The 57,671-nt window shown below is 69.4% G+C and carries 47 protein-coding genes (2 of these 47 only partly in view); 19 read left to right on the top strand and 28 right to left on the bottom strand.

Annotated elements, in window-relative coordinates:
• Both ABZ909_RS30315 and ABZ909_RS30310 read right to left on the bottom strand, forming a co-directional pair.
• Window positions 1–159 carry the 5' end (the start) of a MarR family transcriptional regulator gene (locus ABZ909_RS30315; RefSeq protein ID WP_357006335.1) on the bottom strand. 327 nt of this gene lie to the left of the window's left edge, so only the first 159 of its 486 coding nucleotides appear in the window; the start codon lies at window positions 157–159; the stop codon falls past the left edge of the window.
• Window positions 160–258: 99 nt separating this feature from the next.
• The gene (locus ABZ909_RS30310) at window positions 259–684 is read right to left on the bottom strand and encodes a nuclear transport factor 2 family protein (protein ID WP_357006206.1); all 426 of its coding nucleotides are present in this window, start codon (window positions 682–684) and stop codon (window positions 259–261) included.
• Between the two features lie 84 nt (window positions 685–768).
• Between ABZ909_RS30310 and ABZ909_RS30305 the strand changes: the two genes are divergently transcribed.
• From ABZ909_RS30305 to ABZ909_RS30295, 3 genes are all read left to right on the top strand, one after another.
• On the top strand, window positions 769–1,326 hold the full coding sequence (locus ABZ909_RS30305) for a TetR/AcrR family transcriptional regulator (RefSeq protein ID WP_357006204.1): 558 nt from the start codon (window positions 769–771) through the stop codon (window positions 1,324–1,326).
• Window positions 1,327–1,749: 423 nt separating this feature from the next.
• Window positions 1,750–2,964 carry a glutamate ABC transporter substrate-binding protein gene (locus ABZ909_RS30300; RefSeq protein WP_357006202.1) on the top strand — a complete coding sequence of 405 codons (1,215 nt, stop codon included), beginning with the start codon at window positions 1,750–1,752 and terminating at the stop codon, window positions 2,962–2,964.
• A 74-nt stretch (window positions 2,965–3,038) separates the two neighbouring features.
• Window positions 3,039–4,262 carry an RtcB family protein gene (locus ABZ909_RS30295; protein ID WP_357006200.1) on the top strand — a complete coding sequence of 408 codons (1,224 nt, stop codon included), beginning with the start codon at window positions 3,039–3,041 and terminating at the stop codon, window positions 4,260–4,262.
• A 6-nt stretch (window positions 4,263–4,268) separates the two neighbouring features.
• On the opposite strand, the gene ABZ909_RS30290 is transcribed toward ABZ909_RS30295, so the two are convergent.
• A complete protein-coding gene (locus tag ABZ909_RS30290) occupies window positions 4,269–4,667 on the bottom strand; it encodes a hypothetical protein (protein WP_354834858.1) in 399 nt (132 codons plus the stop codon).
• A gap of 198 nt (window positions 4,668–4,865) precedes the next feature.
• Window positions 4,866–5,612, bottom strand: a complete 747-nt coding sequence (locus ABZ909_RS30285; protein ID WP_357006197.1) for an MBL fold metallo-hydrolase — start codon at window positions 5,610–5,612, stop codon at window positions 4,866–4,868.
• A 68-nt stretch (window positions 5,613–5,680) separates the two neighbouring features.
• On the opposite strand from ABZ909_RS30285, the gene ABZ909_RS30280 reads away from it, so the two are divergent.
• Entirely contained in the window at window positions 5,681–6,289 is a 609-nt protein-coding gene (locus ABZ909_RS30280) for a TetR/AcrR family transcriptional regulator (RefSeq protein WP_357006194.1), read from the top strand.
• 254 nt (window positions 6,290–6,543) lie between these two features.
• A complete protein-coding gene (locus ABZ909_RS30275) occupies window positions 6,544–8,607 on the top strand; it encodes a RecQ family ATP-dependent DNA helicase (RefSeq protein ID WP_357006333.1) in 2,064 nt (687 codons plus the stop codon).
• 12 nt (window positions 8,608–8,619) lie between these two features.
• On the opposite strand, the gene ABZ909_RS30270 is transcribed toward ABZ909_RS30275, so the two are convergent.
• Window positions 8,620–9,126, bottom strand: coding sequence for a MarR family winged helix-turn-helix transcriptional regulator (locus tag ABZ909_RS30270; RefSeq protein WP_357006191.1), 507 nt, complete (start codon window positions 9,124–9,126; stop codon window positions 8,620–8,622).
• 112 nt (window positions 9,127–9,238) lie between these two features.
• Between ABZ909_RS30270 and ABZ909_RS30265 the strand changes: the two genes are divergently transcribed.
• Window positions 9,239–10,081 (top strand): NAD(P)H-binding protein, encoded by an 843-nt coding sequence (locus tag ABZ909_RS30265; protein ID WP_357006189.1) that lies wholly within the window; start codon window positions 9,239–9,241, stop codon window positions 10,079–10,081.
• A 115-nt stretch (window positions 10,082–10,196) separates the two neighbouring features.
• On the top strand, window positions 10,197–11,297 hold the full coding sequence (locus tag ABZ909_RS30260) for a methyltransferase (protein WP_357006187.1): 1,101 nt from the start codon (window positions 10,197–10,199) through the stop codon (window positions 11,295–11,297).
• 109 nt (window positions 11,298–11,406) lie between these two features.
• Here the strand turns inward: ABZ909_RS30260 and ABZ909_RS30255 are convergent, their stop codons facing one another.
• The 10 genes from ABZ909_RS30255 to ABZ909_RS30210 all read right to left on the bottom strand — a co-directional run bounded on the left by ABZ909_RS30255 (window position 11,407) and on the right by ABZ909_RS30210 (window position 25,059).
• Complete coding sequence (locus ABZ909_RS30255; RefSeq protein ID WP_357006185.1) at window positions 11,407–11,910, bottom strand: DUF4254 domain-containing protein; 504 nt, start codon at window positions 11,908–11,910, stop codon at window positions 11,407–11,409.
• Between the two features lie 351 nt (window positions 11,911–12,261).
• Window positions 12,262–13,341, bottom strand: a complete 1,080-nt coding sequence (proB, locus tag ABZ909_RS30250) for a glutamate 5-kinase (RefSeq protein ID WP_357006331.1) — start codon at window positions 13,339–13,341, stop codon at window positions 12,262–12,264.
• A gap of 202 nt (window positions 13,342–13,543) precedes the next feature.
• The gene (obgE, locus tag ABZ909_RS30245) at window positions 13,544–14,998 is read right to left on the bottom strand and encodes a GTPase ObgE (protein WP_357006183.1); all 1,455 of its coding nucleotides are present in this window, start codon (window positions 14,996–14,998) and stop codon (window positions 13,544–13,546) included.
• A 242-nt stretch (window positions 14,999–15,240) separates the two neighbouring features.
• The gene (gene rpmA, locus ABZ909_RS30240) at window positions 15,241–15,507 is read right to left on the bottom strand and encodes a 50S ribosomal protein L27 (protein WP_040806195.1); all 267 of its coding nucleotides are present in this window, start codon (window positions 15,505–15,507) and stop codon (window positions 15,241–15,243) included.
• 40 nt (window positions 15,508–15,547) lie between these two features.
• Complete coding sequence (gene rplU, locus ABZ909_RS30235; protein ID WP_030512746.1) at window positions 15,548–15,859, bottom strand: 50S ribosomal protein L21; 312 nt, start codon at window positions 15,857–15,859, stop codon at window positions 15,548–15,550.
• Between the two features lie 338 nt (window positions 15,860–16,197).
• Window positions 16,198–19,308 carry a translation initiation factor IF-2 N-terminal domain-containing protein gene (locus ABZ909_RS30230; protein WP_357006329.1) on the bottom strand — a complete coding sequence of 1,037 codons (3,111 nt, stop codon included), beginning with the start codon at window positions 19,306–19,308 and terminating at the stop codon, window positions 16,198–16,200.
• A 626-nt stretch (window positions 19,309–19,934) separates the two neighbouring features.
• On the bottom strand, window positions 19,935–20,351 hold the full coding sequence (gene ndk / locus ABZ909_RS30225) for a nucleoside-diphosphate kinase (RefSeq protein WP_357006180.1): 417 nt from the start codon (window positions 20,349–20,351) through the stop codon (window positions 19,935–19,937).
• Between the two features lie 159 nt (window positions 20,352–20,510).
• A complete protein-coding gene (locus ABZ909_RS30220; protein WP_357006177.1) occupies window positions 20,511–20,918 on the bottom strand; it encodes a DUF4233 domain-containing protein in 408 nt (135 codons plus the stop codon).
• The gene (locus ABZ909_RS30215; RefSeq protein WP_357006327.1) at window positions 20,915–22,285 is read right to left on the bottom strand and encodes a folylpolyglutamate synthase/dihydrofolate synthase family protein; all 1,371 of its coding nucleotides are present in this window, start codon (window positions 22,283–22,285) and stop codon (window positions 20,915–20,917) included. The genes ABZ909_RS30220 and ABZ909_RS30215 overlap by 4 nt, the downstream gene beginning before the upstream one ends.
• 74 nt (window positions 22,286–22,359) lie before the next feature.
• Window positions 22,360–25,059, bottom strand: a complete 2,700-nt coding sequence (locus tag ABZ909_RS30210) for a valine--tRNA ligase (RefSeq protein ID WP_357006175.1) — start codon at window positions 25,057–25,059, stop codon at window positions 22,360–22,362.
• 325 nt (window positions 25,060–25,384) lie between these two features.
• On the opposite strand from ABZ909_RS30210, the gene ABZ909_RS30205 reads away from it, so the two are divergent.
• Window positions 25,385–26,020, top strand: coding sequence for a class I SAM-dependent methyltransferase (locus ABZ909_RS30205; RefSeq protein ID WP_357006173.1), 636 nt, complete (start codon window positions 25,385–25,387; stop codon window positions 26,018–26,020).
• A gap of 212 nt (window positions 26,021–26,232) precedes the next feature.
• On the top strand, window positions 26,233–26,601 hold the full coding sequence (locus ABZ909_RS30200) for a hypothetical protein (RefSeq protein WP_357006171.1): 369 nt from the start codon (window positions 26,233–26,235) through the stop codon (window positions 26,599–26,601).
• A 114-nt stretch (window positions 26,602–26,715) separates the two neighbouring features.
• On the opposite strand, the gene ABZ909_RS30195 is transcribed toward ABZ909_RS30200, so the two are convergent.
• Both ABZ909_RS30195 and ABZ909_RS30190 read right to left on the bottom strand, forming a co-directional pair.
• Window positions 26,716–27,642: a YegS/Rv2252/BmrU family lipid kinase gene (locus ABZ909_RS30195; RefSeq protein ID WP_357006169.1), complete on the bottom strand. Its 927-nt coding sequence runs from the start codon at window positions 27,640–27,642 to the stop codon at window positions 26,716–26,718.
• Entirely contained in the window at window positions 27,639–29,216 is a 1,578-nt protein-coding gene (locus ABZ909_RS30190; protein ID WP_357006325.1) for an FAD-binding oxidoreductase, read from the bottom strand. The genes ABZ909_RS30195 and ABZ909_RS30190 overlap by 4 nt, the downstream gene beginning before the upstream one ends.
• A gap of 128 nt (window positions 29,217–29,344) precedes the next feature.
• On the opposite strand from ABZ909_RS30190, the gene ABZ909_RS30185 reads away from it, so the two are divergent.
• Both ABZ909_RS30185 and ABZ909_RS30180 read left to right on the top strand, forming a co-directional pair.
• Complete coding sequence (locus tag ABZ909_RS30185; RefSeq protein ID WP_357006166.1) at window positions 29,345–29,947, top strand: TetR/AcrR family transcriptional regulator; 603 nt, start codon at window positions 29,345–29,347, stop codon at window positions 29,945–29,947.
• 48 nt (window positions 29,948–29,995) lie between these two features.
• Window positions 29,996–31,534, top strand: coding sequence for a glycerol-3-phosphate dehydrogenase/oxidase (locus ABZ909_RS30180; RefSeq protein ID WP_357006163.1), 1,539 nt, complete (start codon window positions 29,996–29,998; stop codon window positions 31,532–31,534).
• 162 nt (window positions 31,535–31,696) lie between these two features.
• On the opposite strand, the gene ABZ909_RS30175 is transcribed toward ABZ909_RS30180, so the two are convergent.
• The gene (locus ABZ909_RS30175; RefSeq protein ID WP_357006160.1) at window positions 31,697–32,104 is read right to left on the bottom strand and encodes a hypothetical protein; all 408 of its coding nucleotides are present in this window, start codon (window positions 32,102–32,104) and stop codon (window positions 31,697–31,699) included.
• A gap of 272 nt (window positions 32,105–32,376) precedes the next feature.
• Between ABZ909_RS30175 and ABZ909_RS30170 the strand changes: the two genes are divergently transcribed.
• Window positions 32,377–33,594 carry an FHA domain-containing protein gene (locus ABZ909_RS30170; protein WP_357006158.1) on the top strand — a complete coding sequence of 406 codons (1,218 nt, stop codon included), beginning with the start codon at window positions 32,377–32,379 and terminating at the stop codon, window positions 33,592–33,594.
• Window positions 33,595–33,638: 44 nt separating this feature from the next.
• Here ABZ909_RS30170 and ABZ909_RS30165 read toward each other — a convergent pair whose 3' ends face one another.
• From ABZ909_RS30165 to ABZ909_RS30150, 4 genes are all read right to left on the bottom strand, one after another.
• Complete coding sequence (locus tag ABZ909_RS30165; RefSeq protein ID WP_357006156.1) at window positions 33,639–36,731, bottom strand: FAD-dependent oxidoreductase; 3,093 nt, start codon at window positions 36,729–36,731, stop codon at window positions 33,639–33,641.
• A gap of 101 nt (window positions 36,732–36,832) precedes the next feature.
• Window positions 36,833–39,166 (bottom strand): protein kinase, encoded by a 2,334-nt coding sequence (locus ABZ909_RS30160; protein ID WP_357006154.1) that lies wholly within the window; start codon window positions 39,164–39,166, stop codon window positions 36,833–36,835.
• A complete protein-coding gene (locus ABZ909_RS30155; protein ID WP_357006152.1) occupies window positions 39,163–40,869 on the bottom strand; it encodes a hypothetical protein in 1,707 nt (568 codons plus the stop codon). The genes ABZ909_RS30160 and ABZ909_RS30155 overlap by 4 nt, the downstream gene beginning before the upstream one ends.
• Window positions 40,866–42,074 (bottom strand): hypothetical protein, encoded by a 1,209-nt coding sequence (locus ABZ909_RS30150; RefSeq protein WP_357006150.1) that lies wholly within the window; start codon window positions 42,072–42,074, stop codon window positions 40,866–40,868. The genes ABZ909_RS30155 and ABZ909_RS30150 overlap by 4 nt, the downstream gene beginning before the upstream one ends.
• A gap of 290 nt (window positions 42,075–42,364) precedes the next feature.
• Here ABZ909_RS30150 and ABZ909_RS30145 point away from each other — a divergent pair, with 290 nt between their 5' ends.
• The 5 genes from ABZ909_RS30145 to ABZ909_RS30125 all read left to right on the top strand — a co-directional run bounded on the left by ABZ909_RS30145 (window position 42,365) and on the right by ABZ909_RS30125 (window position 47,120).
• Window positions 42,365–44,668, top strand: coding sequence for an FdhF/YdeP family oxidoreductase (locus ABZ909_RS30145; protein WP_357006148.1), 2,304 nt, complete (start codon window positions 42,365–42,367; stop codon window positions 44,666–44,668).
• Window positions 44,665–45,477: a formate dehydrogenase accessory sulfurtransferase FdhD gene (fdhD, locus tag ABZ909_RS30140; protein WP_357006146.1), complete on the top strand. Its 813-nt coding sequence runs from the start codon at window positions 44,665–44,667 to the stop codon at window positions 45,475–45,477. Before ABZ909_RS30145 ends, fdhD begins: the two co-directional genes overlap by 4 nt.
• Before the next feature lie 99 nt (window positions 45,478–45,576).
• A complete protein-coding gene (locus ABZ909_RS30135) occupies window positions 45,577–45,948 on the top strand; it encodes a nuclear transport factor 2 family protein (protein ID WP_357006143.1) in 372 nt (123 codons plus the stop codon).
• 73 nt (window positions 45,949–46,021) lie between these two features.
• The gene (locus ABZ909_RS30130; RefSeq protein WP_357006140.1) at window positions 46,022–46,546 is read left to right on the top strand and encodes a hypothetical protein; all 525 of its coding nucleotides are present in this window, start codon (window positions 46,022–46,024) and stop codon (window positions 46,544–46,546) included.
• Window positions 46,547–46,808: 262 nt separating this feature from the next.
• Window positions 46,809–47,120 carry a dihydrofolate reductase family protein gene (locus tag ABZ909_RS30125; RefSeq protein WP_357006137.1) on the top strand — a complete coding sequence of 104 codons (312 nt, stop codon included), beginning with the start codon at window positions 46,809–46,811 and terminating at the stop codon, window positions 47,118–47,120.
• Between the two features lie 138 nt (window positions 47,121–47,258).
• Here ABZ909_RS30125 and clpX read toward each other — a convergent pair whose 3' ends face one another.
• From clpX to ABZ909_RS30095, 6 genes are all read right to left on the bottom strand, one after another.
• The gene (gene clpX / locus ABZ909_RS30120) at window positions 47,259–48,539 is read right to left on the bottom strand and encodes an ATP-dependent Clp protease ATP-binding subunit ClpX (RefSeq protein WP_357006134.1); all 1,281 of its coding nucleotides are present in this window, start codon (window positions 48,537–48,539) and stop codon (window positions 47,259–47,261) included.
• A gap of 332 nt (window positions 48,540–48,871) precedes the next feature.
• Window positions 48,872–49,546, bottom strand: coding sequence for an ATP-dependent Clp protease proteolytic subunit (locus ABZ909_RS30115; RefSeq protein WP_357006132.1), 675 nt, complete (start codon window positions 49,544–49,546; stop codon window positions 48,872–48,874).
• 36 nt (window positions 49,547–49,582) lie between these two features.
• Entirely contained in the window at window positions 49,583–50,173 is a 591-nt protein-coding gene (locus ABZ909_RS30110) for an ATP-dependent Clp protease proteolytic subunit (protein ID WP_357006129.1), read from the bottom strand.
• Window positions 50,174–50,404: 231 nt separating this feature from the next.
• Window positions 50,405–51,808 carry a trigger factor gene (tig, locus tag ABZ909_RS30105; RefSeq protein ID WP_357006127.1) on the bottom strand — a complete coding sequence of 468 codons (1,404 nt, stop codon included), beginning with the start codon at window positions 51,806–51,808 and terminating at the stop codon, window positions 50,405–50,407.
• Window positions 51,809–51,969: 161 nt separating this feature from the next.
• Complete coding sequence (locus ABZ909_RS30100) at window positions 51,970–52,539, bottom strand: FKBP-type peptidyl-prolyl cis-trans isomerase (RefSeq protein ID WP_357006124.1); 570 nt, start codon at window positions 52,537–52,539, stop codon at window positions 51,970–51,972.
• Between the two features lie 121 nt (window positions 52,540–52,660).
• Window positions 52,661–53,905 (bottom strand): hypothetical protein, encoded by a 1,245-nt coding sequence (locus tag ABZ909_RS30095; RefSeq protein WP_357006121.1) that lies wholly within the window; start codon window positions 53,903–53,905, stop codon window positions 52,661–52,663.
• A 276-nt stretch (window positions 53,906–54,181) separates the two neighbouring features.
• Here ABZ909_RS30095 and ABZ909_RS30090 point away from each other — a divergent pair, with 276 nt between their 5' ends.
• Complete coding sequence (locus ABZ909_RS30090) at window positions 54,182–55,789, top strand: 3' terminal RNA ribose 2'-O-methyltransferase Hen1 (RefSeq protein WP_357006120.1); 1,608 nt, start codon at window positions 54,182–54,184, stop codon at window positions 55,787–55,789.
• A protein-coding gene (locus tag ABZ909_RS30085) for a polynucleotide kinase-phosphatase (RefSeq protein ID WP_357006117.1) crosses the window boundary here: on the top strand, window positions 55,789–57,671 show its 5' portion. 697 nt of this gene lie beyond the right edge of the window; only the first 1,883 of its 2,580 coding nucleotides appear in the window; the start codon lies at window positions 55,789–55,791; its stop codon lies off the right edge, out of view. Before ABZ909_RS30090 ends, ABZ909_RS30085 begins: the two co-directional genes overlap by 1 nt.

Genomic DNA, 57,671 nt, shown 5'->3' with positions numbered 1-57,671 from the left:
CGGCGCCTCACCCCACAGCGCCAGCATCACCAGATACTGCGGATGCGTCAGACCCATGGGCTCGAGCAGCGGCCGATAGACCGCCAGCACCGCCCGATTGGCCACCGCCAGCGCGAAGCACACCTGCCGGTCCAGCCGCAGCGGGTCTTCGACCTCCAACTCCACCGCTCAGCCCTCCTCGATCGTCTTGGTTAGGGCAATAATAGTTAATGCACTAACTGTTCGTCGACGATCGGGTGGGTAATCGAAGTCACACCCTCACCCCTGCAGCTCCTGCCGCATGGTCAGGATCCGACCGGTGTCCATGTAGTCGCGGAAGAGCGTGACCAGGCCGTTCTGCACCCGAATCACATTGACGGAGCTGCGGACCCAGGCCCGCGGCTGTCCGGGTCGGGTGATGTCGATATCGACCTCGGTGATGAACAGCTCCGGATCGCCGGTCTCGTGAACGACCGGACGGATGCCGTGCAGCTCCAGACTCGGCATGCCCGACCAGCGGGAGGCCAGGTACTCACGGATCGCCTCCCGGCCCTCGATGCGGGTGGGCTCGCCGGGAATCAGGAACGGGATCTCGAACACGGCATCCGGATCGAAGAGCGAGACGAACCGGTCGGCATCGCGCGAGGGCAGGCTCTGAAACAGCTGTTCGACAAGGTCACGAGGGGTTTCTACGGAAGTGGTCACGACTGCCTCCAAAAACGGAACGTTGGACCCGATTAGTATTCGGGGCGTGCGCCCCGCTTGTCAACGGGTGGGTAGGCTGTCGGAGTGACGGATCGACCCCTGCGCGCCGATGCGCGCCGCAATCGCGAGCGGGTGCTGGCCGCTGCCCAGGAAGCCTTTGCCGCCGAAGGCCTTTCGGTGCCACTGGACGAGATCGCCCGGCGGGCCGGTGTCGGGGCGGGCACGGTATACCGCCACTTCCCCACCAAGGAGGCGCTTTTCGAGGCCGCCATCCTGGATCAGGTCGAGAAGATCACCGCACACGCCCGCGACCTGACCACCGCCGACGATCCGGGGACGGCGTTCTTCGAATTCCTGGAGAAGCTGGTCCTGCAGGGCGGCGTCAAGCGCGACCTCGCGGATGCGTTGCGCGCCACCGGCGGTGAATACCCGCACACGGTCTCGCGCGACCTCGAAGCAGCGCTGGCGGCACTGCTCTCCCGCGCCCAGCAGGCGGGCGCGGTGCGGCCCGACATCAGCGTCGGCGACCTGCTCACCATCATCAAGGGCATCTTCCTCGCCGCACACGACGCGGGCGCAACCCCGGGACTGCGCGAGCGCACCTTCGCGGTGATGACCGACGGATTGCGCACCCCGCGCTGACCGGCCGGAACCAGCGGAGACCGGCCTGTCCGGGGATTCGAGGCCAATGCCGGTCCGCTGCAGACGATCTCCGACCCGAGCACCCGAAATTCGCCGAGTACATCAAGATGGAGTCCTTCCCGGCCGTCTCTCCTCCACCCCGCAGCCGCACGATATCGTCGGGCCTCCCGATCGTCCCGAGTTCGCGAACGGCCCGCGGCAGCGTGCTACGGGCCATTCGCAAATCTGGAGCAATAATCGCTGAAATATTGCGGAATTAACTGAAGCGCGGGCGAATCGCGCGTCCAGTTCGGCGATGTCCGCACGTTTTCTCAACTCGGATGCTTTGATGCACCATGTGCCGACCGGTTGCTCTCCGCACCTCGGCCCGGGGCTGTTCTTCGACTTTCATCCGCACGAGTTGACGACAGGAGATCGGATTCGATGAAGCGTGCGATCCGCGCCGTCGCGGTTACGGCTGGACTGGCACTGGCAGCCTGCGGTACCACCCCGAAACCCGACGATGCGCCGCCACCGCGGACGCTGACCATCGGCATCAAATCCGATCAACCCGGGCTGGCGGTCAGGGGACCCGACGGCAAACTCTACGGCTTCGATGTCGACACCGCCGTCTACATCGCCGGCAAGCTCGGCGTCACCCCCGATCACATCACCTGGCGCGAGGCTCGCTCCGATGAGCGCGAGGACCTGTTGAACTCGGGCGCAGTCGATTTCATCGTCGGCTCCTACTCCATCACCGCCGCCCGCCAGCAGCTGGTCTCCTTCGCCGGGCCCTACCTGCTGGCCGGGCAGGACCTGCTGGTGCGGCAGGGCGAACGCGCCATCGACCAGCCCGAGGACCTGGACGGACGCACCGTCTGCACCGCCGAGGGCTCCACCTCCGCGGACAAGATCCGGCGCGGCTTCGCCCAGAACGTGCAGCTCACCACCCGCGACACCTACGCGCAGTGCGTCGCCGACCTGATCGCGGGCACCATCGACGCCGTCACCACCGACGATGTCATCCTCGCCGGATACGCCCACGAACACCCGGGCGTGCTGCGTGTGGTCGGGCACCGCTTCACGCGCGAGCGCTACGGGGTCGGCGTGCACAAGGGCGATCTCGAATTGCAGAGCCGCATCACCGCGGTCATCCGCATGATGATCGACGACGGCAGCTGGCGGCGCGCCATGGATACCCATCTCACCGCAAGTGGATACCAACCGCTGCCGGCCCCGGTGGTGTTCAATGCGCCGGATAAAACGGTCACTCCCGGCGATCCGACCACCCTCGACCCGGAATTGGTGAATGCCGCCACAGCCGTCGCCGCCACCTCCAATGCCCGCGACTGGGAGGGCTTCCGTTCCCTGGTCTGCCCCGAAACCCCCGACGCCATCGACGAAATCGTTTTCCAATACACCCCGCAATTCGACAAATCACTCGGTGCGGAGGTGAAGAACGCCGGCTACACGAATACCGTCACCGGAGTCACCCAAACCGACCCGAACTCCGCCACCTTCGCATTCCACGAAACCTTCACAAACGTCCCCGAGAAATACCGCAGCTATTTCAAGGACGTCGACTACACCGGAACCATGGTCCGCCGCGCCGGCTCCTGGAAACTGTGCGGCCTGGCCGCCGACTTCGTCGAACCCTGACCGCCGGATAAATAGGTGCACTGGGACGGGAAGTGGACCTACCGTGGACGGCAGTCGAGAGGAAGGACAGTCCCATGTTTCCCGTCGAGCTGCGCGGTACTCGGGCGCAGACGCTCATGTGGGCCCACGAGCACGAGGTCGAACCGGCCGCGCTGCAGCAGCTGCGCAACATCGCGCAACTGAAGTGGGTATACGGGGTACGGGTGATGCCGGACGTGCACCTGGGCAAGGGCGCGACGGTCGGCTCGGTCATCGCCATGAAGGACGCGGTCGCGCCCGCGGCGGTCGGCGTGGACATCGGTTGCGGAATGGAGGCCGTGCTCACCTCGCTGACCGCGGCCGATCTGCCCGACAACCTGCACTCGCTGCGGTCACGGATCGAGGCGGTCCTGCCGGTGGGGTTCGCGGCCCACCACGACCCGGTGAACGTGAACCGGTTGAACGCAGAGGTTTTCGGTCAGCGCGCGGCGGGCACCACCCTGCGCGCGGGGTGGGAGCGCTTCTGGAAGACGTTCGATTCGCTGGATCCGGCCGTGCACGCACGCGAGTCCAAGGCACACAAGCAGATGGGAACGCTGGGCGGCGGCAACCACTTCCAGGAGCTGTGCATCGACACCGAGCAGCGAGTCTGGATCCTGCTGCACTCCGGAAGCCGCAATATCGGCAAGGAACTCGCCGAGCGGCACATGGCCGCGGCCCGCAAACTGCCGCACAATGCGGATCTGCCGGATCGCGACCTGGCGGTATTCCTGTCCGGAACACCGGAAATGGACGCCTACCGGCATGACCTGACCTGGGCGCAGGAGTACGCGGCGCGCAACCGGGCCGTCATGCTCGCCCTGGTCTGCAGGGCCGTGCGCGACGAATTCGAGGGTCTGGACGTGCGATTCGACGATCCCATCTCCTGCCACCACAACTATGTGGCGGAGGAGGTCATCGACGGCATGCCCATGCTGGTCACCCGCAAGGGCGCGGTGCGCGCGGGCGCGGGCGACCTGGCGCTGATTCCGGGGTCGATGGGCACGCGCTCATATGTGGTGCGAGGCAAGGGGAATCCGGCCTCGTTCCAGTCGGCGGCGCACGGCGCGGGCCGGCGGATGAGCCGCAATGCGGCCAAGCGCCAGTTCACCGTGGCCGACCTGGTCGCACAGACCGAGGGCGTGGAGTCCCGCAAGGACGCCGGGGTGATCGACGAGATCCCCGCGGCCTACAAGGACATCGACCAGGTCATCGCGGCGCAGTCCGACCTGGTCGACATTGTCGCCACGCTGCGGCAGGTGCTGTGCGTGAAGGGTTGATCGGGGTCAGCGGCGGCGGAAGGTCGCGGCCGCACCCGCACCCACCAGCAGGATGCCCACGATGAGCGGGAATCCCGTTTGCAGCCACTGGAACAGCGCGATGTGCATGTCGTCGGACACCGGCAGATCGCCGATCAGGCGGAAGGTGTCGTCCGGGAAGATGAAATGGATGATCCCGGGCAGCACCCCCCATACCAGCCCGGCGATGATGGTGCCCGCCGGCGAATAGGCGGCCAGGGCCGCCACCAGCAGGAACACCACCGCGGCAATGAGGATCTCGACGGTGGAGCCGACGCGGTCGGCGAAGTCCCCGAGGATCGTCCACTGCCTGGTCCCGGCCGCGCCGCGGGCGGCCAGGACGATGCCGACGGGGGTCAGGATCAACCCCACCAGCGCGCCGGTCACCGTCCGCGAAACACCTCCACTACTGCGAAACTCTGCACCCGGCGGAGTCCACCCCGCGGGCGACGGAAACTTCTCCGGCATCTGCGTCTCCCTGCGCATCCGGGACGCCCTTCGTGCCCGGAACCCTATTGTCCGTCCCCGCACGGGATTCCGCGCGATCTTGACCCCACCGCAACCAACGCGGTCTCCACTGGTGTTTTACAGGGCCGACGTTTGTCCGGTTCGGAGTAATTGCACGGTTGTCTCCGGGGCGAGATCCGCTGCGGCGGCACGGAAGTGCTCGGCCCCGTTCCGATCACCCTTGGTCATGAGGCGGTCGCCGAGAGGTCCGCTGGAGAAGGCGTAGTGGATAGGGACGGCCACACGCGGACGCAGGACCCGGGCCAGATCGGCAGCCTCGACCGCGTCCATGACCACCTGCCTGTTGAGCGCCGGGCGAATGCGCAGGCCGTTCACCGGGAGCAGGGCCAGATCCAACTCCGGGAAACGCCGGGCGATCTCGTCGAGTTCGGCGATGCGCAGGGTGTCCGCACCGAAGAAGACGGTGTGGCCGTCGGCGCGCAGCACGAAGGTCACCTCGGGGACGCCGTGACTGGCCGGAGCGGCCGTCACCTCGACCGGGCCGAGGTGAGTGCGCTGCCAGGGCGCCAGCTCGACCACATTCGTGAATCCGGCCGCGCGGACCTTCATCGCAAGACCCGGCACCACCGCGAATGGCACTGATTTATCGGGATAGGAGATCAGCGCGCCGAGGTCACAGTGGTCGTAATGGCCGTGGCTGATCACTATTCCGGACAACTCCGGCAGGTCGGTCGCGGTGGCGAAGGCGCGTGGCTCGCCCTGCCGATAGAACCGGGTCTCCGACAGCCACGGGTCGGTGAGGATTCGGGCTCCCCCGAAATCGAGGAGGGCGCTGGCATGGACGACGCGGGTCACCGTGAGCATGGTGTTTCCTAACAAGACGGGCGTCTACTTACGATGTAAGTAGACGCCCGTCTTGTTACCCTGTCAATGTGCCCGACCGATCCACCACCGCCCGCCACCGCAATCGCCGGGGCGAAGGCGCGCGCCTGCGCGACGAACTCGTCGACGCCGCCAGCCGTCTCCTCGAAGATCTCGACGGCCAGGAGGCGCTGTCCCTGCGCGCCGTCGCCCGCGCCGCCGGCGTCGCCCCGCAGAGCGTGTACCTACACTTCGCCGACAAACGCGAACTCCTCACCGCCGTCTACACGGTGCGCTTCGCCGAGCTCCGCGACGCCCTGCTCACCGCCCTCGCCCTCATCCCGGAACCCGATGGCGCGGCGCGTCTTTCGGCGCTGTGCCACGCGTTCGTCGACTACGGCGTCGCCAATCCCGGCCACTACCGCGTGCTGTTCGGCACCGCCGGAACCCCCGGCTGGGAACCCACCGCCGGCCAACTCCCCGGGCTCCCGACCATTCATCTCCTGATCGAGACCGCGGCCACCGCGGGCGCACCGGATCCCGAAGCCACGGCGCAAAGCCTCTGGGCCGGCATGCACGGCCTCATCACGCTGCGTCAGGACCGGCCCAGCTTCCCTTGGCTTCCCCTCGATCGCCTGGTCGGCACGCTGGTCGACGCCCACCTGGCCGCCGGGCGCTGATCGGCGGCCCGCCCCGGCGACAGCGCAGGTCGCCCGCGCGGGCGGCACGCAAGGGTGCGAAGTCGGCCGAAAATCCGGGCGGTGGGCAGGCGGTGTCGGCGCGGTGGGGCACGATGGAGCGCGTGACCTCGACCGACCCCGCCACCCCGCCCGCCATCGACCCTCCGGCCTCGACGGCGACCGGCACGTCCCGGCCGTCGCCCGAAGCCGCCGACCCCAGCTCGGCGGCATCGGATCCGGTTCGCGCGGGCGGCCTGCGGGAGGACGCCGAGGCGCTGCTGCGGGAGCTGGCCGGGCCGCAGGCGCGGCTGCGCGAGGATCAGTGGATCGCAATCGAGGCGCTCGTAGTGCGGCGGCGGCGGGCACTCGTGGTGCAGCGCACCGGATGGGGCAAGTCCGCGGTGTACTTCATCTCGGCGAAGCTGCTGCGGGCGCAGGGACGGGGGCCGACGGTGATCGTGTCGCCGCTGCTGGCCCTGATGCGCAACCAGGTCGCGGCGGCCGAACGCGCGGGAGTCGTTGCGGCGACCATCAATTCGGGGAACGTCACCGAGTGGGACGAGATCCACGCGCGGGTGGCGGCCGGGGATGTCGATGTGCTGCTGGTGAGTCCGGAGCGCTTGAACAATCCGGACTTCCGCGATTCGGTGCTGCCCAAGCTGGCCGCGGACGCGGGGCTGGTGGTGATCGACGAGGCACACTGCGTGTCCGACTGGGGTCACGACTTCCGGCCGGACTATCGGCGGATCCGCACGCTCATCGCCGATCTCGGATCCGAGGTGCCGGTACTGGCGACCACGGCCACCGCCAACGACCGGGTGGTGACCGATGTGGCGACCCAGATCGGAACGGACACATTGGTTTTGCGCGGCACCCTCGACCGGGAGTCCCTGCATCTGTCGGTGGCGCGCATCCCCGACGCGGTGCAGCGCACGGCCTGGCTCAGCCGGCGGCTGCACGAACTGCCGGGCTCCGGCATTGTCTACACGCTCACGGTGGCCGCGGCCCACGATCTCGCCGACGTTCTCAACTCGCACGGACACCACGTCGCCGCCTACACCGGGCAAACCGACCCCACCGAACGGGAAGCCCTCGAGGCCGCGCTGCTGAACAACGAGGTGAAGGCGCTCATCGCCACCTCCGCGCTCGGAATGGGTTTCGACAAGCCGGATCTCGGCTTCGTCGTACATCTCGGCGCGCCCTCCTCCCCCATCTCCTACTACCAGCAGGTGGGCCGCGCGGGCCGCGGCACCGAGCGGGCCGAGGTGGTGCTGCTGCCCGGCCACGAGGACCGGCAGATCTGGAGTTACTTCGCGTCGGTGGCCTTCCCGCGCGAGCACATCGTGCGGTCCGTGCTCGCCGCCCTCGACACCGACCGGCCGCTGTCCACCGCCGCCCTGGAACCGCTGGTGGAGCTCAACCGCTCCCGCCTGGAGATGGTGCTCAAGGTGCTGGACGTGGACGGCGCGGTGCGCCGGGTGCGCGGCGGCTGGCTGGGCACCGGTCAGCCCTGGGTCTACGACACCGAACGCTACGAGCGGCTCAGTGTGGCGCGCGAGGCCGAGCAGCAGGCGATGATCGACTACGAGTCCACCGCCGAGTGCCGGATGACGTTCCTGCGCAGGCAACTCGACGATCCGGGCCTCACCTCGGACGCCCGCTGCGGCCGCTGCGACAACTGCACCGGCACTCGCCCGGACATCGCCGTCGACGCCACCGACCTGGCCGAGATCCGCACCCGCCTGGACCGGCCCGGCATCGATCTCGCGCCCCGCAAGCAGTGGCCCACCGGCCTGGCCAAACTCGGAATCCCACTGTCCGGCAAGATCACCGACGGCCCCGAGACCGGCCGCGTCCTGGGCCGCCTCAGCAACCTCGGCTGGGGTCAGCGCCTGCGCCCGCTTCTCGACGGCCCCGACGCCCCGGTCCCCGATGACGTCTTCCGCGCCTGCACCACCGTGCTGCGCGAATGGAATTGGGCCCAGCGCCCCACCGCCGTCATGGCTCTGGACGCCGGCGCCCACCCGATCCTGACCCGCTCACTGGCCGCCCGCCTCGCCGAGGTCGGCCGCCTAACGGACCTCGGTGTCCTCCACCTGCGCCCCGACCTGCCACCGGTCTCGGCCGCCAACTCGGCCCATCGGGTGGCCGCCCTCCACAATGCCTGGGAGACACCGGATCTCAGCGCGATCGATGGCCCCATCCTGCTGGTCGACACTCTGACCGACACCGGATGGACGTTCACCATGGCCGCCCGCACGCTCCGCGCCGCGGGCGCGGCCGCGGTCCTCCCCTTCGCCCTGGCCACCCCGTCCTGATCACCCGCGAGCTCAGGCGTCGGCGGGTGGGCGTCGGTTCTTGAGATTGTCGATGGCGTCGACGTAGCGGAGCATCAAGCGGGCGAAGTCGAGGCGGTCCTGTTCGGGCCATTCGGCGGTGATGTACTCGTACGCGGCACGCTGCCGGCGGCGGAAGTCGCGCATGAACTTGAGGCCCTGCTCGCTCAGCTCGAGGACCGCCCGGCGGCCGTCCAGCTGGGAGGGGACCCGCCGCAGGTAGCCCGCTTTGATGCTGTCGGTGACCATGCGGCTGGCCACCGAGGGATCGACGCACATACCCGCTGCGATACCGCCGACCGTCATCTCCTGCCCGGGGTCGCGGGGGTCCTGGCCGGGGCCCTGAGGGCAGCCGAGCACCATGCCCAGCAGCAGGGCCCGGGTCGAATCCCTGGTGCTGATGGGGACTTCGACCTCCTGGAGGACGCCGCGGCGGAGCTTGCCGAATGCCGGTCCGATGGCATCGAGCAGCTCGTCAGGGGTGCGGTCGTCCTGGGTCATGGAGCACATCGTATCTGCATGCATTCGAGAACATATGTGTTGACTCGCAAATGTGTGCATGACAGCATGCATTTGTCCATCTGCATGGATTTCCACTCGATCGGAGTACGCCATGACCATCCTCGTCACCGGCGCCCGCGGCCAGATCGGCCGCGCCGTCCTCACCACCCTGCACGCCCGGGGCCTGCCCGTCCGCGCGGCCAGCAAGGACCCGTCCGCCCTCGACCTCCCCGCCGGGATCGAGGTCGTCGCGCTGCGCGGCGACGATCCCGAAAGCCTCACCGCCGCAATGGAAAACGTGCGCCAGGTCTTCCTCTACGCCGACCCCGGCACCGCGGACGCCTTCGTGCGGGCCGCCGAGCAGGCCGGAGTCGAGCACGTCGTATTGCTGTCATCCTCCGCGGTCGACTCTCCCGACGCCGCCTCCAATCCCATCGGCGCCAGCCACCTGGCGGTCGAAAAGGCGCTCGCCGCTTCGACTCTCGCCACCACCACCCTGCGACCCGGCGGATTCGACAGCAATGCCTTCGGCTGGATCCCGGCCGTCTCGTCGGGGCAGCCCATCGAGCACGCCTACCCGGACGCCGCCCTGGCCATGATCCACCCGCTGGATATCGCCGATATCGCCGTCGCCGCCCTCACCGGCCCCGAATTGCGCGGCCGCACAGTCAGTCTCACCGGCCCAGAGGCGATCAGCTTCCGCGCGCAGATCGCTGCGCTGTCGGAGGCCATCGGCCGGGAAATCCCGATCGTCACCATCACCCCCGAGCAGGCGCGAGCGCAGCTGTCGCAAACCATGCCGCCGTACATCGTGGACGCCCTGCTGACCATCTGGGCGCTGACCACAGAGCAGCCCCAGACCCCGGCCGACACCACCGACACCCTGCTGGGCGTCCCGGGCCGCACGTTCACACAGTGGGCCCGCGAGAACGCCGCCGCCTTCACCGCCGCCTGACCCGCGCCACGCCGGGCTGATTGCCCGGCCGTCGCGGAAACCACTGCCCACCAGGACCGCAGCGCGTAGGCTCACACAAATCCCGCAGTCGCCGAACGATCCCGGGGAGTTCATCATGGCGTCCGCATCACTCAAGGCTCCACCTTTGCCGTTCCTGCGCGCCATCACCTGGGTCCGCGACGGCCTGTACGCCCTGCATCGTCGGATGGTTCCCGGGCACATCGCGCTCCTGGAACTGACCACGGCCGGATATCTCAGTCAGGCCACCTGCGCGGCGGCAGAGCTGGGCATCGCCGACGCGCTCGCCGAAGGCCCCAGGCAGCCGGCCGACCTCGCAGCGGCGGTCGGCGCGAACGAGGACGCGCTGCGGCGGCTCATGCGCCTGCTGATCAGTGCGGGCGTATTCGCCCAGCGCCGCGACGGCGCGTACGAGCTGACCGGCATCTCGCAGGGGCTGCGTTCCGATGCGCCGGTCTCGCTGCGGGATCTGCTGCTGTTCTTCGGGGCCGATCTGCATCGCAAGCACTGGACGCACCTCAGCGGCTCGGTCCGGTCCGGCGGCTCACTCTGGCCCGAGCTGGAAGGCATGGAGTTCTTCGAGTTCGCCGACAAGCACCCCGAGGCTGGGGAGATCTTCGACCGGGCCATGGCCAGCGTCAGCAGTCTGTCCAACGAGCCATTGCAGGCCGCCTTCGACTTCGGCCGGTTCGGCTCGATCGTTGATATCGGCGGCGGGCGCGGCAGCCTGCTCGTCGACATCCTGCAACACCATCCCGCCATGCGCGGCACCGTCTTCGACCTGCCCCGCGTGCGGGAAGGCCTCGAGGAAGAGCTCGGTGGGCCGGGCCTGACCGGCCGGCTGACCTTCGAGCCGGGCAGCTTCTTCGACTCGGTCCCCAAGGGCGCCGACGCCTACCTGCTCAAACACGTTCTGCACGACTGGTCGGACGAGGATGCCGAACGCATCCTGCGCACCGTCCGCGCCGGGATGGGATCCGAGGCGCGCCTGCTCATCATCGAAATGGTCATGCCGCAACACCACCGCCCCCACCCGGGCAAGATCATCGACCTGGAGATGCTGATCCAGACCCGGGGCGGCCGGGAACGCACCCAGATCGAATTCGGAAACCTGCTCTCCCGCAGCGGATTCGTGCTCACCGGGGTGACCGCGACCGCCGCCCCCGACTGCGTGATCGAGGCCCATCCAGCGTGGTGATCGGGCCTGCCCGCCTGGTCGGTGGGGCGCCCGCGGGGCGTGTGCGGCGCAAGGTCACACGCCCGGCGCGGGGCTCCCGCCACCCGGATGCGGTTGCCGCGCCGGCGCATCAGGCGGAGCGGCGGATTCTCGGGCCGACAACCCCTGCGGCCCGATCGGTCCAGCCGTCCGCCATCTGCGCCAGCAGGAACCAGGCGGCGTGTACTTGTTCGTCCGATACGTTCTCTGCCGTTCGGAGCAGATGCACGGCGCGCACATGGGCGGCCGCCATGGCATCCACCACGGCCCCGAGGGATTCGGCCCGCGCTGCACCCCTCGGCAGCGCCCGGCTCGTCACCCACTCGTCGATGAACGAGACCAGTTGAGCGCGTAGCTCGTCGATCCCGCCCGCATTGCCGGACTGCTCCCGCCGCTGCAGGTGCAGTTCGGCCAGCGCCCGGGCCCAGCGGGTGACCGCGTGGTCCTCGGGCTGATCACCGATGTGGCCGCAGAAGGCGGCCAGCAGTTCATGCCAATCGGGCAGTAGTGGGCGTTCGGCGAACCTCTCCTCGAAACTCGTGTCACGGCCGCTCGCCAGCCACAGCTGTGTCCTATCAGGTTGCGGTACGTACATACCTACCTCCACGGGCGGTGCGGCGCACCCGGAGCCGCGGGCGATCACCGGACCGCGAGCCCGGCGCGGCAAGGGCGGACCGCGCCGGATCCAGGCAACCGCTATCGGCGAAGGGCACATCTCGATGCGGCACCGGGTGCTCCTCAAGCATGAACCTCCGGGCCGTCCCGCCCACTGCCCTTCCCCCGCCCTCCCCCTGCCCCTCGCCCGAGGGACCAACCGACCGGTTCGTGGCGTTACTTCGCCTCTCCCCCAATGCAATTCGCCCGTAACCGGCACTTCGCCATCGTGTGCCGCGGGCGAAACCAGACCTTCACCAGATCGTCGACCAAACCTCGACCGGGGCGGTGACTAGACCTTCACCAGATCGTCGGCATGCACCACGGGGCGCTGCATGCTGTCGGGGAGGGCGGTGGTGGAACGACCCTTCATGGTCTCCAGCTCATCACTGTCGTAGGCGGCCACGCCGCGGGCGACGACCCGGCCGTCGGGCGCGATCAGGTCGATGACATCACCGGCATAGAAGTGACCCGCCACCTCGGTGATACCCGCGGCCAGCAGCGAGTGGCGGCGCTCCGACACGGCCGCGACCGCGCCCGCGTCCAGATGCACCGCGCCCCGGGCGTCGGCGGCGTGCCGGACCCAGAACTTGCGAGCCGAGAGCCGCACCGGACGCGCGGCGAAGGCGGTGCCCACGGTCGCGCCCGAAAGAGCCGCCGCCGCATCCGAAGCCGCGGCCAGCAGTACCGGCACGCCGGCATCAGCGGCCAGACGGGCCGCCGACAGCTTCGAGGCCATGCCGCCGGTGCCCAGCGCACCACCGGATCCGGCGATGACGCCGTCCAGGTCGGCGCTGCTGCGCACCTCGGGAATGAAGTTCGCGGCACCCTTGCGGGGATCGCCGTCGTAGAGGCCGTCGACATCCGACAGCAGGATCAGGGCATCCGCGCCGACCAGGTGGGCCACCAGCGCCGCCAGCCGGTCATTGTCGCCGAACCGGATCTCTTCCGTTGCGACAGTGTCGTTCTCGTTCACCACCGCGATGGCGTGCAGTGAGCGCAGGCGGTCGAGGGTGCGCTGGGCGTTGCGGTGCGGCTCACGACGACCGAAGTCGCCCGCGCTCAACAGCACCTGGCCGACCACGCGATCGTAGCGGGCGAAGGAGGTGCCCCAGGCGTGCGCCAGCGCCAGCTGCCCGACACTCGCGGCGGCCTGCTTGGTGGCGAGATCCCTTGGGCGCTTGGACAATCCGAGCGGGGCCATGCCCGCGCCGATGGCGCCCGAGGACACCACCACCAGATCCGATCCCGCGCGCATGCGGGCCTCGACCGCATCGGCCAGCCGGTCCAGCCGGCCGGTGTCCAGGCCGCCCTCCAGGGAGGTCAGCGCCGACGAGCCGATCTTCACCACCACACTGCGCGCCGACGCGATCGCCTGCCGCGCCGCACTGAGCTCTGCAGATCCGGCACCGAGCTCCTCGAGTCCAGCGCCCTGTTCCGTCACCTGAGTGCCGCCCGAACCCACTTGCACCACACCTCAATTCGCCCGCGGCACCGCAGCGCCGTCGCACCCGAATCCGTTGCTCAACCGCACCGGCTGCCCGCTCCATTGCGAACGACCCTGCGGCACTGTATTACTCGTCGTCCTCGGTCACCAGGCCGCGGCGCACGCGCGAGGCGTGCTTGCGCTCGGCGGCGCCGATGCGTTCGGTCTGATCCAGACGCGGGTCCACACCGCGGCGGGTCATCAGCGTCTCCACACCGGCGGAGATCGAAGGCTCCCAATCGAAGCAGTAATCCGCGATGGTGACCGACGCACCCGGCTCCGCGCCGAGCTTGACCAACTCGTCCTCGACGCCGAGGCGGGCCAACCGGTCGGCCAGGTAGCCCACGGCCTCGTCATTGTCGAACTGGGTCTGGTGCACCCACCGCTCGGGCCGCTCGCCGATGACGATGAAGCCGCCCTCGACCTCGGGATCCTCGATGACCCGGAAACCGCTGTCGCCCTTGGCGACCGGGCGGATGATCTGCCGCTTCGGCTCCGCCTTCGGGTGCGCCGCCCGGTACTCGGCGACCATCTCCGCGAGCGCGAAGGTCAACGGCCGCAAGCCTTCCCGGCTCACCGCCGAGATCTTGAAGACCGGCCAGCCGCGCTTCTCGAACTCCGGCAGCACGAACTCGGCCAGCTCGTCGGCATCCGGAATATCGGCCTTGTTCAGGATGACCACGCGCGGGCGATCCGCCAGATCACCCAGACCGGCGTCGCCCACCAGCGCGGGCTGGTACGCGGCCAGCTCGGCCTCCAGCGCGTCCACATCCGACACCGGGTCACGGCCCGACTCCAGCGTCGCGCAGTCCACCACATGGGCCAGCACCGCGCAGCGCTCCAGATGGCGCAGGAAGTCCAGGCCCAGGCCGCGGCCCTCGCTCGCACCCGGGATCAGACCGGGCACATCGGCCACGGTGAAGGTGGTGTCACCCGACTGCACCACACCGAGATTCGGCACCAGCGTGGTGAACGGGTAGTCCGCGATCTTCGGCTTGGCCGCCGACAGCACGGACACCAGCGACGACTTGCCGGCCGACGGGAAGCCCACCAGGCCCACATCCGCCACCGACTTCAGCTCGAGCACCAGCTCGCGCTCCTGGCCGTCCTCGCCGAGCAGCGCGAAACCGGGCGCCTTGCGCGACTTGGACACCAGCGCGGCATTGCCCAGCCCGCCGCGGCCGCCCTGGGCCGCCACGTACGTCGAACCCACCCCGATCAGGTCGGCCAGCACCTCACCGTCGGTGCTCATGATTACGGTGCCGTCCGGTACCTTCAGCAGCAGCCCCTCGCCCTGCTTGCCATTGCGGTTGCCGCCCTCACCGGGTTTGCCGTTGCCGCCCTTGGCATGCGGGTGGAAGTGGAAGTCCAGCAACGTGTGCACATTGGGGTCGACCTCGAGGATCACGTCCCCGCCATTGCCGCCATTGCCGCCGTCCGGGCCGCCCAGGGGCATGAACTTCTCACGCCGCACCGAGGCACACCCGTGCCCACCCTTGCCCGCGCGCACGTACAAAACGACACGGTCGATGAATTTGGACATGCTGTATCCTCTGCCTCCGCTTCGCTCCGGCGGGTTCGCGGCCCTGAAGGTCTCGTTCTTCCCTCCTCCGCTCCTCCGCTTCGCTCCCCCGCTCCGTCTTTCCGGAACGAGATGAGCCGCGAATCACAGAGCGGACGATCACAGATCAGTGAGCTGCATCGTATTGTCTCAAAACACAAAGCGGGTCAGGGTTCCTCACCCTGACCCGCTTCGAAGTGTGTGGAATGGCTCCGGTGCGCCGGTCAGGCGTTCACCGGCTCCGGAACCACGATGTTGACGGTCTTGCGACCACGCTTGGTGCCGAACTGCACCGCGCCCGCCTCGAGGGCGAACAGCGTGTCGTCGCCGCCACGGCCGACGTTGACGCCGGGGTGGAAGTGCGTGCCGCGCTGGCGAACCAGGATCTCGCCGGCCTTGACGGTCTGACCGCCGAAGCGCTTCACACCGAGCCGCTGGGCATTCGAATCGCGACCGTTGCGCGAGCTGGATGCACCCTTCTTATGTGCCATTTCAGAACTCCTCGTGCCGGGGTGCGAACCCCAAGTCGGACTACTTGATGCCGGTGACCTTCAGGACCGTCAGCTTCTGACGGTGGCCCTGACGCTTGTGGTAGCCGGTCTTGTTCTTGAACTTGTGGATGCGGATCTTCGGGCCCTTGGTCTGTTCGACGACCTCGGCGGACACGGAAACCTTCGCCAGCTTGTCAGCATCGGTGGTCAGCTCGGCGCCGTCAACGACCAGCACCGGCGACAGCGACACCGCAGTGCCCGGCTCACCCTCGATCTTCTCGACCTTCACCAGGTCACCGACCGCGACCTTGTACTGCTTTCCGCCGGTCTTGACGATCGCGTACGTTGCCATCGGTCGGCTGCCCTTCTTTCTCTTCGAGTGCACGAAGTGCTCGGCACTCTGCTCACACGGCCGGTCGCCGGTTCGCACCGGAAACCGCCGCAGACTGGTCTGGTGGTTTTCACCGCCGCCTCGGGCCTTTGGTTCTACTGAACCGAACCGGGCCCACTCACAGCACTAGTCACAACAGAGTGCCGTCGCAGGGGGCAGCGACTGACCAAGACTACAGGACACGGCCGACCCCCTCCAAACCGGACCGCCGCCCGCCACCGCAAGGTGTTCGTCACCGGCCGAAAAGGCCGTGGCCCCGCCGAAATTCGGCGGGGCCACGGCTGGCTGACGAGAGCCGGCTAGTTCTCGCCCTCCGGCGCACCGGCGGGACGGCCCGCGGCCCGGCGACGCGGGCGGGACCGCGGCGGCACCGCGGCCGGAGCCAAGTCGTCCAGACTGAAGCCCGGCTTGTCGGACTGATCCGCGCTGGAGAGCACGAACACCGCGCCCTGGCTGTCGGCGGCCGGGGCCGAGGCCGTGCGCGCCACCCGGCGACGGGTGGGACGACGACCGGGCTGGGCCACCGCGGCGGCGGCCGCGTGGGCCTCGGCGATCGGCGATTCCGTTGCCACAGGCTCGGACTCGACCACGAGGGTGTCCGCGGCGGCCGCAGTACCGTTGGTGGCCGGCGCGCTCTCGACCGCCGCCTCCTCGGTAGCGGTCTCGACCTCGGCCACCGCGCGTTCGGCCAGGGCGGCCTCGGCGGCGGCGTTCTCGGCCTCGCGCACGATGACGGACTCGGCGGCCGCGACATCGGCCACGCTCACCGATTCACCCTCGGCCAGCACCGCATTCGCGGCATCGGCGACCGCGATGGCGTCCTCGTCCGCCGCGTGCGTGGCCTCCTCGGCGACGTGCGCGGCCATGGCCATGGCGACCGGGTGGGCGCGCTTGGCCGCGGCCTGCCCGGCCTTGCCCTCGTGCTTCTCGGCCTTCTCCTCGGCCACCGGCTCGACGGCCGGGGCCTCGGCGGCGGCCGCGCTGCGGTCCTTGCGGCGGCGGCGCGAACCCTCGCGACGGCCCACACCCTCGCCGCTGTCCCCGGCCGGAGCCGACGACTCGACGGGGTAGTTGTGCACCAGGATGCCGCGGCCGTGGCAGGTCTCGCAGGTGGTGGAGAACGCCTCGACCAGGCCGGTGCCCAGCTTCTTGCGGGTCATCTGGACCAGGCCCAGCGAGGTGACCTCGGAGACCTGGTGACGGGTGCGGTCCCGGCCCAGCGCCTCGGTGAGGCGGCGCAGCACCAGATCCCGGTTCGACTCCAGGACCATGTCGATGAAGTCGACGACGATCATGCCGCCGATATCGCGCAGCCGCATCTGGCGCACGATCTCCTCGGCCGCCTCCAGGTTGTTGCGGGTCACTGTCTCTTCGAGATTCGACCCGCCCGACCCGGTGAACTTGCCGGTGTTGACGTCGATGACGGTCATGGCCTCCGTCCGGTCGATCACCAGGGTGCCGCCGGAGGGCAGCCACACCTTGCGGTCGAGGGCCTTGGCCAGCTGTTCGTCGATGCGCAGGGATCCGAACACGTCCACGCCGTTGTTCTCGTGGCGCTCGACCCTGGCCAGCATGTCCGGGGCGACCGTGCGGACGTAGTTCTCCACCGTGGTCCAGGCGCGCTCGCCCTCGATGACCAGCTTGGAGAAGTCCTCGTTGAACAGGTCGCGGACCACCTTGACCAGCAGGTCCGGCTCTTCGTACAGGGTTTTGGGCGCGCCCGAGCCGTTCTTGGACTGCTCCTCGATGGTGCGCCAGGTCGCCTGCAGCCGCTCCACATCGCGGGCCAGCTCGGCCTCGGAGACACCCTCCGACGCGGTACGGATGATGACGCCCGCGTCCTGCGGCACGATGTCGCGCAGGATCTCCTTGAGCCGCTTGCGCTCGGTGTCGGGCAGCTTGCGGGAGATACCGGTCGAGGTGCCGCCCGGCACGTACACCAGGAAGCGACCGGCCAGGCTGATCTGCGTGGTCAGGCGAGCGCCCTTGTGGCCCACCGGATCCTTCGAGACCTGCACCAGCACGATGTCACCGGGCCGCAGCGCCTGCTCGATCTTGCGCTCCTTGCCGCCCAGACCGGCGGCCTCCCAGTTCACCTCACCCGCGTACAGCACGCCGTTGCGGCCGCGGCCGATGTCGACGAACGCCGCCTCCATCGACGGCAGCACGTTCTGCACCTTGCCCAGGTACACATTGCCGACCATCGACGCCGACCCGGTGGAGGTCACGAAGTGCTCGACCAGGATGTTGTCCTCGAGCACCGCGACCTGGGTGGTGGAGCTGGGGTGCTCGGAGAAGTGCTTGTCGCGCACCACCATCACCCGGTCCACCGCTTCGCGGCGGGCCAGGAACTCCGACTCGGTCAGGATGGGCGGACGCCGGCGGCCGGCCTCGCGACCGTCGCGGCGGCGCTGGCGCTTGGCCTCCAGGCGGGTCGAACCGCTGATGCCCTGCACCTCGTCCACCTGCATGGCGCGGCGCTTGCTGCGCGGCTCGCGCTCGTGCACGACGGTGTTCGGGGGATCGTCTTCAGCGGCTTCGGGCTCGTTGTCGTCTCCGCCCTTGCGGCGGCGACGGCGACGGCGGCGACGGCTGCTCGAGCCCTCGGGCACGGCCGCGCCCTCGTCTTCATCCTCGGCGACGTCGGTGTCGGCGGATTCGGCCGACTCGTCGGCCTCGCCCTCGGGCTGCTCGTCGCCCTCGGCCTCATCGGTGTCGTTGTCGCCGTGCTGTTCTCCACGACCGCGGCCGCGACCCCGGCGGCCCCGGCGGCGACGCCGCGAGGTGCCTTCACCGCGCTGGTCGCGGTCCTGGTCGGCGTCCCACTCGCCCTCGTCCTCGGCTTCCTCGGACGCGGTTTCCTCGGTGACGGCCTTGGCCTCGAGCTCCTGCTCCTCGGCGGCCTGCTCCTCGGCACGGGCCTTGCGACCGGCGCGCTCGACACGGCGCTGGCGGCGGGCGTCCTCGGCGGCCGCGGCATCCGGCGCCTGGAACAGCGGCGCGGCCACCACAGCGGCCGGCTGGTACTGGACCGGCTCCTCGAGCTGCGGCTCGCTCTGGAACGGGCTCGCGAACAGGGCGGTCTGCTTGACCGCGGGCGCGACGGGCGCGGTGTCCTCGACGGCCTCCACCTCCTCGGCGGCCAGCTCGTCGGCCGCCCGGTCGTCACCGGCGGCGATGGCCTCGTCGACGGTGGTCTCGGCGATCGGCTCGGGCCCGGCCGGGGCGGGTTCGACAATCTCGACGTCACGCGGGCCGAAGGCGTCGCGGACGGTTTCGGCGACGGTGCGGTCCAGACTCGATTGCGGGCTTCGCGCCTGCGCGCCCATCTCGGTCAGGTGGGCCAGAATACGTTTGCTGGTGGTGCCCAGCAGCTTCGCCAGTGCGTGCACTCGGATCCGTTCCGGCAATTGTTCGGCAGCCGGGGTGATCTGAGCGCCCCCTTCGCCGTTGCTCTGCGATGCTTCCAGCGGCTCTTGATCGGCCACGAAATCTCCTCGGGGCCCCCGGGCGCGTTCCTCCGAGGAGTGACGCGGCCGACGCGGGGGCGCTGTCTTGTTGGCCTCACGCCCGGGGGCGCGAGATCGTAAGTCTTCGCGCCGCGTGCCCCGTTATCACCGGTATCTCGTCGTTCGGGCTAACAGATCACGTGGCGCCTGGTTGGTTGGCTCAACTCCGTGTCACGAGCGTTCATCCAGCGTGCCTGCCCGGCGGCCGAGTCTTGGAAGCCGTCGGCGGCAGCGATGATCGTCCGTCGCTCCGCGGTGTCAATCGAAGGTGATCGCCCCCGACCGCAAACGGCCGGCGTCGGTCACTTCCAGAGCCAGTATCCCACACCGCGTCGGGGCGTCGTGCCCGCGCGGCCCGGAGCGGCCTCGCGAGTCTCACGCGGACCGCGCCGCATCCGACCGATGTGCGGTCGAGGGCCGCCCGCCCGCGCCTGCCTTCCGGGGCGCAGGGGCGGGCTGCTGCCTCTGCCTTCGGGGTCTCCCCCGGACCTATCGAGTGTGTGCGGGGAGCGGTGCCCCGCACGGGTTCAGAGCGTGAATTCCGGGAACCAGAGCGAGATCTCGCGCTTGGCGGACTCGGGCGAGTCGGAACCGTGCACGAGGTTGTACTGGGTCTCGAGGGCGTAGTCGCCGCGGATGCTGCCGGGGACGGCCTTCTCGACCGGATCGGTGCCGCCCGCGATCTGACGGAACGCGGTGATGGCGCGCGGGCCCTCGAGCACGGCCGCGACCACCGGTCCGGATGTGATGAATTCGATGAGCGAGCCGAAGAACGGGCGCTCGGCATGCTCGGCGTAGTGCACGGCGGCCAGCTCGGGCGAGACGTTCACGAGCTTCAGCGCCGCGATCTTCAGACCCTTGCGCTCGATGCGGGTGATGATCTCCCCGACGAGGCCGCGGGCCACGCCATCGGGCTTGATGAGTACCAACGTCTGCTCAGTCACGCGGCAACAGTACCGCCTCCCCGAAACTCCAGCGCACGGCCGGGAGCCGTCACCGGGCCCATTCGCGTGCCGGCGGTCGGGATGCGAAGCAATTCTGGGCGTACCCGACGAGTTACCCCAGGCGCAACGAAATCAGTTGTCACCTGGGGTAACGAGAACTCACGCGCCGGACATGCGCTGGCTGGGCAGCTGGCCCGCGTTCATCCGTTTCTGCACATCCGAGCGCAGGAACAGGATGAAGACCCAGACTGCGACGAAGACCACTCCGATCACCAGGATCGACAGGTGGATGAAGCCGCCGAGCAGCAGGGCCGCCTGCAGGGCCAGGTTGAAGGGGATGGCCCAGGGCCGGCGCTGCAGACCCGCGCCCAGGAACATGACCACGGCCAGGCCGACAACGTAGAGGATGGACCACCAGTGCAGGCCGCCGCCGACCGCGCCGATCACCGGCAGCGCCAGCAGCACGGTGATGGCCTCGAGGACCAGGGTGCCGGCCATGACGCCACGCAGGCCCTTCCACGGGTCGGTGGCGGGCGGCGGGACGTCGGGCGTGGCGTCGGAGGTCATGCGGGATCCTTTCCGAACAGGCTGCGGGCGGCCCCGGCGGTGACGACCGAGCCGGTGATGACTATGCCCGCACCGGAGACCAGTTCGCCGTCCTCGCCACCCTCGGCGAGGGCGATGGCCGTCTCGATGGCGTCGGCCAGGTCGTGGGCGACAGCCACCCGTTCGTCGCCGAAGCGCTGGACCGCGAGGTTGGCCAGATCGTCGACGGGCAGGGCGCGCGGGGAGCCGTTCTCGGTGACGACGATCTCGTCGAAGACCGGTTCCAGGGCGTCCAGGATGCCGCCGGCGTCCTTGTCGCCCAGCACCGCGATCACGCCGACCAGTTTGCGGAAGTCGAATTCGCTGGTCAGCGTGGCCGCCAGGGCCTTGGCGCCGTGCGGGTTGTGGGCGGCGTCGATGAAGATGGTCGGCGCGCTGCGCATGCGCTCCATCCGGCCGGGGCTGACGGCGGCCGCGAATCCGGCTCGCACGGCGTCGATGTCGAGCTGCCGGGACGCGCCCGCGCCGAAGAACGCCTCGACCGCGGCTAGCGCCAGCACCGCGTTGCGGGCCTGGTGCTCGCCGTGCATGGGCAGGAAGATCTCGTCGTAGACGCCGCCGAGCCCTTGCAGCTCCAACATCTGGCCACCGATGGCGACGCGGCGCGACAGCACCTGGAACTCGGCGCCTTCGCGAGCGACGGCCGCGTCGACCTCGACCGCGCGGCGCAGCAGCACCTCCATGGCCTCGGGTTCCTGCTGAGCGATGACGGCGACGGTGTCGCGCGGAACGAGTTCGTCGGCGGGGGCCTTCTTGATGATCCCGGCCTTCTCCCCCGCGATGGAAGTGAGGTCGGGGCCCAGATAGTCGATGTGGTCCAACCCGATCGGGGTGATGACGGCGACCTGGCCGTCGATCACATTGGTCGCATCCCAGCGACCGCCCATCCCGGTTTCCACCACGGCCACGTCCACCGGCGCTTCGGCGAAGGCGGCGTAGGCCATCCCGGTGAGCACCTCGAACTTCGACATGGCCGGGCCGCCTACGGCTTTCGACTGCGCGTCGATCATCTCCACGTACGGCAGCAGTTCGCGGTAGATCTCGACATAGCGTCCGGGCGTGATGGGCGCGTTGTCGATGGCGATGCGCTCGGTGGCCAGCTGCAGGTGCGGGCTGGTGATGCGCCCGGTGCGCCGGTGCAGCGCGGTGAGCAGCGAGTCGATCATGCGGGTGACCGAGGTCTTGCCGTTGGTGCCCGCGACGTGGATGGCCGGATAGGACTGCTGGGGCGAGCCCAGCAGGTCCATCAGCGTCGCGATGCGGGTGAGCGACGGCTCGATCTTGGTTTCCGGCCAGCGCTGGTCGAGTTCGGCCTCGACCAGCGCCATCTCGGCCAGGTCCACCGGCGAGGTGCCGCTGCTCAGCGGGGCGCCTTCGGCGTACTGACGTTCCGGTTCGTCGTTCACTGGGCCGCCAGCTTGGCGATCTCGGCGAGGCGGGCGGTGATCCGCTCGACGTCGCCCTCGGCGATCTCCTTGCGCGCCTTGATCTTCGCGACCACGTCCTCGGGTGCCTTGGCCAAAAAGGCCGCGTTGCCGAGCTTGCCGGTGGTGCCGGCCAGTTCCTTCTGGGCGGCGGCGAGGTCCTTCTCCAGGCGGCGGCGCTCGGCGTCGAGGTCGACCGTGCCGGAGGTGTCGATCTCGACGGTCACCGTGGCGGTGCTCAGGCGCACCTCGAGCGAGGCGGTGGCGGCGAAGTCGTCACCGGCCGGGGTGAGCTTGGCCAGGTTGGCGATTCCCTCTTGCTGGGCGAGCAGGTCGGCGGTGTCGATGCCGTTGAGCTTGGCGGCCACCTTCTGGCTGTCGGCCAGGCCCTGGTCGGAGCGGAAGCGGCGGATCTCGGTGATCAGCTTCTGGGTGTCCGAAACCCGGCGGGCCGCAACCGCGTCGGCGGTGGCGCCGGAGACGGCCGGCCACGCGGAGATGACGATCGACTCGCCCTCGGCGCCCTCGGTGAGGGCCTGCCACAGCGTCTCGGTGACGAACGGGACGGCCGGATGCAGCAGGCGCAGCACGGCGTCCAGGACGGTGCCGAGCACGATGCGAGTACTGGTGGCGCGCTCCTCGGACTCGGCGAACTGCACCTTCGCCAATTCCAGGTACCAGCTGCAGAATTCGTCCCACGCGAAGTGGTACAGACCCTCGAGGGCCTTGCTGAACTCGTAACGGTCCAGGGCCGCATCGACTTCGGTGACGACCTCGTCGAGGCGGTCCAGGATCCAGCGGTCGGTGTCGGAGAGGGTCTCGCGCGCGGGCAGCTCGCCCGGCTGTGCGCCGTTCATGAGCGCGAACTTGGTGGCGTTGAACAGCTTGGTGATGAAGCTGCGCGAGGCCGTCACGTGCGGGGTGCCGACCGAGAGGTCGCCGCCGGGCTGGGCGCCGCGGGCCAGGGTGAATCGGGTGGCGTCGGCGCCGTATTCGTTGATCCAGTCCAGCGGGTCGATGCCGTTGCCGCGCGACTTGGACATCTTCTTGCCGAACTCGTCGCGAATCAGGCCGTGCAGGAACACGTCCTGGAACGGGACCTGCTTCTGGTTCGGGTCCTTGCCGACGGTGAGCACCGGGTCGTCGGAGACGAACATGCCGAACATCATCATCCGGGCGACCCAGAAGAAGAGGATGTCGTAGCCGGTGACCAGCACGCTGGTCGGATAGAACTTGCTCAGCTCGGGCGTCGCGTCCGGCCAGCCCATGGTGGAGAAGGGCCACAGGCCCGAGGAGAACCAGGTGTCGAGCACGTCCGGGTCCTGGACGAAGCCCTCGGGGGCCTGCTCGTCCGGTCCGACGCAGACGATCTCGCCCTCGGGGCCGTACCAGATCGGGATGCGGTGACCCCACCACAGCTGGCGCGAGATGTTCCAGTCGTGCATGTTGTCGACCCACTCGAACCAGCGCGGTTCCTGGCTCGTCGGGTGGATCTTGACGTCGCCGTTGCGGACCGCGTCACCGGCAGCCTTGGCGATGCCCTCGACCTTCACCCACCACTGCATGGACAGCCGGGGTTCGATGGGTTCGCCGGAGCGCTCGGAGTGGCCGACCTGGTGGATGTAGGGGTATTTGCGCCCGACCACACGGCCCTCGGCCTCGAGCCGCTCGCGGATCTTGAGCCGGGCCTCGAAGCGGTCCATGCCGTCGAATTCGGTTCCGCTGTCGGCGATCTTGCCGGTCTTGTCCATGATGGTGGGCATGGGCAGGTTGTGACGCAGGCCGAGCTCGAAGTCGTTGGGGTCGTGCGCCGGGGTGATCTTGACCGCACCCGAACCGAATTCGGGGTCCACGTAGTCGTCGGCGACGATGGGGATCTGGCGGCCGGTGATCGGGTGGTAGACGGTGGTGCCGATGAGGGCCTGGTACCGCTCGTCGTCCGGATGCACCGCGACGGCCGTGTCACCCAGCATCGTCTCCACACGGGTGGTGGCCACGATCACGTGCGGCTCGTCGTCGTTCAGCGAGCCGTAGCGCAGGGAGACGAGTTCGCCCTCGACCTCCTTGTGGTCGACCTCGAGGTCGGAGATGCCGGTCTGCAGCACCGGCGACCAGTTCACCAGGCGCTCGGCGCGGTAGATGAGGCCCGCGTCGTAGAGGCGCTTGAAGATGGTCTGCACGGCGCGGGACAGGCCGTCGTCCATGGTGAAGCGGTCGCGGCTCCAGTCGACGCCGTCGCCGAGGCGGCGCATCTGGCCCTGGATCTGGCCGCCGGACTCACGCTTCCAGTCCCAGACCTTGTCGACGAACAGTTCGCGGCCGAAGTCCTCCTTGGTCTTGCCGTCGACGGCGAGCTGCTTCTCCACCACGGTCTGGGTGGCGATGCCCGCGTGGTCCATGCCGGGCAGCCACAGCACCTCGAAGCCCTGCATGCGCTTGCGGCGGGTGAGCAGGTCCATGAGGGTGTGGTCGAGGGCGTGGCCCATGTGCAGGGTGCCGGTGACATTCGGCGGGGGCAGCACGATCGAGTAGGTGGGCTTGACGCTGCCCGGGTCGGCAGTGAAGTAACCGGCGGCTACCCAGCGCTCGTACAGGTCGGCCTCGACATCGCTGGGGTTCCAGCTCTTGGGGAGGGCATCGGCACGATTACGCGGGTTCTCAGAGGCTGCGCTGGTCACCGGTCGATTCTAAGGGCTGGGATTATCGCCGAACGACCGGGTTTTTCCTAGGCCCGATTTGCCGCCGGAAGGGGGCTGCGATGAATAGCCGAAGGGCGAGGCTTCCGACGGATGAGGGACACCGGAAGCCTCGCCCTCGACGGTCAGCCTACCGCCGTTTCGGGCCTTGTTCCCGGATCCAAAGGCAATTCTCAGGTTCCGGCCCAAATGGGCCAGGGTAGACCAGATTTCGTTGCATCGACGTTGCGTCCGCCGCATTGTTTTCGCGTCGTGACAAGCACATTGCGAGGCCCCGGCGCAGCGGCCGCCGGGTAACCTGTCGAGCATGAATCCGATTGTCTCGCGGGTGATGTCGACGGTCGCCGGGCAGCTGGGAAATCCGCACGGACTGCTGGGCAAGGGTGTGGCGCGGTTCCTCAATCGAGGTAATCGGCCGATGATCGAGGCCGCGGTGGCGGCGACCGAGGTGGCCGCCGGTGACGCGGCGGCGGATATCGGATTCGGCGGGGGCATCGGGCTCACCCTGCTACTGGACCGGATCGGGTCCGGCACGGTGACCGGTGTCGAGCTCTCCCCCGACATGCTGGCGCGGGCCCGATCGGAGTTCGCGGCCGACGTCTCGTCCGACCGCCTGCGCCTGGCCGAGGGCTCCCTCACCGAGCTCCCGTTCCCGGACGCCGCCCTGGATGCCGTGATCACCTGCAACACCATCTATTTCGTGCCGGAGCTGGATCGCGCCTGCACCGAGCTGGCACGCGTCCTCGCTCCCAAGGGCCGCTTGGTGATCGGCATCGGCGACCCGGACGCCATGGCGAAAATGCCTTTCACCCCATACGGATTCACTCTCCGCCCGGTAGCCGAGGTGAAGGATACGCTGGAGCGGGCGGGGCTGACGGTTGATCAGCAGTTCGTGCCGCAGAAGCCGATTCCCGGACACTTGCTCATCGCTCGCCCGTCCTAGTCGACGCTCCGACCATCTGTCGCATTTATCCGGTAAAGTGATGTGACCTGTATCACTTTTGTAAGCTGAAGTGTCATAAATCACTCGAACCTTGCCACGGTTACCTGCGGTGATGTGTTCTGGCTATCCAGCCGGCTCCAGCCGCCACAGTTCACCGCAGTATCGATACAGCTCCGCAGGACATCTCTCCCGCCGCTGGAAAGCGAGTCATCATGCGTGTCCGAACCTTTGCTCTTGCCGCGGCCGCCTGCGCGGGACTCGGTCTGGCCGGATCGGCCGGGGCCGGAACCACTTCCGCCGCAACCCCGTTCGTGATTCCGCAGATCGGCGCGGCGGGGGTGGAGCTCGATCACGGTGAGACGCAGGCCTTGGCCGATAGCCCGGTTCCGGCGCTGATCGACCGGTATGCGCCGCGCAATGCCGTGATCGTGGGGCTGCAACCCGATTCGACTTTCGCCCAGAACGGCAATGCCGTGTTCGCGGACATACCAGCGATCGTCGGTGAGGCCGCGGCGCATCCCGACGGCTCGGTGGATGTGGTGCTGAGCCCGAAGGGTTTGGGCATCTTTCAGGTCTGGTGAGAATTTCAGCCCACCTTCGTCCGACCCCGAACGACACGTGCGCCCCATGCCGAAAGACATGGGGCGCACTGCTTTTGCCGGATCGACCGACCCGTTCGGGCGGTCCGCCGAGGGTCAGGGGACCAGCACGTCCAGGGCGCCCCGGGCGGCGCGGAAGTGCGCGGGGAGCAGTCCCGCCGGGTCGCCGTCGGCGGTGGCGGGCGCGCCGGGAGCGGTCAGGTGGATCTCCCTGGCCTGGTACTGGACCGCGGCCGGATGGTCGATGCGCTTGCCGGAGGACAGGGTCGGGAGCAGGCGCAGCATCTCCAGCCGGGACATGGCCCCGACCACGGTCAGGTCCAGCAGGCCGTCGTCGATGAGCGCGTCGGGGCAGATGAGCATGCCGCCGCCGTAGGTGCGGGTATTGCCGACGGCGACCATGACCGCGTCCAGTTCCAGGACGGTGCCGTCCGGATGGTCGGGTGAGCCGGTCAGTTCGATGCGATAGGGCACGGCCAGCTTGCCCGTGAGTTCGAGCAGGGCGGCGACGGTGTAGCGCATCGGGCCGTTGGGCCAGCGGAGAGCGTTGGCGCGCAGGGTGACTCGGGCGTCGAGGCCGGTACCGGTGACGGTGGCGAACCAGAGGGCGCGGCCCGACTCCTCGGTTTCCACGGTGCCCAGATCGATGGCGCGGGTCCGGCCGCCCACGACCGTGGCCACCGCGGCGTCGGTGTCGTCGGGGACGCCGAGTTCGCGAGCGAGGTCGTTGCCGGTGCCGCCGGGGATCAGGCCGAGGGGGACGCCGGTGCCGACCAGGGCCTGCAGCACCACGCCGACCAGTCCGTCGCCGCCCGCCGCCACCACCGCGTCGGGGCGGGCATCCGGGTCGGCCAGCGCCTTGCGCACCAGCCGTTCGCTCTCGGCGGCCGACTCGCCGCGGATCTCGGTGACCTGGACGCCGTGGGCGGCGAAGCGGTTGGCCGCCTCCACGGCGACCAGCGCACCCTTGCCGTGACCGGACAGCGGATTGGTCACCAGGGCGATGGAGCGGATCGTCGTCACGGAATCAGCTTCCCAGGGTTGAGGATTCCGGCGGGGTCGACGGCATCCTTCACCGCGCGCAACACCTGCACACCCAGATCGCCGATCTCGTCGGTCATCCACGGCCGATGGTCAGCGCCCACCGCGTGGTGGTGGGTGATGGTGCCGCCGGCGGCCACGATGGCGTCGCCCGCGGCCCGCTTGGCGACGGCCCACTGCGCGATCGGGTCCGCGGCCTGCTTGCCGACGACCGTGAAGTACAGCGACGCACCGGTCGGATAGGTATGCGAGATGTGGCACATGACCAGCGCGGGGGTGCCCTGGGCGGTGAGCGAATCGGTCAGCGCCGCGGTCACCTTCGCCTTGAGGTTGGCGAGATCGGCCCAGCTGGTGGCGGTTTCGAGGGTCTCGCAGAGCACGCCCACGTCCAGCAGGGCGTCGCGCAGGTAGGGAGCGGCGAAGCGGCCGTGTTCCCATTCCCGGGCGGGGGCTTCGCCGAGCGCGGTGCCGCCGGCGGCGGCCAGCAGGGCGGCGGCCTCGGCGCTGCGGGCGACCACGTGTGCGGCCGTGCCCTCGAAGGTGGTGACCGCTAGGCAGCCACCGACGGGCGCGCCGCCGATGTCCCCGGCGCGGGCCAGGTTCAGGCCGGTCTCGGCCTCGTCGGACAGGCGCATGACGGTGGGGGCGGCCCCGGCCTGGATGACGGTGCGCAGCGCGTTGGCGCCGGTGGCGAAGTCGGGGAACGACCAGGCTTGGTAGCCGGTGGTTTCCGGGACCGGGTGCACGCGCAGGGTGACGCCGGTGATGATGCCGAGGGTGCCCTCCGAGCCGGAGAACAGTTCGCGCAGGTCGGGTCCGGCGGCCGAGGCGGGGGCCCGACCGAGGTCGAGATCGCCTGCGGGCGTGGCGATCCGGAGCCGCTGGATCATATCGTCGAAGCGGCCGTAGCCGGCCGAGGCCTGGCCCGAAGAGCGGGTGGCCGCGAAGCCGCCGATGGTGGCGTATTCGAAGCTCTGCGGGAAGTGGCCGAGCGAAAGGCCATGGCGGGCAAGCAGTTCCTCGGCCTGCGGGCCGGACAGGCCCGCGCCCAGGGTGGCGGTGCCGCTGATCGGATCGACGTCGGTGAGGGTGTCGAGGCGGCGCAGGTCGAGGGCGACGACGGCCGGGAAGCGGCCGCGCGCGGGATCCAGGCCGCCGACCACGCTGGTGCCGCCACCGAAGGGCACGACCGCGATTCCCTTGGCGGAGCAGTACTTCAGCAGCGCGAGGACCTGGTCGTGATCGGCGGGGAAGATGACGGCGTCGGGCGCGTCCTGCTCGCCGTCGGCGCGGCGGCGCAGCAGGTCGGGAGTGGATTTGCCGCCGGCGTGCAGCAGGCGGTCGCGATGGTCGATCGACAGGTGCTCGGCTCCGACCACCGCGACGAGCCCGGCGTGCTGTTCCGGCGTGAGCGCCGAGGCGCGCAGCGGCACGTCGCCCTCATCGCGACGGGTCACCGGCTCGCCGGACACCCCGAATACCTGTGCGAGCAGTCCCCGAATCTGCTCGGACAGCGGTTTGTGTCCGGATGGGGAGCCCCAGGCGTCCCACACCATACTCGCGCGAACCTGCGGCTCGCCCGGGTTTTCGGTGGACGCGGCAGCTGCTTGTGTGTCGACCATGCGTTACAGTCTGACATAGAATGTCAAGCAGTAACGAGAACTACTCTCCGGTGGTGGCAACCATGAGTTCGACCGAACTATCCTCCGCCGTCGATCGGGCCATCCTCGACGCGGCACGCGCCTGCGTGGCCGAATTCGGCGTCCGGCGCACCACCCTGACCGAGGTGGCCCGCCGCGCGGGCGTCAGCCGGCCGACCGTGTACCGGCGCTGGCCCGACACCGGATCCCTGGTGGCGGACCTGCTGGTGCGGGAACTGCGCGAGATCATCGCCGACACCGCGCCCAGCACGGGCAGCACGCGCGAGCGGCTGGTCGGGGCCATCGTCGGCGGCGGCGCGGTGATGCGCCGGAATCCCCTGTTCGCCAAGATCTTCCGCGCCGATACCGACATCATGCTGACCTACGTGTTCGAGCGGCTGGGCCGCAATCAGCGCGCCCTCATCGACCTGTTCGCCGACGCCATCCGAGAAGGTCAGGCAGACAACTCGATTCGCGCCGGGGATCCCGGGCAGCTGGCCGCCATGCTGCTGCTGATGGCCCAGTCCGCGGTCCAGTCGGCGACCGCCTTCGCGCCGGTGCTGGATGGCGACCACCTCGACACCGAACTCGCTTACGCCCTGCACGGCTACCTGACCCCCACCGGCACCTCACAGGCGACCGAGTAGCTCCGCATTCTCGACGACCGACAGCGGCACTGATCGAAAGGCCTTCCCATGACTTCGAATACGGCTCGGCCCGACTCGTCCCTCAACGCGACACGGCGGCGGCGAGAGCTCTCGACACTCGGTGACGACGCGACCATCGACGTGCTGGTCATCGGTGGCGGCGTCACCGGTGCGGGTGTGGCGCTCGATGCCGCCGCACGCGGGTTGCGGACGGTGCTGGTGGAGAAGCACGATTTCGCGTTCGGCACCAGCCGCTGGAGTTCCAAGCTGGTGCACGGCGGGCTGCGGTATCTGGCCAGCGGCGGGGTCGGGATCGCGCACGAGAGCGCGGTGGAGCGCGACATCCTGCTCACCCGCACCGCGCCGCACCTGACCCGGGCGCTACCGCAGGTGGTGCCACTGCTGCCGAATATCGGTGCGGCACAGAAGATCCTGGTGCGGACCGGCTTCCTGGCCGGGGACGTGCTGCGCCGGGCGGCGGGGACGTCGGCGTCGGTGCTGCCGCGGTCGCGGCGGGTGGCGGCGGCCGAGGCGCTACGGCTGGCCCCGACTGTGCGCCGGGCCGGGCTGCGCGGCGGACTGCTGGCCTGGGACGGGCAACTGGTGGACGATGCGCGACTGGTGGTGGCCATCGCCCGCACGGCCGCCCGGGAGGGCGCGACGGTCCTCACCCGGGTCGAGGCCACGCATGTCACCGGCGACCGGGCCACGCTGACCGATACGCTGACCGGCGAAACCCTGGAGGTGACAGCGCGTTCTGTCGTGAACGCCACCGGAGTGTGGGCCGACCAGGTGGATCCGAGCATCGAACTGCGACCCTCGCGCGGCACGCACCTGGTGTTCGACGCCGCCGCGTTCGGCGGTCTCACCGCCTCGCTGACCGTGCCGATTCCGGGCAGCACCAGTCGTTTCATCTTCGCGTTCCCGGCCGCGCACAACCGGGTCTATCTGGGGCTCACCGACGAGGAGGCACCCGGCCCGGTGCCGGACGTCCCGCACGCCACCGACGGCGAGATCGACTTCCTGCTCGACACCGTCAATACGGTGCTGCGGGAGCCGCTGCGCCGCAGCGATATTCGCGGCAGTTTCGCGGGCCTGCGGCCGCTGCTGCGCACCGGCGACGACAGCACCGCCGACATCTCGCGCGAGCACGCCGTGCTCACCTCCCCCACCGGCGTCATCACCGTGGTGGGCGGCAAGCTCACCACCTACCGGAAGATGGCCGAGGACGCGGTAGATGCCGCGGTGGCACACGCGCACCTGGCCGCCGCCCCGTGCCGCACCCGCAGCCTGCCCCTGGTGGGCGCGGTGTCCGGCGCGGCCCGCGATGCCATCCAGGCCCCGCCGCGCCTGGTCGAGCGCTACGGCAGCGAGGCCGCCGAGGTGCTCGCGCTCACGGAACAGGATCCGGCCCTGGCGGCAGAGGTGGCGCCCGGCATGGACGTCACGGCAGCCGAATTCGCCTTCGCGGTGGCGGCCGAGGGTGCGCTGGACGTCTCCGACCTGCTCGACCGGCGCACCCGGATCGGCCTGGTCGCCGAGGATCGCAAGGCCGCGGAACCGGCCGCGCAGGCCGCTTTCGAGTAGGGCCGGGCGGCCCGCCGCCGAAAGATCTTGCGGCCCGCCGCAGAAAGACCGGGCGGCCCGCCGCAGAAAGACCGGGCGGCCCGCCGCCGAAAGACCGGGCGGCCCGCCGCCGAAAGACCGGGCGGCCCGCCGCCGAGAGAATTGTTCCGTGCGGCGCGGCGCCTAGTTGGCGACGCCGCAGCCGGAGCCGGTCGGCAGGCCGGTGCCGACCTGGATGTCGACGTACGGGAAGACGTCCTGGCCGTCGGGGCGGTGCTGCCAGACCTGCAGGCGGTGCGGCCCGGCGGTGACGGGCGTCCACCGGGTCTGGGCCAGCGAGCCGGAGGGAGTGGCGTAGGCGAAGGGAACCCCGTTGTCGTAGAAGACGACCGGGGTGACCGGGTCGTCGACGATGCCGTCGATGTCGTAGCTGCACCCGGTGCCGTAGTTGGTGGCCGAGCCGAAGCTGATGCCCGGGTCGATGCCGACCCGGGTCGCGGTCGCGCCGGCGGGCGCGGCCAGTCCGGCGACGGTCGCGAGCGTGGCGCAGCCGATCGCGGCGGCGGTGGTGCTGATGATCGTGCCCCTCATGGTTCGGTCCTCATCGGTGACGCCGGAGCCGGATGCACCGGCACAATGCCTCGATCCTCGCGCCCGGATCCCGGCCATGGGCGGCATTCGCGCAAACCGGTGGACGGGTGTCGCCGCGCATCGCGGCGGATGGGTCGTATGCCCGGGCGGCGGAACGGTCCTATGCTTGGCTGCGATGTTGTGGGCGCCGGGAGAGGGAGGCGCGGATGGGTCGAATTCCGACGACGGTCGGGTTGGTATCTGGGGCAGGACTGGTCGCCAGGTTCGGGAATGTGGTCATTCTCCTGCACGGTGAAAGTCCGTCCACGGAACGGATCATCGGTGCGGCGGAGACCGCGGCCAGCGCCGCGGATCCCGGTGTGGCGATTGCGCAGCGGCTGGCGGCGACGGTGTTCACCAGCAGTTCCGCGCAGCCACCGGCCTTCGGTGTGGTCGCACCGACGGCGGGCGGGATCCTGATCCTGCTGCGCGGCGCGGTGACGGCCGGGGTCGACGGCCCGGAGGGCGCCCGCGTGCTGTCCGGCGAACGCGCCATGACCTGGGCCGACGAGATCGTGCGCGATCCGGTGCGGCGGCTCACAGTGGTCGCCGACGGCATGGGCAGCGAACTGCCGCACACCGATCTGCGTGCCGGCGTCGTGGTGGGCGGCGGTTTCGTGCTGCACGCCCCGGTCTCGGGACTGACGGCCCCGCGCGCCACCGAGACCCCGCCGGAGTCCCCGTCGGTCGCCGACCTCACCCGCCGGGCCCCTACCCCGACGCCCTCCCATACGCGTTTCTCGGGACCCATCCCGGCTCGGGGCCCGGAATCCGCTGCCGGACAGCAGGTTTCCCCCAAGCCGCCGGAGCCCGCGGTCGAACCCGTGAATCCCCGCAATGCCGCCACGACGCTGGCTCCGGGCTCACGGCTCGCGGGTGAATCCGGTTCGGATCAGCCTGCGGCGGCGCTCGACAAGCGGGTGCGGATCGAGGCGCAGGCCGACTCCGGACCCGATTCCGGCCGCCCGGCCCGGCGAGAAGATCGCCCCGCCCCCGAGGATCAACCGCCGACGGCGGCGTACACCCCGGACGCCGAGGACATCGGCGAGCCGGAAACCCGCGCCGCCGCCGGTCCGCAGCCGCCCGCCACCTCCGCCATGGCCGCGGCGGGTGGGGCGCTCACCAGTACCGAGGGCGCGGTGTATCCGCTGGATCGGCCGTATGTGATCGGGCGGGACCCGATGATCGACGAGGCGGTGCGGCGGGCGGTGGCCTCGCCCATCGTGATCGCGCGGGATCGGCATGTGTCGCGGGTGCACGCGCGGGTTTTCATCGAGAACGGCCTGGTGTACGTGCGGGACGCGGGGACGCCGGGCGGGACCTTCGTGGCGGCTCCCGGTGCGGCGGACTGGGTTCGGGTGGGGCAGCGGCCGACGGAGTTGAAGGCGGGGTGGAGTCTGCGCATCGGCGAGCGGATTCTCACCTATCGCACGGCGCAGGCCGCCCCGTAGGTCGCAGTGCCGACGAGCTGGCTACCGCGCAGCCGGACACCCCGCTACTGCAATGCGGACCAGTCCCCTCGCTGCAGGGCGTGCCGGGCCGCCCCCGGTATCGCCTTCCGGGCGCGGACGGCCTGCTGGGCGGCGGCCACATCGGTGGGGTGATGGCCGAGCACGATCGCCCCGACCGCGCGGTCGCCGGAAATGACCAGCCGCCGATAGGACCGCCGGGGCGATTCGTCCACCACGATCACCTCGTCGCGCTGTCCCGGCTCGACCTGCCCGATGCTGAACAGCTCCAGGCCGACTCCCTTGAGGATGGTGGCCGGCGTCTCCGCGGTCAGCACCTGATCGCCGCCGAGCGCATTCACCGCTGCGGCCTGCGCCTGTTCGGCGGCGATGGGCCACAGGCCGAGCACACGGTCGCGATGTTCGGCCACGTCTCCGGCCGCGTACACGTGCGGCGCGGCGGTGCGCATGCGGTCGTCCACGAGAATGCCTCGCCGGACCGGGATTCCGGCGCGGGCGGCCAGGTCGGTATTGGGGCGGATGCCGGTGGCGGTGAGGAATACCTCGCACGGCAGGACCGTCCCGTCCTTCAGGACCACGGACCGGACCGGATCGGAGTCCCGGCCGGGCCCGCGCTGCCCGCCGGGTGCGACCGCCCGGGAATCGCCGGTCAGCGCGGCGGTCTCGGCCCGGTGCCGGACCTCGATCCCGGCCCGGGTGAAGTGGTCCAGCACGATGGCCGACGCCCGCGGATCGAGCTGCTTGCCGAGCAGCCGCAACCCGCGTTCCAGCACCGTGACGCGTAATCCCAACTGGTGCAGGGCATATGCGGCCTCGAGACCGAGCAGACCGCCACCCGCGACCACGGCGCGGACGCAGGACCGCTGCTGGGCGTAGGCGCGGATGTTCATGGCGTCCCCCGCCTCGCGGAGCACGAAGCTGCCGGGCCGGTGCAGTCCCGCGATCTCGGGCAGCGCGGCGGACGCACCCGTTGCGAGGATGAGCCGGTCGTAGGGCAGGACGTCGCCGGTGCCGAGGTGGACGCGCTGCGATCGCGGATCCAGGTGTGTGGCAAGGGTATTGAGCCACGGCGTGATGCGGTGGTCCTCGTACCACTGTTCGGGCAGCAGGTGCAGGCCCTGCATGGCGGACCGGCCGGGTATGAGGCGGGAGATGCCCATACGGTTGTAGAAGTCGTGGGATTCCTGGCCGACCAGGTGGATTTCGCAGTCGGGGTGGCCGCGGCGCAGGAAGTCGGCGGCGGTGACGCCCGCGATGCCGGTGCCGATGACGACCAGGCTCATCAGGGAGCGATCGAAGTGGACGGGGCGGTCGCCGCTGCCGTGCCCGGGTTCGGGGGTGAGCGAGACCCGGACGCCGCCGCCGTTCACGCGGGCGCAGCACGCCATGCGGGTGTTGTCGGCGAAACCCAACCGCCGCAGCGTGTTTCGCTCGTCCCCCGTCGGATCGCACAGCTGCTCGGCACCCTCGAGGATCGCGACCGGGTCGGCGCCGCAGACGCCCATGCGGCAGCCCGACTCCAATGGCACGTTGGCCTGTTCGGCGAGGTCGAGCAGGCTCACGCCGAGTTCGGCGGCCACGGTCCGGCCGTCGAAGTCCACCGAAGCCGCTGAGGCGGCGGCGTTGCCGGGATCGGCGCGCGGCCGCGGAAAGGGCAGCAGAACAGGTGCGGTGCGCGCGCCGGTGCTGAGCGCGTACTGGAGTTCGCCGACCCGGGTGCGGGCCAGGAACAGCAGGGTCGCCGCCAGCACGAAAAGGCTGATCGGCCAGCGCAACCAGGCCACGCCCCCGACGCCGGTGATGGTGGTGAACGAGCCGAGCAGCACCGGTCCCGCGAACCAATAGAAGCCATTGAGGGCCACCACCGCGTACACCGCCGACAGCATGGCCGGGCTCACGCCGGTCAGGGCCTCGACGGCGAAGTAGACGCCCACCGCGACCAGCAGGACCAGGCCCAGCGTCAGATACCGTTGCGGCACCGGCACTCCCGGGTATCCGGCCAGCACCATGAACCCGAGCACGAATCCGGGCAGCGCGGCGGCGAACAGTTTGCGCGGCGCGCTCCAGCCGCGGTCCGGATCGGCCATATCGGCCTGGTAGGCGGCGCGCGGCTTGAAGTCGAAGCAGTTCTTGGCGCAGCCGACGCACGGGCGGCAGTGATTGTTGGCGATGGTGACGAACGGTGTCTGCCCGTAGGCGCGCTGCAGCGGGAACAGCGGGCAGATGCTGCTGCACCAGCCGCTCTTGCCCTTGAACACGACACCTCCGGTGAATGCGGCCAGCAGGACCGCGGACAGCACGAGGCCCGTGGCCATGCCGCTGCGGTCCAGGCCCGCGAGGCGCGATCCGGCGATGCCGAAGAACAGGGCGACCGCGATCAGATAGCCGCGCTGCTGCAGCCACGCCGGCGGCGTGAGCGCGCGGGTGAAGCGGAACAGCCGCGGCAGCTGATTGGTGGCGGCCAGCGGACAGGTGTTGCGCCACAGGCCCGGTGCGATGAGGAACAGTCCGGGCAACAGCGGGACGACGATCTTGAAGAAGACGAACAGCCCGCCCGCGGGCCGCACGAACAGCGTGACGATGAGCGCCAGGTAGGCGGTGATGCTCAGGAAGCGCGCCGCCTGCCAGACCGGCAACGGTATCCGGCTCGGCAGTTCGGTGAAGGCGGGGAACAGGTTTCGCTCGCCGGACGGGTCGAGGCCGAGCATCCGGTTGGCGAGGGCCACCCAGCGCGCGGGCGTCGGCTCGTCGCCGGGCGGGCGGGGTATCGCGCCCGACGGCCCGAGCACGGTCTCCGAGGGTTCGTGCTCGTCCGGTTCGCCGGTCGGGGTGTGCAGCACCAGAATCTCGCTGCGGCCCAGGCGCACCACGTCACCGGTGACGAGTTCCCGCCGCCCGGTCAGGGCCACGCCGTTGACCGTGGTGCCGTTGCGGCTGCCCAGGTCGACCACGGACAGGGCCGTCGGGGTGGGCACCAGCCGCAGGTGCTGCCGCGAGACCCCGCCGTCGGCCAGTACCTCGTGGCTGCCGTCGCGCCCGAAGACGATGGGCCCGTCCAGCAGGCGCCGCCGCGCGGGCCGTCCCCATTCCCGGATTTCGATGACCGGCCGCCCCGTCATGTTTCCCGCCCCTTTCCCGGCGCAGTCGTCGATCTCGCTGCGCTCGTGCGTATATCGCCGGAATCCCGGTTCACCATTACCGTCGCGGCGCTGCCCAGAGGTCAGGCGCGCTCCCGGAGCAGTTGCACCCGCAGATAGCGGTACCGCTTGCCGACCCGACGGCAGCCGACGGCCAGGGCCAATCCGGCCGCGACACCGCCGGCGGCGCAGGCGATCACGGTGGGCAGGGCGGGTTCGCGGCCGAGCAGCACCCACGCCGCCCCGACCGCCGCGATCCCGAGCAGTCCCGTGCTGATGGCCAGCCCGACGGTCGCGGCGAAGCGGGCGCTGCCGCGCCGTAGCGTGCGCGCGTTCGATTCGGCGTATGCGGCGGCGAACAGCAGGAGCAGCAGGATTCCGATGGCCGTCGCGGTGGTCGTGGCCCGCTGCCGCGTCCGCACCCCGAACCGATAGATGGCAATCTCGGAACCCGCACGGGACAGCGACAATTCGCCGGTCAGCCGCCCCGCGAGCACGTACTGGTGCACCGGCGCGGACAACTCCCCCGACCCACCCGGCAAAGCCGCCCGCTGTCCCCCGGCCCGCACACCCAGCACATCCACCGACAGCTTCGCCTCATCCGCGTCCGCCCCGCTGACAGTGATCGGCACCGGCTTGGACAGATCGAGATCCACGGTCCCCGAGGCGGGATCCACCCCGTCGATCCGAATCATCCCCGCGGGCGGCACATTCCGCTCCGGCGCACCCACCCCGAGCACCGCAGCCACCCCGGTCACCGCCACCAACAACGCCGCCATCAGCAACGGCACCCGAGGCGATGGCAGCGTGACCACCCGCTGCACCGGCACCAGCTCCGCCCGATCCACCTCCGCCAGCCGCACCCCACCACGCTGAATCGGCTCACGCGGCCGCATCCGCTCCATCGGTGCGGAAGCCCCGGGCCCGAAACCCCCACCCTGTCCGGGATCTTGCCCCGGCTCGAAACCTCCAACCACCCCGGAACCTCCACGTGGTCCTGGACCTCCACCCGGCTCGAAACCTCCGCCCGGTCGCGGACCGCTTCCATGCCCGAATCCGGCTGGGCCACTGCCGAACCCGTGTCCGGCAGGCATTCCGCCTCCGCCCTGTCGCTGGGGCGCAGCGGGCCCGCCGTGCGAGGCGGGTGCTGGCACGCCTCGGTCGGCTCGCCGTGTCGGTTCCGAGCGGGGGTCGGCGGGTGGCGGCGCAGCGCTACCCGGCCCCGCGCTCGGGCTCGAGGACGATCCGTGCGATGTGGCGGGCCCGCCGGGGGTACGGCGAAGCTCTTCCCGGGACATCGAGTCGGCGGTGGGTGTGTTCGGCGGGTGGTGCGGGCGAATCGGTTGCGGCGGAGGCGTGATCGGCCCGGAGCCGCGGTCGCGGGTCAGCGCACCGGGTAGCGGGGTGTAGGGATCGTGGGAGCCGGGTCTCGGGGGTGGGGTCTGTGGCGTGAAGGCGCCGGGGGTACGCGGGCCGCGGGCGCTGCCGGTGGCGGCGGCCACGATGGTGTCCGCGCCGATGACCGGGATGCCCACGGGGGTGAGCCAATTCGCGCCCCAGAAGTGGGCGGCGGGCTCGGCGATGGCGACGCCGAAGGTTTCGGCGGTGTCGTAGCGGTCGGCGGGGTCGGAGGCCAGGCCGCGCATGACCGCCTCAGCGATGGGCTGGGGGACGAACGGGGCCACCTCGGTCAGGGGGATCGGGTCGCCGTAGGCGTGGGCGAAGAGCAGGGACAGGGCGTCGGGGCCGGGCGGAAAGGGCAGTACGCCGGAGAGCAGCTGGTAGAGCATGGTGGCCAGGGAGTAGACGTCGGTAGCGGGTGAAAGCCCTTGGCCGCGCACCTGTTCCGGCGCGATGTAGGAGGGCGTGCCGATGATCTCGCCCGCCCGCGTCACCAGCGTGTCCGCGCCGCCGACGATCTTGGCGATGCCGAAATCGGTGAGCTTGAGTGCGCCATTGGCCGCGAACATGAGGTTGGACGGCTTCACATCCCGGTGCAGGATGCCGCCGCGATGCGCGGCGTCGAGCCCGGCCGCGCACGACAGCGCGACCGCTACCGCCGCGGTCGCGTCGAATCCCGTTGTGATGAAACGGTTCTCGACGGTGCCGCCGGGCAGGTACTCCAGCACCAGCAGGCACAGGTCGTCGTGCTCGATGTAGTCGTAGACCGGCGCCACGTGCGGGTGGTCGAGCCCCGCCATCATCCGCGCCTCGGCGACGAACCGCCGCCGCACCTGCATATCGTCGGCGAACTGCGGCGGAATCTGCTTGATCGCGACCCGCCGGTGCAAGCCGCGATGCACGCCGGCCAGCACCACCCCGCAACCGCCACGCCCGATCTGCCCGCCGACCTCGTACCCCGGCAGCACCGCCCGCACCCGGGCCAGCTCGGCATTGCCGGTATTCGCCACGCTCATCGGCCCGCACCCTCCGGCCGGAAGCCCGGTCCGCCGGGCCCGCTGCGCAGTGTCGGCTCGTCCCCCGGATCCGCCGCCCGGTCTCCCGGGCCGGGGTCGTTCTTTCCACCGGCGGGATCCCGCCCGATCGTCGGATCCCCGAGCCCGGCCCCGGACCGCGGCCGCTGCACCCCGCCGGGATATCCCACCGTCGAATCATCGACGCCCGCCGCCGAATACCGGAATCCTTCGCCACCCGGTGTACTGACCGTCGGCAGCCCATCCGACCCCGCCATACGTGGGCTGGTTCCGGCCTGCGTCTCGGGCAGACTCCCCGAGTCCAGCGGATCCGTTGCCGCAGTGCCACTTTCAGCGATCTCGGGCAGCATGGCCGACGCCAGCGGCCCTCCGCCCGGATACCGGCCGCCCCCGATTCCCGGATGCGCGATGCGGGTCGTCTCTCCACTCGGGTAACCGCCGGGAATCGGGCCGGACGCGGGTCCACCCGGGAAGACCCGCATCGCGCCCGGAATCCCAGCTGGACCGACCTGCGTCGCGGCCTCTTCCGGATCGGGCCCGCCGGGCGGGTGATACGGCACGAACTCCGGTGCGCCGGAGTCTGGTTGAGCACGAATGTCGAGGTCCGGGTAGGTGCCGCCCGGGATTCCCACCGCACCGAGGTCACGGAAGGTGCCGCCATAGGGCGGATTGGGGCCCGCCGCGGCAGCATTGGCATCGAGTTCCTTCGCGGCCGCGAGATCTTCGGGGTCGAGGCCGAGATCATCGGACTGCCGCGGGGTGGGCGAGAGGTAGCCGGCCACGAAGAACAGGGCGGCGGTGGCACCCGCCAGGGCGAGCCACAGGGCGGTGCCGGGCACCCACCAGCGCGCCACCGAGCCGGTGAACCCGATCATCAGGCCGATGCCGAGGCCGGGCGCGAGCAGGCGCAGGCCGCGCTGCCAGCGATTGGCCGAGAGGCGATGGCGCGCAACGGTCAGGGCCGCGTCGACAATGGCCAGGGCGGTCAGGACCGCGATGATGATGCCGAACAGCCCGTACACCGACGCGAGCGAACCGCGCACATCGACGACGGTGTGTACGGCGGTGAGCGGTCTGCCGTCCGCGCCGATGAGCGTGAGGTCGGAGCCGATGAGCCCGGTCGCCTGCCCGTCCAGCCCGGCCGGATCCAAGCGATAGGTGAGCTTCTCGGTCCTGCCCGCCGCGACCGTCAGTTCGACTGTCGTGGAATACGAATAGAAGTTCAGGCCGAGCACGTGCCCGGCGAGATCGACCCGGCGAACCGACACCGGATCAGCGGTCCCATTGGTCACCTCGACGACGACCTGTGCAACCCGCTTCGGATCCAGGCGCACCGGATGCCCGGCATCGGCGCCGGCAATGGCCCGGCCGTCGAGGGTCGCGGTCGCGCTCACGCCGGTGGCGGCGCGGGCGGGTCCGGCCACGAAGACGACCGCCACGACCACGAGGGCGACCATGAGCAGGGCGCCGACCACGGTCGCGCCGATCGCCCGGTGGCCTCGGACACGAGTGACCGGCCGCGATTCCTCCTCGGCGCCAACAGGTTCGGCGGGTCGCTCGGCGGCCGGCCAGCCATCGTCCCAGCCGGTATCGCGTTCCCACCGGACGCATCGGTCACTCGCGCACCGGAATTCCGGCAAGCTGGGCGGCTGCACCTGGTGCGGCGCGGGCGTGCGACTGGTCATCGGGGCCTCCGTGCCGGGAGATGGGAGATCAGGCGGTGGCCGTAGAACCAGCCGCCGACGAGCAGGAAGAACAGCAGCACCGTCATCGTCGCCGCGCCGCCGCCGACCTGACTGACGAGCACGATGTCCAAGGGCGCGGCCAGCTTTCGCCCGCACTCGGCGGTCACCTCGTGCTGGCCGATATCGGTGCCGCCGGTGGCGAGGGTGGCCGCGAAGCCGCCATCGGCCCGGGCCGTGGTGTCGGCGGCGGTGGACCCGCCAATCGACAGCTTCACGTCCGCACCGGGATCACAGCCGGTGCCGCTGGCCTGCACCGGCGCCCCCGGCGCCACCGCGGGCGGCTCGAGGGAAAGCCCTGCCGTCTGCGCGGGAACAGGAGTGGTCGAGGCGGGCGGCTTGGCTTCCGAACTCGGCGGAACCGCCGCGGTGGTGGTCGGCGGCGGCGCGGCGGTCGTCAGCACCGGCGTGGTCGGCACCGGATAGGGTTGCGGCTGCGGCTGATTCCCGCCCGGCGTGGTGCCGGGAGGTACGACGGCAGTGACGCAAGTTCCGTTCGCGGGCTTGACCGAACCGTCCGGACAATACTGCGGCTGCGCCGACGGGCACACCCCGCTGGAGGGTTTCACCGAGCCATCCGGGCAATACTGCGGCTGAGCGGACGGACACACCCCGCTCGACGGCTCGACCGAACCATCGGGGCAATACTGTGGCTGCGCCGACGGGCACACCCCGCTGGAGGGTTTCACCGAGCCATCCGGGCAGTACTGCGGCTGAGCGGACGGACAGACTCCGCTCGCGGGTTTCACCGAGCCATCCGGGCAATACCGCGGCTGCGCCGACGGACACACCCCGCTCGCAGGTTTCACCGAACCGTCCGGGCAGTACTGCGGCTGGGTGCAGGTGGTCCGGCCGCAGCCGGTGTCGCCGCCGCTGTCGCACGAGTCGCCGCACTGGCCGCCGGGATTTGTCTTGCCGTTGCCGTGGCCGGGCGGGCCGTCGTGGGTGCCGGTGCAATCGGTGTAGGTGCAGTCGTTGCCCGGCTGCTGGGTGGCGACCGGCGGCGGATTCACCGTGGTGGGAGGAACTTTCACCGGTGCGCGCTCCTGCGGCGCCGGGACGGAGACGGTGGTGAGCGGAACGGGTTGGGTGGCACCCGGATTCGCCAAGCCGATGCCGGCCGGAAGCGCGAGCGCGATGGCCACCACGAACAGCAGAACAAGGTGTAGGGTCCGGGGTGAAAGTCTCACCGCGCGGGCCAGTTTCGCATGCCGGTCCCCACCGGCACGCCGAGCAGAATGCGCACCTGTCTTCATTCGGCGTGACCTCGCTTGTTCGATGGTAAGGCCATCCACGCCCCCGCCGCCTTGTCTATCGCGATAGTGATCACCCGCGTTCACACCCGAGACCGACCAGTCCGCTGGCTCGCGCGTTTCGCGCCCTACGATGCGGGTATCGACTGGGACGCCCCATCGCGCCGGAGAGGACAATCGGGACCATGCATCGTGCCGCGCCGAAGAGCGATATCGACGAGTCCGCGCTGACCGTCACCGCACCGAAGACCGAGGCCGCGGGCGTCAAAGCGGTCACCGTCGCACTGGAGCGCGCCGTCGAGGAGATGGGTGTGGTGCGCACCGCGCGCACGCTGGCCCGGGTCAATCAGCGGCACGGGTTCGACTGTCCGGGCTGCGCCTGGCCAGAACCGACCGGTCGGCGTCGACCCGCGGAGTTCTGTGAGAACGGCGCCAAGGCCGTCGCCGAGGAGGCGACCCTGCGCACCGTCACCCCGGCGTTCTTCGCCGCGCACTCCCTCGAGGACCTGGCCGCAAAGTCCGGCTACTGGCTCGGCCAGCAGGGCCGGCTCACCCACCCGATGGTGCTGCGCGAGGGCGACACCCACTACTCCCCGATCGGCTGGGACGAGGCCTACCGCCTCATCGCCGACACCCTGCGCGGCCTGGACTCCCCCGACGAGGCCGTCTTCTACACCTCCGGCCGCACCGCCAACGAGACGGCGTTCCTCTACCAGTTGCTGGTCCGCAGCTTCGGCACCAACAACCTGCCCGACTGCTCCAATATGTGCCACGAATCCTCGGGCACCGCGCTCACCGGCTCGATCGGCATCGGCAAGGGCTCGGTGACCATCGACGACTTCTCGAAGGCCGACCTCATCATCGTGGCCGGGCAGAACCCCGGCACCAACCATCCGCGCATGCTGTCCGCGCTCGGCGAGGCGAAGGCGCACGGGGCCACCGTGATCGCGATCAACCCACTACCGGAGACCGGTCTCATCGGCTTCAAGGACCCACAGACCGTCAAGGGCTTCACCGGCGGCATCACCATCGCCGACGATTTCCTGCAGATCCGCCTCGGCGGCGACATGGCCCTGTTCCAGGGCCTGGCCAAGCTGCTGTTCGAGGCCGAGGACCGGGCGCCCGGCACGGTCGTGGACCGCGCCTTCGTCGATACGCACACCGCGAGCTTCGCCGAATACGAAAAGCACATGCGCGCGGTCGATCTCGGCCTTGTCGAGCAGGCCACCGGCCTCAGCCGCGCGGACCTGGACCGCACCGCCCAGCTGCTGGCCGAATCCAAGGCCACCATCGTCTGCTGGGCCATGGGCCTCACCCAGCAGGTACACGGCGTCGCCACCATCGAGGAGGGCACCAACCTGCTGTTGCTGCGGGGCATGATCGGCAAGCCCGGCGCGGGCGTGTGCCCGGTGCGCGGCCACTCCAATGTGCAGGGCGACCGCACCATGGGCATCTGGGAGAAGATGCCCGACGCCTTCCTCGACGCCCTGGACCGTGAATTCGGCATCACCAGCCCGCGCGAACACGGCTGGGACACCGTCAATGCCATCCGGGCCATGCGCGACGGCCGCGGCACGGTGTTCTTCGGCATGGGCGGCAACTTCGTCTCCGCCACCCCCGACACCGAGGTCACCGAGGCCGCACTGCGCAATTGCGCACTGACCGTGCAGGTGTCGACCAAACTCAATCGCAGCCATGTGGTGCACGGGCGCACCGCCCTGATCCTGCCCACCCTGGGCCGCACCGACGCGGACCTGCAGGACGGTGTGCGCCAGCAGGTTTCGGTCGAGGACTCGATGTCCATGGTGCACCTGTCCACCGGTCGGCTGGACCCGGTGAGCGACCAGCTGCGCAGCGAGGTCGCAATCGTGTGCGAGCTGGCCGAGGCCGTGTTCGGTCCGGGCCACTCCGTGCCGTGGGGCGAGTTCCGGCGCGACTACGACAGGATCCGCGACGCCATCGCCCGGGTGGTACCCGGCTGCGCCGACTACAACCGGAAGGTGCGCGGCCGCAACGGCTTCCAGCTCCCGCACCCGCCGCGCGACGCCCGCGAATTCCGGACCGCCACCGGCAAGGCCAATTTCGCCGTCAACGACCTGCACTGGCTGCCGGTCCCCGAGGGCCGGCTCATCCTGCAGACCCTGCGCAGCCACGACCAGTACAACACCACCATCTACGGCCTGGACGACCGCTACCGCGGCATCCACAACGGGCGGCGCGTCGTGCTGGTCCATCCGGAGGACATCGCCGCCCTCGGTTTCGCCGAGGACGATCTGGTGGACGTCATCTCCGAGTTCGACGACGGCACCGAGCGCAGCGTGACCGGCTTCCGCCTGGTCGCCTACAAGACCCCGCGTGGCAATGCCGCCGCCTACTACCCCGAGACCAACCCCCTGATCCCGCTGGACCACGTCGCCCGGCGTTCCAATACGCCCGTCTCCAAGGCGGTCACCATCCGCCTGGAACGCCACACCCACACGATCGTATGAGCAGGGTCACCGCGCGCCGCCGCACACTGCGCATCTCCCCCAGCGGCACCGTCACCCGGCCCGACACCCTGGCCGTGGAGGAACCGCTCGAAATCCGCGTGGGCGGGCAGTCGCTGACGATCACCATGCGCACCCCGGGCGCGGATATCGACCTCGTGCACGGCTTCCTCTACGCCGAGGGCGTCATCGACACGGCCGCGGACATCGTCAGCGCCCGCTACTGCGCCGGCACCGACGAGAACGGGCAGAACACCTACAACGTGCTGGACATCCAGCTCCGGACCCCGGTCGCGGTGCAGCCCAGGCCCTTTCTGACCAACAGTTCGTGCGGACTGTGCGGCAAAGCCGCCCTCGACGAGGTCCGCACCCGGATCCGGCACGCCATCCCCGCGGATTCGCTCCGCGTCGACGTGCACACCCTCGCCAAGCTGCCCGACGAACTGCGTTCCCGCCAGCAGGTTTTCGACGCCACCGGCGGGTTGCACGCGGCGGGCCTGTTCACCCCCGAGGGCGAGGCGCTGGCCGTGCGCGAGGACATCGGCCGCCACAATGCCGTGGACAAGCTGATCGGCTGGGCGATCCGCGAGAATCGGCTCCCCGCACACGATCTCGTTCTCATGGTCAGCGGCCGGGCCTCCTTCGAGCTGGTGCAGAAGGCCATCATGGCGGGCATTCCGGTCATGGGCGCGGTGTCCGCCCCCAGCTCACTGGCCGTGGATCTCGCCGCCGACGCCGGCCTCACGCTGGTCGGCTTCCTGCGCGGCGAAACCATGAACGTGTACACCGGTGAGGACCGCCTCGCGATGTGATCGGCCCGTTCCACAGGGTGAGGCAGCGGGGTTCTTTTGCGCGTTCCGGCTGTTACTCTCCGCAATAGAACACGTTTCAATTCTTGATGGGAGTCATCCATGGCAGTGCAGCCCCGCGATGTGGTCGAGCAGTACGTGAAGCTGGTGGCCACCGGGCCCACGTCGGCGATCGTGGACCTGTACGCCGAGGACGCGGTGATCGAGGATCCGATCGGGACGCCGGAGCGCCGCGGCCACGAGGCCATCGGCGAGATGTACAAGGCCCTGGAGAACCTCGACCGCGAGACCGAACTGCACACCGTCAAGGTGGCGGGCAACAAGGTGGCGGCGTCCTTCACGCTCGTCACCGTGTCCAACGGGCACCGCATGACCCTCTCGCCCATCGACGTGATGGAACTGAACGACGAGGGCAAGATCATCAGTATGAAGGCCTACTGGGGTCCGGACGACATGAAGATGGAGCAGATCTGACCCACGGGGTTGTCCCCTCCCGCTCCCCGAACTACGGTGTCAGCACAGTGATTCGGCGAGGGCGGGAGGGCCTGTGCGAATCTCGTTGCGCGGCACCGGTGACGGTGTGCGGGTCAGCATGCGGCTGGAGATCAACCGGCGGCGCTGGATCGCCCTGCTCATCATGCTCGGCGTGCTCGCCGCCACGGGCGTGATCACCGGCCTGTGGGCCGTCGTGGCACCCGAATCGTTCTACACCAGCTTCCCCGGATTCGGCCTGCACTGGGTACGCGCCGACGGCCCGTACAACCACCACCTGGCCGGTGACGTGGGGGCCTTCTTCCTGGCCCTGGGCGCCATCTCCGGCGCCGCGCTCTACTACCGCGACAGCGTCATCGCGCGCGTCAGCGGACTGGGCTGGCTGGTTTTCGGCGTGCCGCACTTCATCTACCACGCCTTCCACCGCCCGGAGACGCTGAGCGGACTCAACTTCACCCTCGAACTGCTGGCGGCGCTGGCCATGCCCGCCCTCGGCCTGGCCATTCTGCTGGTCGCCCCGCGCGAACGCTTCCCGGTCCCCGAGCCCGCCCCCTTCACCTTCAAATTCCCTCGCCGCTGACCTCACCCGCCGCGAAATTCTCTTGCCCCGATGCCGATGAAATCGAGGACGTCGCCCCGTCGTAACAGGTGACCCGACCACACCGATTTCTGGAGTAACGGAGTAAAGGTTCAACGGCGAACCACGGAGGATCAACGGCGATTCTCGCAACGGGCGCGATCGGCTCCACCGACCGTCACCGACTCCCTGGCTTTCCGTAAACGGACGGCCCACAGCAGAACACGCATGGAACTGTCGGCCACCGAGTTCGTCACCCTCGACGGTGTCTATCGAGCACCGGGTAGGCCGAGGAAGGTTTCGCACGCGGCGGCTGGACCGCGCACCCTACGGCGACGAAGCATCCGTCCACCGCAGCGGCGCCCTCGTCCGCTCCCTCCTCGCCGCCGACCTCGTCGATACCTTGAACATCTACACGTTCCCGGTCATCCTCGGCGCCGGCAAGCGACTCTTCCCCGAGAACGCTCGCCCCACCGCCTTCACCCTGACCGAATCCCGTGTCACGTCGAAGGGCGTGATCCTCGCGACCTACCGCGAGACCGGTGCCCCTGCCCACGGCACCGTCGGTGTGGACTGACCGCTGGTTCAGCGTCGATAGTCAGGTCCACCATCAGCGCAATTCCGCAGGCATGCAGGCGGCCGCGTGGCGAGAGAACGAAACCGGCTCCGCGAGAGGGATTCTCACGGAGCCGGTTTCTTTGCTTGTGGAAGGGCCTTACGCCGACTTCTCGCGGCGCTCCGGGGTCTGGCGCTTGCGCGGGACGATCGTCGGGAGGACGTTGTCGTTCACCGTGTCGGCATTGACGACCACCTTGGCGACATCATCGCGGCTGGGGATGTCGTACATGACCGGGAGGAGCACCTCCTCCATGATGGCGCGCAGGCCGCGGGCGCCGGTGCCGCGCAGGATCGCCTGATCCGCAACGGCTTCCAGGGCGTCCTGGGTGAACTCCAGATCCACGCCGTCCATTTCGAACAGGCGCACGTACTGCTTCACCAGGGCGTTCTTCGGCTCACCCAGGATGCGGACCAGCGAGTCCTTGTCCAGGTTGGTGACCGAGGCGACGACGGGGAGGCGGCCGATGAACTCGGGGATCAGACCGAACTTGATCAGGTCCTCGGGCATCACGTCGGCGAAGTGATCAGCGGTGTCGATCTCGGCCTTGGACCGGACCTCCGCGCCGAAACCGATGCCGCGCTTGCCGACTCGATCCTGGACGATCTTCTCCAGACCGGCGAACGCGCCCGCCACGATGAACAGCACATTGGTGGTGTCGATCTGGATGAACTCCTGGTGCGGGTGCTTGCGGCCGCCCTGCGGCGGCACCGACGCCTGCGTGCCCTCCAGGATCTTCAGCAGCGCCTGCTGCACGCCCTCACCGGACACGTCACGGGTGATGGACGGGTTCTCCGACTTGCGGGCGATCTTGTCGACCTCGTCGATGTAGATGATGCCGGTCTCGGCGCGCTTCACGTCGTAGTCGGCGGCCTGGATCAGCTTCAGCAGGATGTTCTCGACATCCTCGCCGACATAGCCGGCCTCGGTGAGCGCGGTGGCGTCCGCGATGGCGAACGGCACGTTCAGCATCTTGGCCAGCGTCTGCGCCAGATAGGTCTTGCCACAGCCCGTCGGGCCGAGCATGAGAATGTTGGACTTGGCCAACTCGACCGGTTCACCCCGGGAGTCGCGACCCTTGTCGCCGGCCTGAATCCGCTTGTAGTGGTTGTAAACCGCCACTGCGAGGGTTCGTTTCGCGGCGTCCTGCCCGATCACGTACTGCTCCAGGAAATCCCGGATTTCCGCGGGTTTGGGCAATTCGTCGAGCTTGACCTCGCTGGATTCGGCGAGCTCTTCCTCGATGATCTCATTGCAGAGGTCGATGCACTCGTCGCAGATGTACACCCCCGGTCCCGCAATGAGCTTCTTGACCTGCTTCTGGCTCTTTCCGCAGAAAGAGCACTTCAACAGATCGCCGCCATCACCGATGCGCGCCATCTCCTGGGTCCCTACTTCCTTGTCCGCGTGCAACCGTCTGTCCCCGGCTGCCGGCGAGCTGCCTTCTTCGAGCGTAAGCCGTGACCCCTGAGTTTGCGGATCCGGCAATTCGGCTGTGTGTATCCAAAAGCTTGTGTGTGTATCCAAAAGCTGTGTTGGATGCAGAGGCAGAGCCGACAACCACGAGCAAAGGTCCCTAGAGTGACCGTACCCGCTTCGGCTGACCGAGGTCGACAACTTGGGCACGTTTCTCGCCGGACATGTGCGTGGGCTCACCCCTGCCGGGGTGGCGGGGACGCCTGGGACACACAGAACCCCGCCACCCGCCCAGCTCACTTCTGAGCGCTGAGCTTGCGGTACTGGAAGACCTGGTCGACGATCCCGTACTCCTGCGCCTCGTCTGCGGTCAGGATCTTGTCCCGGTCGGTGTCCTTGCGGATGGTATCCGCGTCCTTGCCGGTGTGGCGCGCCAGCGTGGTCTCCATGAGGCGACGCATGCGCTCGATCTCGGCGGCCTGGATCTCGAGGTCGGAGACCTGGCCCTGGATGCCGCCCGAGGTGGACGGCTGGTGGATCAGGACGCGGGCGTTGGGCAGCGCGGCACGCTTGCCGGGGGCGCCGGCGGCGAGCAGCACGGCCGCTGCCGAGGCGGCCTGGCCCAGGCAGACGGTGGCGACGTCGGCGCGCACGTACTGCATGGTGTCGTAGATGGCCATCAGCGCGGTGAAGGAACCACCGGGCGAGTTGATGTACATGGTGATGTCGCGGTCCGGGTCCTGCGACTCGAGCACCAGCAGCTGGGCCATGATGTCGTTGGCCGACACATCGTCAACCTGGTTGCCCAGGAAGATGATCCGCTCCTCGAAGAGCTTGTTGTACGGGTCCGAGACCTTCTGGCCGAAGCTGGTCTGCTCGGTGAACTGCGGCAGGATATAGCGCGACTGAGGCAGGTTGCCGGCGGCGGCGAAGGTGATGCCCGCGGCCCCGGGATCGATCATGTTGGACATACGTGTCACTCCAAAGTCTGTGTGATGGCTGCGGAACTATTTGCGGCTGCTGCCGTTCGCCTGGCTCGCGTGGGTGATCACGTGGTCGATGAACCCGTAGTCGAGCGCCTCTGCGGCGGTGAACCAGCGGTCGCGGTCGGCATCGGCGGTCACCTGCTCGACGGACTTGCCGGTGTGCAGCGACTGCAACTCATTGAGTTCGCGCTTGGTGTAGGCGAACTGCTCGGCCTGAATGGCGATGTCAGCGGCGGAACCGCCCAGACCGGCGGAGGGCTGGTGCATCATGATCCGCGCGTGCGGCAGCGCGTACCGCTTGCCCTTGGCGCCGGCGGCGAGCAGGAACTGGCCCATGGAGGCGGCCAGGCCCATGCCATACGTCGCGACGTCGCATTCGGCGAACTGCATTGTGTCGTAGATGGCCATCCCCGCTGTCACCGAACCGCCCGGGGAGTTGATGTACAGCGAGATGTCCTTGCTCGGGTCCTCGGCCGACAACAGGAGGATCTGCGCGCACAGCTTGTTGGCGATGTCGTCGTCGACCTGAGTACCCAGGAAGATGATGCGCTCGCGCAGCAGGCGCTCGTACACCGAATCACTGAGGTTCAGACCAGCAGTCGCGGATGTCATGTGCACCCCTGCCTGATGAATTGTCACGGATACCTGCCCTCTCTCAACGGCTCGGTTAACAAGCCCCTACTGATTCGCTCACACAAACCCTAACGAAGCAGGGCGGCACCGAACTCCCGGTACCGCCCTGCTTCGCTCACAGCGCAAACTTACGTCAACACCCCGCGTTCCCGCGTTCGGGGTTCTCGGGGTGTCACCCGAGAACCCCGGACATCGGGGTGTCGGCATCTACTACTCGGCCTCGGCCTCGGCGGCCTCGGTCGCGTCGGCGACGGTGGCGAGCTCCTCGGCGGAAACCTCCTCGGCCTCCGCGGCCGGGTTGCCGAACATCTCGGCGGTGTCCACGACGTTGCCGGCGGTGTCGGTGACGGCGGCCTGGACCACGACACCGGCGAGGGCCTTACCGCGGCGCACGTCGGCGAAGACCGCGCCCAGCTGACCCGCCTGCTGGATCTGCTGGATGAACTGATCGGGCGACATGCCGTAGCGCTGCGCCTGGAAAATGATCCGCTCGTACAGCTCGTCCTGGCCGACCTGGGTGTTCTCGGCCTCGGCGACCGCATCCAGCAGCAGCTGGGTCTTGACCGACTTCTCGGCGGCTTCCTTGGTGTCCTTCTTGAACTCCTCGAGGGAGGAGCCCTGGGCCTCGAGGGCCTCGGCCAGCTTGGCCTCGTCGTGGTCGAAGCCGTGGACGGCGTCGTGCTCGACGGCGTCGATCTCGGCCTTGACGACACCCTCCGGCAGCGGGATCTCGACGGTCTCGAGCAGGTGCTCGAGCACCTTGTCGCGGATCTCGCCGGCCTGCTGGACCTTCTTGACGCGCTCGACGCGGGTCTTCAGGTCTTCCTTCAGCTCGTCGATGGTGTCGAATTCGCTTGCCAGCTGGGCGAACTCGTCGTCGGCCTCGGGCAGCTCGCGCTCCTTGACCGACTGCACGGTCACGGTGATGACCGCTTCCTTGTCGGCGTGCTCGCCAGCGACCAGCTTGGAGGTGAAGTCCTTGGACTCGCCCTCCTTCACGCCGATCAGGGCCTCGTCAAGGCCCTCGATGAGCTGGCCGGAGCCGACCTCGTGGGACAGGCCGGTGGTGGAGGCCTCCTCGACGGTCTCGCCGTCGACGGTGGCGGACAGGTCGATGGAAACGAAGTCGCCGTTCTCGATGGCACGCTCGACCGACTTCAGGGTGCCGAAGCGCTGACGCAGCGACTGCAGCTGCTCATCGATGTCCTCGTCGGTGATCTCGATCGGGTCGACCGAGACGGCGATGGAGGAGAACTCCGGCAGGGTGATCTCCGGGCGGATATCGACCTCGGCGGTGAAGGCCAGCTCCTCGCCGTCCTCGATCTTGGTGATCTCGATTTCCGGCTGGCCGATGACCTTGGCCTCGGTGGCGACGACGGCCTCGCTGTAGCGCTTGGGCAGCACATCGTTGACGACCTGCTCCAGAACGGCGCCGCGGCCGATACGGGCCTCGAGAAGCTTGGCCGGCGCCTTGCCCGGACGGAAGCCCGGGATCCGGACCTGCTGCGCGAGAGCCTTGTACGCGCGGTCGAAGTCCGGCTTCAGCTCCTCGAAGGGCACCTCGACATTGATGCGGACCCGAGTCGGGCTCAGCTGCTCGACGGTGCTCTTCACGGACATGCTCCTTGTTCGTAGTTCATGGTTGACGTCTAGGTTCCCCCCGAACGCATCCCGACCAGGTTAGTTGACGGCCCCACGGGCCGTGTAACCGGTCACTGCACGGGGCATCGCGACGCCGGTCGGTCGACCGGTCGCCCTGGTACCCGCGGGTTCTCTCAGCTACCGACCTTCACGGCGTCGGTGACGAAGACCAGCGTCTCGTACGGTTTCATGCCGCGGCCGCCGGCGCCGTAGCCCAGGTCGGGCGGGACGATGAGCAGCCGGCGCGCGCCCTGCTGGACGCCGACCAGGCCCTGGTCCCAGCCCTTGATGACCTTGCCCGCGCCGAGCGGCAGATCGAAGGGCTCACCGCGGGTGAAGGAACTGTCGAGGACCTTCTTGTCCGACCAGGTGACCAGCGTGTAATTCATGGTCAGCTCGTCCCCGGCCTTGGCGGCGGGGCCGCTGCCCGCGACCAGGTCCTTGACGATGAGCTGCTTGGGCGGGTCGCAGTCGTCCGGGATGGTGATCTTGGGAGCCTGGCCGAAGCCGCCGTCGACCTTGATGTCGTCGGCGGTGCACTCGCGGCCCTTGCTCTGGGTCGTCGTGGTGGCGGCCGCGCTGGTCGCGGCGGTGGCCGTGGTGGTCGACGCCGCCTTGTTGTCACTGCTGCTGCCGCAACCCGCGGCCAGCACCGTGGCGGCCGCGACCGCACCGATCACACCGACCTTGCCCACCAAGCGCATTCCCGCTCCTGTCCGTCCGGTCCGGATTGCCGCAGAGATTGCGACGCCGCGCCGAACCTACACGGCGGGGTGGGTATTCGCCGGGGAGGGCACGGCCGCGCGGGTCTCGGCGGCGCCGACGCTACCGGCCCGAGACCAGCAACGCGTACTGCGCCACCGCCATCCGATGCACCTTCTCTTCGGTCGCGCCGGAGACCAGTGCCAGGTAGCGCCCGTCCAGCACGAGGCAGGAGTATTGCCGGTCGGGCACTCGGGGATCGGGGTCGGGGTCCCGCAGACAGACCGCGTCGGGTACGCCGGCCGGCGCGCTCACGGTGGCCCCGTTCGCGGTCGGTTCGGACAACCGTGTCAGCGCGTGCCGCGCGGCGACGGCATCGGGAAAGCGAAGCAGCCGAGCATGATCCGTGACGGCGATGCCCTCGACGGGGATGCGTACGGCGTCGCCGGGCCGATTGATCCACAGATCGGCGGCGACGGGGCCGTACGCGATCCCGGTCGCGCGCCGGTATCCGCCCCAACCCGCGATGAGCCCGTGCTCGTCCTGAAACAACTCGGGGTAGGGCCATTGCCCGGGCGCCGCGGGCAGCAGGCGGCTCAGCATGCCGTCCGGGTCGAGCGGTAGTGCCGACACCGCCTCGGCCGGTGTGGGCACGAAGGCGTCCAGTCGCGGGAGTTCCGCGTCGAAGGCCTTTTCGGCCAGGGCCTGCAACGCGGCCCGATCGGTGGTCGGATTGGTGACGTACAGGGTCACCACGTACGGGCCGTGCGCGAGGGTGGCGGCGAGCGTCGGCTCGTAGGTGCGCCAATGACCGTGGGTCGCAAAGTATTCGGTGAACGGGACGACGACATTGTCGCGATTGACGGCGAAGTCGCGCGAATCGATCTGCTCGGCCGCGTCGATGGCCGTCATATTGTCCCGCATGCGCAGGACCGTGATGCGCACCGATCGCGACGTACCGATCCGGGGAATTCCGCTCGCATCGTCGGTGCCGCCGATGCTGAATCCCGCCAGCATCCCGTGCGCGGCCAGGGTCTCGCGGGTGGCGTCCGCGAGGATGCCGACCGCGTCCGCCGGTGTCGGCACCGGGATGGCCGACGTCCACGACAGCGCCGGGTCGAACGTGCGCGGTGCGACAACGGCGTCGGCCATCCGCACCGATTCCCGCAGGCGGCCATAGGCTTCCCCGGCGTCCCGGGGTGCGGGCAGGGGACGGCCACTGTAGCCACCGAGATCGAGACTTCCCAGTTCCGGTGTCACCGGCCGCGGCGCACCCGCGATCGCGCAGGCGCTCACCAGCACCGCGACCGAGACCATCGACAACCGTCCGGCGTAACCGCGCCGGACTATCGGATCAGATCGGCGCATCCAGCCACCCCCGTCCTAGCAGTTCGGGCCCGGTGGCGGATGGCCTATTGCCGTGTACTGAGCGAAGTTTCGCGTCACGCTGCCGGAATACCGGCGAGATCCTCCCCCGGACCAACCTTTTCGAGTGTGATCGCAACTGTCCTGCGCGGTAACCGTTTAGGGAGAGATCGCGACCGGCCCGTAACAATTCCTGGACAACGCAGCACCTTCTTCACAGCACCTTCTTCGGACAGAAATATGTTTGCGGCCGTCTTCGGCATACGGGAGCATCTCAGGATGCTGGTGACGATTTCTTGTACGCGACCCGCGGGAGCCGAGTGGCCTGCCACCGACCTGGGGTACCTGCTGCACAAGAATCCTTCGCGCATACAGACTTTCGAGCAGTCCTACGGCGTCGCGCACGTGCTCTACCCGGAGGCCGGGGACGAGCGGTGCACGGTCGCGCTGATGCTGGAAATCGATCCGGTGCGATTGGTACGCGGAAAGTCGAAGGGCACACCTGAATTCAGCCTGAGTCAGTATGTAAACGATCGGCCGTATGCTGCGTCTTCCCTACTGTCGGTGGCAATTTCGACGGTATTCGGCAGCGCCCTGCACGGCCGCTGCGCGCAGCGGCCGGAACTGGCCGAGACCGCGCTGCCGTTGCGTATCGAACTTCCGGCGGTGCCGTGCAAGGGCGGGTCGGAATACGCCGAGCGGGTCTTCGCACCTCTGGGCTGGGCCGTGACGGCCACTCCCCTCCCCCTGGATCCCGCCTTCCCGGACTGGGGCGACTCCCACTACCTGCGCCTCGAACTCACCGGAACCCTGCGGCTGGCCGAGGCCCTGTCCCACCTGTACGTGCTGTTGCCCGTCCTCGACGGCAGCAAGCACTACTGGCTCGACACAGCCGAGATCGACAAGCTGCTCCGCTTCGGCGAGGGCTGGCTCACCGATCACCCGGAACGCGAGTGGATCACCCGTCGCTACCTGACAAGGCGCCACACCCTTATCCGTACGGCCCTGGCGCGCCTGGCGGAGCTGGACGACGAGGAGCCGGAGGAGCTCGGCGCGATCGAGGAGGATTTCGACGAGGACGCCACCGACTCCGATCAGGCCCCGGCGGACGCTCAGGGGTCTCGGGTCGACGCAGGCCTGTCCAACGGGGCGCGTGTCTCCTGCGCAGATTCGGCGACTACGGAGCTGATCCCGTCGATCTCCGATATCGCGCCGGGCGCAACAGATTCCCGTCACACGGATGAGCACGGGCCCTCGCTGGCGGTCCTGCGGCGGGCGGCAGTACATCGCGCGCTGCTGGAGGTCGGGGCGCGCCGGGTGCTGGATCTCGGATGCGGGCAGGGTTCTTTGTTGCGAGAGCTGGTGGCGGACCGGTCCTTCAGCGAGATCGTGGGTATCGATGTGTCGATGCGGGAGTTGAAGATCGCGGCGCGGCGGCTGCGGCGGCTGCCCGAGTGGCAGTCGCGACGGGTGACTGTGCGGCAGGGGGCGCTCACGTATACCGATGTCTCGCTGCAGGGCTATGACGCGGCGGTGCTCATGGAGGTGATCGAGCATGTGGACGCGCCACGACTGAAGGCGTTGGAGCAGGCGGTGTTCGGAGCGGCGGCTCCGGGCGCGATTGTCGTGACCACGCCGAACAGCGAATACAACGTGCGCTACGAGGGGCTCGCGGCGGATGCTTTCCGGCATTCGGATCACCGATTCGAGTGGAGCCGGGCAGAATTCGCGGACTGGGCACACCGGGTCGGTGGCTCGTACGGGTACGCCGTGCGATTCGAGCCGATCGGGCCCGAGGATGCGGAAGTGGGGGCGTCGACACAGATGGCTGTGTTCACCAAACGGGATGTGAAGAACGGTGACGGCGATGAGAGAGGAGCCGCGTAATGGCAGAGCTGTCCGTTCCGGTGTTGTCGCTGGTCGTGTTGATCGGCAGCAGCGGCTCCGGGAAATCCACGTTCGCGCACAAGCACTTCCGGTCGACGGCGGTGCTGTCGTCGGATGCCTACCGAGGGCTGGTGAGCGATGACGAGGCCGATCAGTCGGTGACGGCCGAGGCGTTCGAACTGCTGCACCACGTGGCGGGCGTGCGCCTGCGGCGCGGGCTGCGCACCGTCATCGACGCCACCAATGTGCAGCCCAAGGCACGGCAGGCGCTGGTGGAGCTGGCGCGGGCGCACGATGTCCTGCCGGTGGCGATCGTGCTGGACGTGCCGGAAGCGGTGTGCGTGCAGCGCAATGCGCTGCGGGTGGATCGCGCCGATCTGGGACCGCACGTGGTGGGGCGCCACCAGCGCGATCTGCGGCGCTCGCTGAAGTTCCTGGAGCGCGAGGGCTTCCGCAAGGTGCATGTGCTGAAGGGCGTCGAGGAGATCGAGGCCGCCACCATCGCGGACGAGCGCCTGTGGAACGACAAGACCGATCTCACCGGGCCTTTCGATGTGATCGGTGACGTGCACGGCTGCCGGCGCGAGCTGGAGACGCTGCTGGGCGAACTCGGCTATGTCATCGCCCGGGACGCGCAGGGGCGTGCGGTCGACGCGCGGCACGCCGAGGGTCGCACCGCGGTGTTCGTCGGCGATCTGGTGGATCGCGGGCCGGATACGCCCGGCGTGCTGCGGCTGGTGATGGGCATGGCGGGATCCGGAAACGCCCTGTGCGTCACCGGAAACCACGAGTTCAAGCTGGTGCGCGCGCTCGACGGCCGTCGCGTCACGGTGGCGCACGGTCTGGCCGAGTCGCTCACCCAGCTGGAGGCGGAGGACGCCGAATTCCGCAAGACCGCACAGGAATTCATGCGCGGCCTGGTCAGCCACTACGTGCTCGACGGCGGCAAACTGGTGGTCGCGCACGCCGGTCTGAAGGAGCAGTACCAGGGTCGCACCTCGGGCCGGGTGCGCGAGTTCGCCATGTACGGCGAATCCACCGGCGAGACCGACGAATACGGGCTGCCGGTGCGTTACCCGTGGGCCAACGACTACCGCGGCAAGGCGCTGGTGCTCTACGGCCACACGCCGATGACCGAACTGGTGTGGGTGAACAACACCCTCTGTCTGGACACCGGCGCGGTATTCGGCGGCCGCCTGACCGCGCTGCGCTACCCGGAACGGGAGCCGGTGTCGGTCCCGGCCGAACAGGTCTGGTTCGAGCCGGTGCGCCCGCTGGAGGCCGCCACCTTCGCCACCGGCGAGGCGGTGGTGCAGCGGGATCCGGGCGTACTGGACCTGGACGATGTGCTGGGCCGGCGGGTGGTGGAGACCCGCCATCTCGGCCGGGTCTCCGTGCAGGAGGACGCCGCGAGCGCCGCGCTCGAGGTGATGAGCCGTTTCGCCGTGGACCCGCGCTGGCTGGTGTACCTGCCGCCGACCATGTCGCCGTGCGCCACCTCCACCCTGGACGGCTATCTCGAACACCCGGCCCAGGCCTTCGAGTACTACCGCTCCGAGGGCGTGGACACCGTGGTGTGCGAGGAGAAGCACATGGGTTCGCGTGCAGTCGTGGTGGTTTCGCGGTCGGCCGCGGCGGCGCGAGACCGCTTCGGCGTCGAGGACGGCAGCACCGGCGCGGTGTACACCCGCACCGGCCGCCCATTCTTCGACGATCCGGCGCGCACCGAAGCGCTGCTGGCCCGGGTGCGGGCGGCAGCCGAAACCGCCGGGCTGTTCGAGGAACTGGGCACCGACTGGCTGCTGCTGGACACCGAGCTGCTGCCGTGGTCGGCCAAGGCGCTGGGGCTGCTGCGCAACCAGTACGCCGCGGTCGGCGCGGC

The organism is Nocardia sp. NPDC046763, from assembly GCF_040645495.1.
In the GTDB taxonomy this organism is placed as follows: Bacteria; Actinomycetota; Actinomycetes; order Mycobacteriales; family Mycobacteriaceae; genus Nocardia.
This window is presented reverse-complemented; position numbering and strand designations above follow the sequence as displayed.

Bases quoted from the DNA above. Each gene is read 5' to 3' on its own strand.
- rpmA (WP_040806195.1), bottom strand. From the start codon at position 15,507: ATGGCACATAAGAAGGGTGCATCCAGCTCGCGCAACGGTCGCGATTCG.
- obgE (WP_357006183.1), bottom strand. From the start codon at position 14,998: ATGTCCAAATTCATCGACCGTGTCGTTTTGTACGTGCGCGCGGGCAAG.
- ABZ909_RS30155 (WP_357006152.1), bottom strand. From the start codon at position 40,869: ATGACCAGTCGCACGCCCGCGCCGCACCAGGTGCAGCCGCCCAGCTTG.
- ABZ909_RS30215 (WP_357006327.1), bottom strand. From the start codon at position 22,285: ATGGCGCTGGTCGAGGCCGAACTCGACCAGCGCTGGCCGGAAACCAAG.
- ABZ909_RS30180 (WP_357006163.1), top strand. From the start codon at position 29,996: ATGACTTCGAATACGGCTCGGCCCGACTCGTCCCTCAACGCGACACGG.
- ABZ909_RS30145 (WP_357006148.1), top strand. From the start codon at position 42,365: ATGCATCGTGCCGCGCCGAAGAGCGATATCGACGAGTCCGCGCTGACC.
- ABZ909_RS30255 (WP_357006185.1), bottom strand. From the start codon at position 11,910: ATGTACGTACCGCAACCTGATAGGACACAGCTGTGGCTGGCGAGCGGC.
- ABZ909_RS30095 (WP_357006121.1), bottom strand. From the start codon at position 53,905: ATGCGCCGATCTGATCCGATAGTCCGGCGCGGTTACGCCGGACGGTTG.
- ABZ909_RS30270 (WP_357006191.1), bottom strand. From the start codon at position 9,126: ATGACCCAGGACGACCGCACCCCTGACGAGCTGCTCGATGCCATCGGA.
- ABZ909_RS30200 (WP_357006171.1), top strand. From the start codon at position 26,233: ATGCGTGTCCGAACCTTTGCTCTTGCCGCGGCCGCCTGCGCGGGACTC.
- ABZ909_RS30285 (WP_357006197.1), bottom strand. From the start codon at position 5,612: ATGCTCACGGTGACCCGCGTCGTCCATGCCAGCGCCCTCCTCGATTTC.
- ABZ909_RS30100 (WP_357006124.1), bottom strand. From the start codon at position 52,539: ATGCGCTTGGTGGGCAAGGTCGGTGTGATCGGTGCGGTCGCGGCCGCC.
- ABZ909_RS30165 (WP_357006156.1), bottom strand. From the start codon at position 36,731: ATGACGGGGCGGCCGGTCATCGAAATCCGGGAATGGGGACGGCCCGCG.
- ABZ909_RS30090 (WP_357006120.1), top strand. From the start codon at position 54,182: ATGCTGGTGACGATTTCTTGTACGCGACCCGCGGGAGCCGAGTGGCCT.
- ABZ909_RS30300 (WP_357006202.1), top strand. From the start codon at position 1,750: ATGAAGCGTGCGATCCGCGCCGTCGCGGTTACGGCTGGACTGGCACTG.
- ABZ909_RS30115 (WP_357006132.1), bottom strand. From the start codon at position 49,546: ATGTCCAACATGATCGATCCCGGGGCCGCGGGCATCACCTTCGCCGCC.
- ABZ909_RS30190 (WP_357006325.1), bottom strand. From the start codon at position 29,216: ATGGTGTGGGACGCCTGGGGCTCCCCATCCGGACACAAACCGCTGTCC.
- ABZ909_RS30135 (WP_357006143.1), top strand. From the start codon at position 45,577: ATGGCAGTGCAGCCCCGCGATGTGGTCGAGCAGTACGTGAAGCTGGTG.
- ABZ909_RS30175 (WP_357006160.1), bottom strand. From the start codon at position 32,104: ATGAGGGGCACGATCATCAGCACCACCGCCGCCGCGATCGGCTGCGCC.
- rplU (WP_030512746.1), bottom strand. From the start codon at position 15,859: ATGGCAACGTACGCGATCGTCAAGACCGGCGGAAAGCAGTACAAGGTC.
- ABZ909_RS30110 (WP_357006129.1), bottom strand. From the start codon at position 50,173: ATGACATCCGCGACTGCTGGTCTGAACCTCAGTGATTCGGTGTACGAG.
- ABZ909_RS30295 (WP_357006200.1), top strand. From the start codon at position 3,039: ATGTTTCCCGTCGAGCTGCGCGGTACTCGGGCGCAGACGCTCATGTGG.
- ABZ909_RS30205 (WP_357006173.1), top strand. From the start codon at position 25,385: ATGAATCCGATTGTCTCGCGGGTGATGTCGACGGTCGCCGGGCAGCTG.
- ABZ909_RS30265 (WP_357006189.1), top strand. From the start codon at position 9,239: ATGACCATCCTCGTCACCGGCGCCCGCGGCCAGATCGGCCGCGCCGTC.
- ABZ909_RS30185 (WP_357006166.1), top strand. From the start codon at position 29,345: ATGAGTTCGACCGAACTATCCTCCGCCGTCGATCGGGCCATCCTCGAC.
- ABZ909_RS30160 (WP_357006154.1), bottom strand. From the start codon at position 39,166: ATGAGCGTGGCGAATACCGGCAATGCCGAGCTGGCCCGGGTGCGGGCG.
- ABZ909_RS30220 (WP_357006177.1), bottom strand. From the start codon at position 20,918: ATGACCTCCGACGCCACGCCCGACGTCCCGCCGCCCGCCACCGACCCG.
- clpX (WP_357006134.1), bottom strand. From the start codon at position 48,539: ATGGCGCGCATCGGTGATGGCGGCGATCTGTTGAAGTGCTCTTTCTGC.
- fdhD (WP_357006146.1), top strand. From the start codon at position 44,665: ATGAGCAGGGTCACCGCGCGCCGCCGCACACTGCGCATCTCCCCCAGC.
- ABZ909_RS30260 (WP_357006187.1), top strand. From the start codon at position 10,197: ATGGCGTCCGCATCACTCAAGGCTCCACCTTTGCCGTTCCTGCGCGCC.